The organism is Aureimonas sp. SK2, from assembly GCF_029813115.1.
Lineage (GTDB): Bacteria > Pseudomonadota > Alphaproteobacteria > Rhizobiales > Rhizobiaceae > Aureimonas.
This window is the reverse complement of record NZ_JAPZDS010000011.1, coordinates 112,116-154,669: the sequence shown is the minus strand read 5'-3', so window position 1 is coordinate 154,669 and position 42,554 is coordinate 112,116. Positions and strand designations below refer to the sequence as shown.

Genomic DNA, 42,554 nt, shown 5'->3' with positions numbered 1-42,554 from the left:
CATATTCCGACAGTTGCTTCACCAGACGGTCCCGCTTGTCGGACAGGTCGGTGATGTCGTCGCCCTTCGTCGTCCCCGCGACGACCTGGCGATTGACCGTCTCCAGGTCCTTCAGGATCCGGTTCATGTCGTCGGCGGCGATCGACAGGCGGTTGTCCGCGTCGCGCCGCACGGTCTGGACCGTTTCCGCATTGTCGCGGATCGTGGTGACGAGATCCTGGGCGGCCTGCGCCGCGGCCCGCGCCAGATCGTAGTTGCCGGGCGTGTTGGCCAGCGAGTTCAGCGCGTCGTTCAGCGCGGAGACCTTCGCCTGCGGCGAAAGCTTGGCGTTGGTGTCGCCGACCACCTCGTTGAAGCGGGCGTAGGCGTCCGACTGCGCGGTGGCCGAGGACAGCTTCGACGTCGCGTCCAGCATGTTGCGGAACAGGACCGAGTTCGACGATTGCGAGATCGAGGTGACCGAGACGCTGCCGTTCGGCCCCGTCACGACGTTGGCGATCTTGCGCGTCGCCCCGGCCGTGTTCACGTTGGCGATGTTGCTCGACGTGATCTGCGTCTGGAGCTGCGACGCGGCGAGCGACGACTTGGCAGTGTTCAACGCGGCGGAGAGCGACATGGGGGCGTTCCGGAGAGGCGAAGGGGGCGGCGGCTGTCTGGCGCACGCGCCGCGGAGGCGCGGCGCGTGCGTAATTCAGTGGTCCGGCGAGGCTCTAGTGGTCAGCGCTTGAGGTTGACCAGGACGTCCATGATTTCCGAGCCGGTCTGGAAGACCTTGGAATTGGCCGTATAGGACCGCTGGCTCTCGATCATGGTGGTGAGTTCGGAGGCGAGATCGACGGTGGAGCTTTCGAGCGCGCCCGACACGATCGTGCCGAACCCGTCCGATCCGCCGAAGCCCATCAGGACGCTGCCGGACTCCAGGCTCGGCGCGAAGGCGTTGCCCGACAGAACGGTCATGTTGTCCGGCGCGGCCACCTTGGCGAGCGGGATCTTGTAGAGGTCGCGGAAGGTGCCGGAGGTGAAGTTCGCCCGCACAGTGCCGTCCTCGCCGACGCTGACCTTGTCGATCACCTCGGCGGGATTGCCGTTCACCGTCGCTTCCAGCGGCTGGTTGTCGCCATAGAACTGGGTGGTGCTGCTGATGTCGAGGCGGAAAGCGGCCGAGCCGCCGATGTCCGAGAGGTCGATGCCGAGATACTTCTTGTCGATACCCTTCACTGCATCACCGGGAACAGTAGGGGAGGTGGTAGAGCCGACGATATCTTTCAAGCTGTAGTTGTTCGTCTCGTCGAACGTGATCGTCGCCTTGCCGATCATGGGCTTAGTGCCCTGGGCGGTCGCAGGCAGATTGGCCTTGGCGTAGGGGAACGGCCTCTCCGGGCCGGTTCCGCGGGCACGACCGTCGAAGATCGCGACCTCCCACGTGTCCTTGCCCGTCTTCGTGTAATAGATGTCGAGCGGAATGGGTTCGCCCGCGTTCGAGTACACGGTGATCGACTTCGATATCGTGGTGTCCTTGTTGGGGATCACCGGGTCGTTGTCGCTCGGGATACTGTCCGCCGGGTCGGCCGCCACAAAGTTCTTGTTGAGCGGAATGGTGAGCTTGCCCTCGGTGGTCGGGGATGCGCTCAGAAGGCCCTGGTTCAGATTGACCTTCTCCAGGCCGGCGAAGCCGTTCAGGACGGAGTTCGTGCCGGTCGTCGTCATGGGATAGCCCTTGAGGACATAACCCGCGGCATTGACGAGGGTTCCGTCCGGCTGCTGCGTGAACGAGCCCGCGCGCGTCAGGACGCTGCCGCCGTTACCGTCGTCGACGACCAGGAATCCCTGGCCGGAGATGGCCAGATCGACCTTCTTGGAGTTGACGGAGTTGGCGGTGTAGCTGAGGCCGCCCTGCTCGCTGATCAGCGTGCGGACATTGGCTTCGACGGCGCCCGAGTTGTACTGGCCCTTGCCGTTGGCCAGCATCTGCGAAGCGAACTCGGTGGTCGTCTGCTTGTAGCCGTTCGTGTTGGCGTTCGCGATGTTCTCGGCCACGGCGCTGAGGCGGGTCGCCTGCGCGTTCATGCCCGAGACGCTCGTGCGCATTGTTCCGCCGATGCTCATACTGCCAGCCTCATCCGTTACCTGGAATTGCACCCACACTAGCCAGGGTGGCTTGCGCGAAGCTGCTGTCACATAGAATTTATAAGATGGATCATTAACCAATTCTTCATAAATCAATGGGCCCAGCACTTTCGTGCCGGGCCCATCAATATTCATTCTTCTATACTTTGGATGTATTTCGGCAGATCAGACGCCGATGCCGTATCCGAGGTAGCGCTTGGAGGAGACCGGATCGTAGCCGAGACGCATCTTAAGCTTCTTGCGCAGCTTGGAGATGTGGCTTTCGATCACGTTCTCCTCGACGTTCTCGTCGAAGATGCCGTAGATGGCGCTGAAGAGCTGCTGCTTGGAAACGCGGCGCCCCTTGTTAGCAACCAGGTATTCCAGGATGCGGCGCTCACGGCGCGGCAGGACCATGGGCTGGCCGGCGACTTCGGCGTCGCGGCCGTCGGCGAAGACGCAAATCTCGTCGACGACCGTCTTGGCGCGGTCCACGGCGACCTCGCGGCGGCGGATGGCGCCGACGCGGGCGAGGATCTCCTTCACATGCACCGGCTTGGCGACGACGTCGTCGATGCCGGCGGCGAAGAGGTCGAGCGTGGAGTTCAGCGCCTTGGCCTCGGCCAGCGCGATCATCGGGGCGGTGGAGCGGCTGCGGACCAAGCGGGTGAAGGCGCCACGCTCGGGGAAGTCGCCGAGCAGGAATGCCTCGACGGCCGACAGGTCGTTGTCGGAAGCGGACTCCACCCAGTCGCGGAACTCCTCGACGCCGAAGCCTGCGGAGGAGACGCCTTCGGTCCCGAAGAGGGACTTGTAGCCGTTCGTGACCAGTTCGCGATTGTCCACAACTACGATCATCTGTCCCCGCCGCATCGCTTGCGTTTCGTTAGGAAACAAATAACCAATCCGCCGCGAATCGGGCCATCCCCAAAAATCACTATAGGGTTAACGCCGGGTTATCCCGTCGCCTTCGTTCCCCCGCATTTACAACCAGTTAACCACAAATCCTCACAACGATTATTTAGCGCGCGCCCTATGTTTTCAACTTATAGGTGCATTCTTTCGCGGAGCTTGCTCTCCTGGAGAGCATCCAGTCCCGCATCAGGTTGCGCCGTCTCGAAACGAAAAAAGGCGCCGCGGACGCAAGGTCCGCGGCGCCTTTTCCGCGATCGTCAGAGGTAGGTTGCGCCGGACCGGGCGGGGCTGGCGGACCTGTCCTCCCGGGCCTGCGGCGCGGGTCTGCGACGCGGCTGCTGGTCGTCCGAGCCGCCTGACTGCGCGCGCGCCTCCGATCGGCCCTCTCCACCCCCGCCATTGGAGGGGTCGCGCTGCTGGCCGCCGGTCGTGCCGCTCTCGGCCGCACGCAACTGGCCGCTGTCGCGCGTGATCACCGAAATCGCCGCATCGTCCAGCGAGAAGCCGGCGTGCTCCAGAAGCTTGCGCAGCGAGGCCTGATCGTCGAGCAGCATCGAGGCCGTGTCGCTGCGGCTCGCAGCCAGCTCCAGCGTCAGGCGGCCTTCGTTGAGGCGCAGCGACACGTCGACCGTGCCGAGATGCTCGGGATGGAGCTGGATCGTCAGCGTCTTCAGGGCGCCGCCGCCCGCGCGCATGCGCAGATGCGCATCGCTGGAGGCGGAGGACGGCTGGCTGGCCGCCTTTCCGGGTTCGCCCAGCGCGTCCATGATCGGCCCGGCGACCTGCGCGGCCAGGTTGTAGGGCGAAGGGCCCGGCTGCGGACCGGTGATGGTCGACACGGGTTCGGCACCCTTGGCCGCCGCACGGCGTGCGGCGATTTCGGCGAGCGGCGAGGCTCCGCGATCGCGACGGCTATCGTCGCCGGACCGATCGCCGCCGCCGCGCCCGAGCTGCGCCAGCGCCTCGTCGAACCGCATGGGCGGCAACGATGCGTCGTCGCTCGCAGGCGCCTTGTCAGGCATGGGCTTGGCGACGGCGTCCGCCGCCTTCGGCTTCGCGAGGTCAGCCAGCGCCGATGCGGGTCCTTCCGACCTGGATGCTGCCGCCCTGGTCTTCAGGTCGATGGCGCCCGGCTCGCTCGGCTTGCCGCCTGCGGCCGCTCCCTCGACCAGAACCATGCCGTCCTGGCGCGGCTCGAAATGCGTTTCCATGCGCAGGACGTCGAGCTGCACCGGGCGCTTGTCCTTGACGGTCAGCTCCTCCGCGACGAGGGAGCCGTCGAGCTTGGGATCGGGCACGGAAGGCGTTTGCGCTCCCTCGCCCTTCTCGGCCTGTGACTGGGCCTGCGCGGCGTCCTTGCCGGACACGGCCTTGACCGCCGGCCCGGCCGCGAGCGCACCGAGCAGCGACTGGAGCGGGTCTGCCTCCGTCGCGACCGGCTCGTCGGCGTCGGCGGCGGTGTCGGCGTCCGTCACCGACGCCGCCTTGTCGCCCTCGTCCGCCGCGACGGTCTCGGCGCCGGCACGCGGCTTGTCCTTTGTCGGGGCCGGGCGATTTCCCTCGGCGTCGCGCACGGCCTTGCCGAAGGCGTCGCCCATCGCACCGCGTTCGGCCCCCCCATTGCCCGCGCCCTTCTGCGGCGCGTCCTTCTCGTATGAAACGATGGCCAGATCGATCTTCATGGCTGGGACTTCTTCATTTCCTGGGACGCGGCTTCGAGAGCCTGGCGAGCCCGTGAGAGTACGGCGGATTGCTCGGGCGTTTCCGGCGGCTTGCTGCTGGCCTCGGTCAGCAGGGCAGGCCTGGCCATGGAATCCAGCACGGAATAGGCGGCTTCGAGAAGCTTCCCGTCCTCGGGATGCAGGAGCGTCCGGTCGATCCGATCGAGGACGGCGCGCGAGGCGTCCTGCCCTTCGACGCCGAGCGAGGCGGCGGTGCGATAGAGCGTCGCGCGCGCATCGTCGCCGGGCTCCAGCCCGCCGAGGCCGATGGCACGGTCCGCCGCCAGCGCCGAGAACTCGAGGTTCCCCGAAACGAGCGACCTCCGTGCGGCGGCGAGGTACAATCGTTGACGACGGCTCGCCGGCAGGCCGTCGAGGACCGCGTCCATCGACAGGAGCGCCCCTTCCGGATCCGGCATGACGCGTCCGACCACCATCGCGACGTAGCGGGTCTCGAAGTTCGAGACGTAGCTGGACTCGCGATAGGCGTCGAAATAGCGCCGGGCGAGCCGGTCGGCCTGCGCATGGTCGCCGGTCGCATCCACGAGCGGCGCGCCGAGACGCAGCGCAGCCTCTTCGATCAGGGTGCCGGGCGCCAGGAGCCGCGCCTTCGCAAGGTGTCCGATCGCCGTGTCGGGGTGTTCGGCTTGCTGGATCTGCCCGAGCGCCAGACTGACCTGGGCGGCGAGCACCGGCTCCAGCTTGTCGATCGCGACGGTCTGGAGCTTCTTGGCCGCGCCCTGCAGGTCGTTGCGGACATAGGCCAGCGCCCCTTCGAACAAGGGCCGCTGGCTTTCCGGCAGGCGTCCCTCGCGGATCAGGGCCTCGATCACGTCGGGCTCGCCGCCGCTGAAGGTGAAGAGAACGACCGCGCGCGCATTGCGCTCGTCGTTCCAGACCTCGGCGGGCGCCTCGATGAAGGTGCGGCCGAAGCGGCGCAGGAGTAGCGCCTGCACGCGAATGGCCCGCACGTTGCCGCGCGCCACCTGGTCCTGGAGGAACTGGACCGAGCGCATGACGTCGAAGGGCATGGGCCGGCGCTCGTCCGACCAATGCGTGTCCCGTCCCTCGACGGGTGCCTCCGCGGCGGCGGGCGCTTCGGCCGTCTCGTGCCCCTCCCCGTCCGGGGCGGCCTCGGCGTGTGCAGGCGCCTCGTCCATCGCGTGCGACCCATCGGCGGTCGGGGCCGGCGCGACGGCCTCCGGCGAATGCGCTTCTTGCTCCGCGGCTTCGGGCGCGGCAGGCGCCTCCATGCCGCGCGCCGGCAGCATGGTGGCACCGATCAGCAAGGAGCCGAGCAGGAGCCGCAGGGATTGCTTCACGTCTTGGGCTCTTTCAGGAGGATCTCGATGCGCCGGTTGCTGGCGGCGTCGGGATCGGATGCGTTGCTCGGCTGGCGGTCGGCCACGCCCTCGATCGCCTCGACCCGCTTGTCGTCGAGACCACCGCGACGGAGCATGTAGTAGGCCATGTGCGCGCGGTCGGTGGACAGGCGCCAGTTGTCGACCTGGCCGCCGCCCGAAAACGGTCGCGCGTCGGTGTGGCCGCGGATCACGATCTCGCCCGGTCGGTCCTTCAGGATCGCGGCGATCTTCTCCATGAGGCGGATCGCGTCGGCGGTCGGGCGGGCGGAGCCGATCTGGAACATCCCGGTGTCGAGCGTGTCGGCCAGCGAGATCGTCACCGTGCCCGAACCGGCTTCCCCGCTCTTGACCTCGACGTCGGCACCGTCCTGCGAGGGAACGCTGGCCTCGATCTGCCTCTCCAACTCGGCCGCGTCCTTCTGCTCGGCGGTCACGGGCGCTGCGGGCGTCGCCGCCGGCGGGGCTTGCGGCTCGGGCGGCTTGGGTTCGACGGCCACGGTCGCGAAGTCGTCGGGCGTAACCTCCACCTGCTTGCCCTGAAGGGCATTCGGCGTCAGCTGCCAGGACGTCGGGTCGAACGGATCGCGATAGGCGTCGCCGCCGTTGAGGCCCGGCAGGCCCGAACCGTCCGGCTTTCCGGCGCTCTTGTCGGATCCGGCCGCGTTCCCGCTCTCGGCCACGATCTCGGCGAGAACGGCATAGGGGTCGCGGAACAGGGCCTGGTCCTGCCCGCCCTGCGCTTCGCCGCCCACCGGCTTGCCGCCGGCGGTTCCCAGCGTCTGGGTCTCGCCGAGCGACTGCGATGCCGCCGTCGCTTCCGTGTTGTCCTGGCTGAGACCCGCGGTCGGCGGCAGGGCACTGTTGAGTTCGATCGGATTGAAGTACTGGGCGATCTGCTTCTTCGTCGCGTCGTCGGAAACGCTGGTCAGCCACATCACGAGGAAGAAGGCCATCATGGCCGTCATGAAGTCGGCGAACGCGATCTTCCAGGCGCCGCCGTGGTGCCCGTCCTCGCCCTCACCGCCCCGGCGGACGATGATGATCTCATGCCTTTCGGCGTCGGCTGCGCTCACGAGAGCGCCTCCTCGACGGCCTTGAGCCAGGCCGCCAGGCGGGTCTCGATGACCGTCTGGTTGGCGTCGATGCGCACGTCGGTATGCGTCTCGTCGGCGTCGAAGGACACGTGACGCGCGTGATCGCCGAGCTTGTCCTCCAGCGAATGGAGAAGGTCGCTGGGACCGGAGGCGGCGATCTTCACGGTCGAGCCGTCGAAGGCGATGGTCTTCACCGCGCCCGCCAGCTCGTCCACCGTCATGCGCTTGCGCGCGTCGAGCACGAGGGGCCGCAGGAGCGCGCTCAGCGTCGCCTTCAACGCGTCCTCGAACACGGCCATCTGCAGGATCACGAGGTCGGCCAGCCGGTCGCCCTCGGTCTCGACCCACTTGCGGCGCGCCTCGGCGAGGGCCCCGTCGTGATCGGCCGACAACGTCCGGCGCAGCTCCTCCAGACGCTCGGCCGACACGCGCTCCAAGTCCTGGCGCACGCTCGCCTCGGCTTCCGCCGCGCCGTCCTGATGCGCCTGCGCGAGCGCGATCTCGTGGCCGCGAAGCAGGCTCTCGCGCTCGCGCGCCCAAGCCTTGCGCTCGGCCTCCAGCTCGCGCAGCGGAACGCGCGGCTCGGTCTGCTGGCGCGGCTGCGTGGGGGCGACGCCAGCCGCCTGCAGGGCCTTCGCCGGCACCGCCGTCGGCCGAAGGGCGGGGGCCGCCGCCGGCTGGGCGCTGCGCGAGGCCGTGCGCGGGGTCTGCGGAGCCTGGGGCGCCGGCGAGGAGACACGCGGCAGGGCGGATTCGAAGGCGCGGGGCGCGGCAGGGGCGGCCCGGCGCGGTGCCTGCGCGGTGCGCAGCGGCACGAACTCGTCCTCGGTTTCGTCCGACAGGAATTGCGCGAGAGGGATCATGGCTTAGGCCGCCTCTTTCTGGTGAATCCACTGCTTGAGGATGGCCGCCGCTTGAGCCTCGTCGAAATCGACGAGCTTCTCGAGGCGGACCTTGGGCGAGTTGGCACGGTTGCGGGTGAGTTCGTCGAGGAGGTCGTCGCCGCCCGCCGGCTCGCCGTAGCCGAGCGAGGCCACCAGATCGGCGCCGAAGCCCGGCGGCGTGTTGAGCGGGCCGAGATCGTCCCCGCCCAGCATCGGGTTCTGCAGCTCGATCGGGCTGTCGCCTTCGAGCAGGCCCTCGGCGAGGTTGTCGTTGGCGACGGGAGCCGAGATGGCGCGGATGGCCGGCTTCAGGCCGAACCAGATGACCATGACGGCGACCACGAGGATGGTGAGCGCGTTGACCACGGTACCGGACTGCTTGAGCAGCATCTCGCCGTAGCCGAGCGAGGGGACGGGCTGGAGGTCCTGGCCATTGGTGACGAAGTCGACGGCGGTGACCTCGAGCTGGTCGCCTCGGCTCTGGGTGATGCCGGCGGCCGACGCCACGAGGGTCTTCACCTCGGCGAGCGCGGCGTCGATCTGCTCCTGAGTCGGGTTCTCGCCGAGCGTGGCGACCAGCCGGGCGCGGTTGACGACCACGGCGATCGACAGGCGACGAACGTCGTAGCCATCGGAAACGGTCTGGGTCGTCGTCTCGTTGATCTCGTAGTTGGTCAGTTCCTCACGCCGCTCATTGGCTTGCGAGGACGACGTGCCGGGCGTCGCGGTCTCGGGCGCCGCCTGCGGCACGTTCTGCGCGGCCGTCGCAGCGTTGTCGTTGGCGGCGGAGTCGCTGGACTGGCCCGTCTCGCGGACGGTGCGGGTCGAGCGCTCGACGCGGCCCTCGGGGTCGAACTTGCGCGAGGAGATCTGGCGGCGGTCGGTGTCGAGGCGGGCGATGACGCTGGACTGGAAATTGCCGACGCCGAGATAGGGCGCGAGCGTGCGGCGGATCGAGTCCTGGATGGACGAGGAGACGATACCCTCCATGCCGAGCTGCTTGGTGGAGGTGGCGTTCGAGGCGTCGTCGCCCGAGGCGAGCAGCGTGCCATCGGTGTTCAGCACCGTCACCTGGTCGACCTGCATGCCGGGGATGGCAGAGGACACGAGGTGGCGGATCGCCTGCGCGTTGGCGAAGTCCTCGGTGTTGTCGGTGCGGATCACGACGCTGGCGGACGGCTTCTGGCTCTCGCGGCGGAAGGAGCCGGGCTCGGGCAGCACGATATGGACGCGAGCGGCGCGCACGTCCTTGAGCGTCTGGATGGTGCGGGCGAGCTCGCCCTCCAGGGCGCGAACGCGCGTCACTTCCTGCATGAAGGTCGTGAGCCCCATCGAGCCCATGGAATCGAAGAGTTCGTAGCCGGCGTTCTCCGAGCGCGGCAGCCCCTTCTCGGCGAGCAGCATGCGGGCGTTGGCGGTCTGGGAGAAGTTGGTCGAGACCGTGTCGCCGGCCGCGTTGACGTCGAACGGAATGCCGGCCTCGGTCAGGGCGGCGCCGATGCGCGTCACGTCCTGCCGGTCGAGGCCGGAATACAGCGTCTCCATGGTCGGCTTGGAGAGGTAGAAGGCGGCGAGGCTCACCAGCGCGATGGCGACCACGCCGATCAGCGCCAGAGCGCCCAGCTTGCGGCCACCCAGCGCTTGGAGGTTGGACAGGAGTTTTTGGGCCTCGGCCCGAGCGACCATCGCCATGCGTTCGCCTGCGGAATGCGGGAAGTGATGTCCGCAATCTGGCCGCACAAGCTTGCGTGGGCGTGATGACCTTACCGAATGATGAAGAATGAAGGACCGGAAGTTGTGCCCGGAATCGAAAACCCTCCGGCACGGGGAGCACCGGAGGGTTCTTCGTAAGCCGCCAGCGAGTGGCGCGACGGGGAGACGCGGTTGGTCGCCTTGGGCTTAGCGGAAGAGCATGAGGATGTTCTGGGCCGACGAGTTGCTGATCGACAGAGCCTGGTAGGCAAGCTGCTGCTGCGTCTGCAAAGCGGCGATCTTGGCGGACTCCTTCGTCATGTCGGCATCAACGAGGGAACTCACAGCAGAGGCGCGGATATCGGAGAGAGCCGTCAGGAAGTCCTGCTGCGCACCCAGAGAGCTGGCGAAGGTCGAAAGCGTCGCCTGATAACTGCTGACCTGCGTCGTAGCATTCGTAATCGCCGTCCGAAGCTCAGAACTCGTCATGTCGGTCGCGCTGCCGCCGCTGCTGCTAACCGTGGTGACTGCAAGAAGTGCGGCCATCGCGGTGGCAGTCTGCTGGTTAGCGGGAGCCAGATCGACCTTATTGGCTGCATCCGCACCAATCTGAACCGATACCGCAGTCGCATCGATGACGTAGCTCGTCCCCTTGACATCTGCGCCGTTCAGCACCGACTGGATCTGAACCTTGAGAGCAGCAAACTTGTTGGTGATTGCCGTGTAATCAGGGCTCGCCCCTGCGGCGTCATCGGCAAGCTTGGTCATCTGCGTGAGCAGGTTGGACGTGGTGTTGAGCGCGGCGACTGCCGCATCGGCGCGCGCCTTAGCGAGGCTGATGCCGGAGGACAGGCTTTCCTGGCGGCTCTGATCGGTACGGATGCTCTGCACAACCGCCCAGACCGCGGCATCGTCCGCAGCGGAGTTGACCTTCTTCCCGGTGCCGATGCGCGTCTGCGTCGTCGCGATATCGGAATTGATCTGGCGCAGATTGGCGAGGATCGTCGAGTTGACCGAAGAATTGATGCCGAACATTGTAGTTTTCCCCGTTGTATTTTCGAAGCTTTGCTTTGAGCTCTTGCTCTCTGCTTCGAAGACAAAACTACCGGGAGACTCGGAATACCTGCTGTATTCGATCGCTAAAATTCGACGGAACGGCCCAAAACGACTTTCCGACCTATAGTATAGATGACAGACGACTGAAGTCCTCGACGGCATTCTATTCGAGTTTTAGCGATTTCACGCCAAGCCGTTGAATCGCCTCGCCCCGTGCTGGGAGCCAACGCAAAAGGCCCTCGGACCAGTCGGTCCGAGGGCCTTGAGAAAACGAGACTGCGCGGGAGCGTCGCTACATGAAGGAGCGGACAAGGCTCCCCGTCAGCATGTTCCAGCCGTCGATCAGCACGAAGAACAGGATCTTGAACGGCAGGGAGATGATGGTTGGCGGCAGCATCATCATGCCCATGGACATGGTCAGGGTCGCGACGATCAGGTCGATGACGAGGAAGGGCAGCACGATCAGGAAGCCGATCTCGAAGCCGCGCCGCAATTCGGAGATCATGAAGGCCGGAACGAGGATGCGGAAGTCGACCGTGTCGTCGTTCGAGCCCTGCTCCACGACGGGGAGGCGGTCGCGGATCGAGGCCTCGTTGATGTTGTTGAAGAGGGCGAGGTCCTCCTCGCGCACCTGATCCAGCATGAACTCGCGGAAGGGCTCGGCGATGCGCGGCAGCGCCTCTTCCTCCGTGATCTCGCCGCGCATCAGCGGCTGGAGACCGTCGCGCCAGGACTGGTCGAAGGTCGGCATCATCACGAAGAAGGTGATGAAGAGCGACAGCGAGATGAGGATGAGGTTGGCCGGCGTCGTCTGGAGGCCGAGGCCCGTGCGCAGGATCGACAAGGCGATCACGACGCGGGTGAAGGCGGTGACCATCACGAGCAGGCCCGGCGCAACCGACAGGACGGTGACGATACCGAAGAGTTGCACGATGCGGCCCGACACGGCCGTGTCCCCGGCCGGGATCAACGAGGCGAGGCCGCTGGCGGCGGTCGCGGCGGCGTCCTGCGCGAAGGCGGGCGCGGCGCTCGCGACGAGCAGCGCCAGAAGGACGAGAAGCCGCTTCACTTGACGATCAACGCGCGCACGATGACGTCCTCGACCGCGGTCGAGCGCATCCGGGCACGCTCCAGAAGGTCTTCCTTCAGGTGGAGAAGACCTCGCGAGCCCTCGATCTGCGCGAGCTCCAGCGTACGCAGGAACACGAGCATGTCTGCCTGGATCTGTGCGGCAAGCACTGTCTGGTCGACCGCTTCGTCCTCCGACAGGGACAGGACCAGCCCGGCTTCGAGGCGCACCTGCGTTCCCAGCGGCGCCGCGAGGTCGGTCAGGACCGGCTCCAGCGGCTGGACGATCTCCTTTGTGCCGGCCGGAGCCACGGCGAAGGTCGTCGGCTTGGCCGCCTCGGGCACGGCCTCGACGGCCGGCGGCTCGGCGGGCGGCGGATCCTTCTTGAGGAGGAAGCCGAGCGCGCTGCCGCCGGCAAGCGCGATCAGCGTCACGCCGACCAGCGCGCCGATCGTCTGGAGCTTGCCGCCCTTCTTGGACGGCGCGGCACCCTCGGGCAGCAAAGCCAGGGCTTCGGGGCTGAGCTCGGTCATTCGGCGCTCCGGCGGCATGGAATGGGGCTGCCGGGCGCGGAGGAGGCGGGAGTTTCCCGCCGGGCACCGCGGCCCGGCAAGGAAGTGTTAACGAATTGCCCTGTCGCGAGCCTTGCCGCGATGCGACGGGACCGCCGAGGTCAGTAAGGCAGGACCGTGTCGAGGACCTGCTGGCCCCAGCCCGGCTGTTGCACTTCGGTCAACCGTCCGCGCCCGCCGTAGGAGATGCGCGCTTCGGCGATCTTGTCGTAGTTGATCGTGTTGTTGGGCAGGATATCGCCCGGCCGGATGATGCCGGCGATGGACAGGACGCGCACCTCGAAGTTGACGCGCACCTCCTGCTGACCGGCGATGTAGAGGTTCCCGTTCGGCAGGACCTGCGTCACCACGGCCGCGACGGAGACATTGATCTCCTCCTTGCGGTCCACGGTGCCCTTGCCCGTCGCCTTGGTGCCGTTCTTGAGGCCGAGCGTCGTGCCGACCGTCGGCAGGCCGTAGGATCCGATCGAGCCCTTGAGGTCCGCGCCGACATTCACGCCGGAATCGCGCGAACGCTTGGTGTTGTTGTCGAGCGAGGCCTTGTCGTCGATCTTGATCTTGACCGTGACGATGTCGCCGACGTTGAGCGCGCGCGTGTCACGGAAGAGGTCGGCATTGCGGCCCGTCCAGAGCGAGTTCACGTGCCGTGGCAGGTCGGTCGGGCCAGGGCCGGGCGCCGGCTGCACGATCGGGGCGTTCTGGTAGAGCCCGGTTCCCACGGGCGACAGCACCGGCTCGCGGAACACGTCCTCGCGCGTCGTGGAGCAGCCGGCGAGGAGGCCGACGGCCAGGAGGGGGGCGATGGCTCTCACAGGCTCTTGTCCTTCGAACCGGCCTCGGCGGAGGCGCGGTCGGTCTTCTTGACGATCAGCGCCGCGAGCTCGGAGGCGACGGGCGCCGGCATTTCGGCGAGGATCGAGCTGGCCTGACGCGGCTTGAGGCGCGTCAGCAGCGAGGCCGCCACGGGCCGGTCGAGCGCGGCCATCTGCGCGGCGGCTGCGTCCGGCTTCATGCCCGCATAAATGCCGATCACGATGTCGGAGGTCGACTCGATGAAGTCGCGCCGCTCGCCGAGCCACTTCTCGACCTCGGCACGCTTGGCCTCCAGCTCGTCGATCTTCGCGGAGATCTGGTCCTCCGCCTGCTTGATCTCGGCGAGCTGCATGGCGTTGCGCGCGTCGAGCGCGGGATTGGCGATGTTGGAGCAGTAGCGGTCGGTGTCGGACATCGGCACGGCGACCGGCACGATCTCCTTTCCGTCCTCGCCGATGACGCGCACCTTGGCCGGGGTCGTGGGCATCTGTGGCGGCGGCGCGGCGGCGCCCCCCTCGGCGGCGAGGGCCGAGCCGGCGGTCCAGGCGGCCAGGAGGAGCGGCAGCGCGAGGCCGAGCCCGGTGCGGGCGCGCGGAGAAACGGCTGAGGTCATCACTGCACCACGATCTCGGCCTGCATGGCGCCGGCCGTCTTGATAGCCTGAAGAATGGCGATGATGCCCGTCGGCTTGAGGCCGAGGCGGTTGAGCCCGCGCACCACGCTTTCGAGATTGGCCCCTTGCACGATGGCGAGGTTGCCGCCGCCCTGCTCCGCGTTCACCGTCGTGTCCGCGGTCACCACCGTCTGCCCATCGCTGAAGGGCGCGGGCTGGGACACGTTGGGAATGTCGGTGATGCGCACCGTCAAGCTGCCGTGGGTCACGGCGACGGTCGAGATCTGGACGTCCTTGCCGATCACGACGGTGCCCGTGCGCTCGTCGATGACGACGCGCGCGGCCATGTCCGGCTCGATCATCAGGTCGCCGAGATCGGCGATGAAGCGAGTCGAGGACAGCTTGTCCGGCCGCGTCAGCGAGATCGTGCGGAAGTCCTGCTCGCGCGCCACCGGCTTGCCGTAGGTGCGGGCCGAGAAGGCGTTGATCGCGTCCACCACGCGGATCGCGGTCCGGTAGTCCGGATTGCGCAGCTCCATCGTGATGATCGGCGTGTCCACCGTCGCGCGCGGCACTTCGCGCTCGATCAGCGCGCCGCCGGCGATGCGCCCGGTGGTGGGGGTCCCCTGCGTCAGGCTCTCGCTCGTCCCTTCCGAGGTGAAGCCGCTGACGGCGAGCGCCCCCTGCCCCACCGCGTAGATTTCGCCGTCGGGACCGTAGAGCGGCGTCATCACCAGCGTGCCGCCCATCAGCGAGGCGGCGTCGCCGAGCGAGGAGACCGACACGTCGATGCGCGAGCCGATGCCGGCGAAGGCCGGGAGGTCAGCCGTGACGATGACGGCGGCGACGTTGCGGGTGCGCGGGTTCGCGCCGCGCACGTTGACGCCCATCCGGTCGAGCATCGACTGCAGCGACTGCTCGGTGAAGGGCGAGTTGCGCAAGCTGTCGCCCGTGCCCTGCAGGCCGATGACGAGGCCGTAACCCACGAGCTGGTTGTCACGCACGCCCTTGATGGTGGTGACGTCCTTGATGCGCACGCCGCCCGACTGGTGGGCGCGCGGCACGACGGTCCTGAAGCTCTCGTGCGCGCCGATACCGGCCTGCGCATAGCCGTAGCCGGCGGTGCCGTAGTCGGCCGCATCGGCCGGAAGCGCGAGACCGAGGAGGCAGGAGCCGACCAGGAGACGTCTGATCACAGCGGTCATCGCGAGGACACCTCGATGCTTCCGTCTTCGCTCGCCACGCCGCTGATGGTAACGCCGCTGTCGACGTTGCGCACGCGAACCGCCTGACCCGCCTGGGCGGACTGGAGCGGCACGCCCTTGCCGGTGATCAGCAGCCCTTCCTCGCGGTAGACGAGCGTCACCGGCACGCCGACGGTCACGGCGTCGGGCGACTTCAGGTCGCTGAGCAGGATCGGCTGGTTGGGCAGAAGGGTGCGGCGGGCGAGCCGGTCCTTCAGCATGCCCTCCTCCACCACATAGGCGGAGAGCTGATTGCCGGGAACGGTGAAGCGGGCCGAGATGACGCCCCGCTCCAGAACGCTCTGGCCGGGATAGACCACGACCGTCGGCACGGGAAGGTTGAGGTCCGCCGCGCCCGCAGAGCCTGCGGCCGGGACGAGACCGAGCGCGGCGGCGGCCAGGACGTTTCGGACGGTGCGGACGAGGACGGTCATGACGCTTAGCGGATACCCTTGGAGACGACGCCGGACATCTCGTCTGCGGCCTGGATGACCTTGGAGTTCATCTCGTAGGCGCGCTGCGCCGAGATCAGCTCGGAGATTTCCTTCACCGGATCGACGTTGGAGTTTTCCAGGTAGCCCTGCTTGATGACGCCGTAACCCGGATCGCCCGGCACGCCAGCGATCGGCGCGCCGGAGGCGGCCGTCTCGCGGAAGAGGTTTCCGCCCTCGGCGGCCAGACCGGGCTCGTTGGCGAAGTTGACGATCGTCAACTGGCCGATGAGCTGCGCCTCGCCGTCCACCGTGGCATAGACCTCGCCCGAATCGTTGACGGCGATGTCCGTCGTGTTCTGCGGCACGGTGATGCCGGGATCGACGGTGAAGCCGTCGATGGTGACGATCTGGCCGGCGTCGTTCTTGTTAAAGGCGCCGTCGCGCGTATAGAGCGTCTCGCCGCCCGGGCCCTGGATCTGGAACCAGCCCTGGCCGTTGATGGCGAGGTCGAGATTGTTGCCGGTCTGCTCGAGCGCGCCCTGGATATGGACGGCGCGCACGGCGGCCGTGCGCACGCCGAGGCCGATCCGCGCCCCCTCGGGCACGACGTTCTCGCCGCCGCGCGCCGGCACGCCCTGCATCCGCTCCACCTGGTAGAGAAGATCGGTGAACTCGGCGCGCGAGCGCTTGAAGCCGGTGGTGTTGATGTTCGCGATGTTGTTCGCGATCACTTCGACATTGGTCTGCTGGGCGTTCATGCCGGTCGCGGCGATCGCAAGGGCGCGCATGGGCTTGTACTTTCGTTAGATCGACATGCGGGAAAGTTCGAGATAGGCGGAGACGACCTTGTCGCGCAGCGCGACGGCCGTCTGGAGCGTCCGCTCGGCGCCCATCACGGCGTCGACGACGGCCTGCGCGGAGGCCTTGCCGTTGACGCCCTGGATGGAGACCGTCTCCGCGCTCTTCATGGTCTGGCTCGCCTCGCGGGCGATCTCGGTCATGGCGGCGGCGAAGCCCTGGCCGGCCTCCGCGACGTTGGACGCGCCGGCGGCGACGGAGGGGGCGGACAGGCCGTCGAGGCGCAGGGCGTCGACGCGCGGCATGGCGTTGCCGATGGCGGGGATCATGGGCGTCAGCCTCTCATGAGATCGATGGTGAGGTTGATGAGTTCGCGCGCCTGCTTGATCACCTGCAGGTTCGCTTCGTAGGACCGGTTGGCCTCGCGCATGTCGGCCATCTCGACCAGCATGTTGACGTTCGGCATCTTGACGTAGCCGTCCTTGTCGGCGGCCGGGTTGCCGGGGTCGAGCTCCATCTTGAAGTCGGAGCGATCGGTGCCGACCGACTTGATGCGCACGAGGTCGGCGCCGAGCAGCCGGTCCATCTCGCTGGTGAAGGCCACCGTCTTGCGGCGATAGGGATCGCTGCCCGGCGTTTCGCCCGTGGAACGCGCGTTGGCGACGTTCTCGGACACGACGCGCATGCGCTCGGACTGTGCTTCCAGGCCGCTCGCGGCGATCTTGAGGGCGGAAGAAATGGAGTCGGTCATGGGCTCAGCCCTTCAGCGTCGACATGAACATGCGGTGGAACGACTTGGCGACCGAGGTCGAGAGCGTGAAGTCGCGCGAGATCTCGCCCGCCTTCAGCATCTCCTGCTCCAAGCTCACCGAGTTGCCGGAATGGGTGACGTCCCAGGGCTTCTGCTTGGTCTCGTCGACGCCGAAGTCGCGCCCGGCCGAGGCCACGAGATGGTTCGCGCTGGTGCCCGACATCTGGAGGGCGGTGGTTTCCAACACCTCGGAGAAGGGCGTGACGTCCTTGGCGCGATAGGTCGGCGTATTGGCGTTGGCGACGTTCTCGGCCACCACCGCCTGACGGGCGGACAGCCATTCGGCGCGGCGGGAACTGAGCCCGAAGAGGTAGAACTCGCTCATGGATCGCGTCCTGGGACAGGTCTTGGGTTGCCCCATTCATAGGAAGAGGCACTTGTCCGAAACTGACGATCTTACAGATTTCTTAGTATTAACCGATCGTTAAAAAGTATTAACGAAATCAAAATCCGGACAAGAAAAAGGGCCCCGCCAGCTGGCGGGGCCCTGGATCCTCGGATCGGATCGGCGGTCGTCAGGCGGAGCCGGCGGTCGTCAGGCGCGCGGCGGCGATGGCCGCCTTGAGGCGCTCCGTGTTGGCCGCGGGATCGGCGTCCGGATCGGAAAAGGCGATGTAGTTAATGTGAACGCCCGCCTTCGTAGCCGTCAGCGACAGCTTGAAATGGACGGTCACGTCGATCCCGTGGAATTCCATGTCGAGATCGATGGTGGGTGTCGAGCCCCAGGTGAGGTGCACGTCACCGCCGCCCGCAAAGCGCAGCGCGCCGGGCGCAAGATAGAGCTGGGCGGAGGAGTCGAGGATGTCGGCGATGTTGCCGAACTGGTCCATGCGCAGGAACGCGACATAATCGACCACATCGACCAGCCGCAGCTCGGCCACCACTTCCTTGATCCCGTTCGCCAGCGCCTTCTCGCGATCGGCGGCGTACTTGTTGCGAACGTTGAGCATGACGTGGGAACCCATGGAGGACCTTTACGCGAAATGGACCGTTACGACCTCCCCGAAGGGAAGGCAGGCGTCGACAGGTCGCCGGTTCAGGCTGCCCCGATCTCCAGGCGCGATTGTGACCGCGCCTGCAGGAAGTAGATGAGTTCCGCGACCGCCTTGAAGAATTGCGGCGGAATCATCTGGTCGATTTCAACATGATCATACATCGACCTTGCCAAGAGCTTGTCTTCGATCACCGGAATCTCGTTGGCCTCTGCGATCTCGCGGATCTTGAGCGCGAGCACGTCGACGCCCTTGGCCACGACCACCGGCGCCCCGCCCTCCTCGCGCACGTAGCGCAGCGCGATGGCGTAGTGGGTCGGGTTGGCGATCACGACCGTGGCGCGCGGCACGGCAGCCATCATGCGCTTCTTGGTGCGCTCGCGGGCGATCTGGCGCTGGCGCGCCTTGACCATGGGATCGCCTTCCGACTGCTTCATCTCGTCCTTGATCTCCTGCTTGGACATGCGCAGGTCGCGCCGCCACAGGATGCGGGAGAAGAGAAGATCGGCGGCGACGAGCACGATCGTGGCCACCGACACCGCGGCCAGCAGCCGCATGGCCAGGCCCAGGATCGTTTCGGGAAGAAGGAGTGGGTCCGAGAACATCGTCTTCAGGAGGAGTGGCAGTTCGTCGGACAAGATCCAACCGACCAGGATCGTAACGGCGGAGAACTTGAATAAGGATTTACCGAATTCCGTGAATCCTCGACGTCCAAACATTCGGCCCCAACCGCTCGACGGCGAGATGTTGGAGTATTTCGGGCGGATGCGCTCAAGATTGATCTGAGGCGGATTTTGGAGCAGCGAAGCAAGGATGCCCGCCAGCAGGAAGAGACCGGTCGCTGGCAGCACGAAGCGCGCGCTCTGGGCGGTGATCGTGTGCAGGAACTGCAGGGCGTCGATGCCGTTCCCGATCGACCATTGCAGCGGATTCTCGAAGGTGACCTTGAGGTCGCCGGCCAGTTGCGCCGCATTGTTGCGCGCCTGGAAGACCACGACGGCGATGGCGGCCAGGAGAGAAGCCAGGATCGGCGCCTCGCGCGAGATGGGAAGATTGCCCTTCTCGACGGTATCGCGGATCTTCTTCTCGGTCGGTTCCTCGGTTTGGGACTCCTTGTCCGCACCCTCCGACATCGCGCGCTCGCCTTCCTGCGAAATTAGACCGGCCCCGGCCGCCTTTCAGCGCCGGGGCCGGGTCGATGGGTTCAGGCGTCGGCCGGCTCGGTGAGGTCGATGCGACCTTCGCCGGACATGCGCAGGGCGGTGGAGGCGATGGCGCGCCGGGCCGCCTGGATGGCGTCGGCCGCCGCGGGCTCGTTGCGACCGAGCTCGGCTTCCACCATGCGCCGGGCGCGCGCGCCGAGCGCCGAGAGCACGGCCTCGCGAAGGTCCTGCGCGGCGCCGGTCAGCGCCACGGTGACCTGCTCCACCGGGATCGCGTCGAACAGGACGAGACGCGCCTTCTTGCTCAAGGACCCGACGTCCTCGAAGGCGAAGAGCAGCTTGCGCAGCGCCGCCGCCTCTTCGGGCTCGGCACTCTCGAGCGAGGACAGGAGTTCCTCGGTCTGTGCCTTGTCCATCCGGTTCACGATCTCCGCCATGGTCGCGTAGCGCTCGCGGCGCTCCGCCCCGTTGGAGGAGGACACGAAGGCGTCGCGGCAGCGCTTCTCGATCAGCCGGGCCACCGACTCCGGCGGCGGCGCGGAGGACAGCATGCGGCGCATGACGTCGTTGCGCCGGGCCGGCGGCATGCTGGCGACGACCGTGGCGGCGAGATCCGACTTCAGGCGCTGCAGGATATAGGCCGCGACCTGCGGGTGCTCGCGGTCCAGAATCTTCAGGACCGCGTCACTCCCGAGCTGCTCGATCTCCTGCCAGACGGGCGGTCCGCCCTCCTCGGCCGACAAGGTCTCGCCCTCGAAGACCAGCGCCAGCTCTTCCTTGGGCAGGCTGCTGCGCAGGAGCTTGGTCAGCTCGTCCTCGAGACCCGTGATGGCCGGTCCGGCGCGAAAGGCGTCCTGGAAGTCGGCGACGATCTCGTCGAGCTCCATCGGCGTGACGGGGTTGGGCAGCGCCGCGCTCTGGCGCAGCGCCTTGATCTCCTCGGAGGAGAAGTGCTTCAGGAGCTTGGTGGCGCCCTCCCCGCCCAGCGTCAGGAGCAGGATGGCGGCGCGCGACGCACCGGACAGGGTCGGCGCTCCCAGCTCTCGGCTCTGATAGGCTTCCAGGAGCATCAGTCGTCAGGCGCCCTTGGCGCGCGGCTGGCGGGCGGTGGGCGAGACGATCTCGGTCAGCGTGATGCCGAAGCGGGACTCCTCGTTCTCCAGGACGACGACCTCGCCGCGGGCGACGATGCGCCCGTTGACGATGAGGTCAACCGGATCGGAGATGCTGGTGTCGAGCTTCACCACGGCGCCGCGCCCGAGCTTCATCAGGTTGGCGACCGGCATCACCGTGGAGCCGAGCACGACCTGCATGGTCACGGGGATGCTCATGATGACGTCGAGATTGGGCTGCGCCTCGACGACCGGCTCCTCCTCGACGTCGGCAAAGCCCATGCCGTGATCCATGCCATGGTCCAGGCCGTGATCGTCCTCGTCGGTGTCCTCGACCGTCTCGTCCATGTCGAAGCCCGCGTCCATGGCGCCGAACTGGCCACCGAACTGGCTTTCGGTCTCGAGTTCCATCGTCTCGTTCTGCATCGGGGTCGTCCTTGGAATGGGGTCGGATCGCGGGCGATCCTGGAATCAACGAATAGTGTTCGGAACTGACGCGAAACGGGAGATCGCGTCGTTGTCGTGCGGGATGGGGGCGGATGTGACTGGAGCGACGCGCTTCTGCTCATAGGCGTCGAGCAGGATGTCCAGGCGCTCGGCCAGCTCGTGCGCTTCGGCGGCCCGCTCTTCCAGAGCACGCAGCGTGCGCACGCCCTCGCTCTTCAGGAGCACCACGGCATTGGCCGCGCGGTTGATCGAGGCGTCGGCGTCCTCCAGAGCCTGCCAGAAGCCGGTCTCCTCCGAGCGCAGCCGCTTCAGCTCCTTGTACATGGAGCCCGTCCGCCAGCTCGTGACGATGAGGGCGCCGATCAGGACGGCGTCAATGAGCCAGGATGTCATCGATGAACTCCTCCGTCGGGTCCACGGGTTCCGAGACCTTGACGACATAGGTGTCGCGCGAGCGGCCCATCGTGCCGCGGAACAGGCGCTGGCCCTCGCATTCCAGAAGCACCAGGCTCTGCATCGTGGCGTCGAGCGCCAGCGTCTGGCCGACCTGGAGCATCGAGATCTCGCCGAGGGACGTCTGCTGCTCGCAAAGGATGGCGCGCACGTGCATGTCCGTCTTCTGGAAGCCGGCCTCCAGGTCGCGCGTCCAGGTCTCGTCAACGATGGACGGGCCTTCCTCGGGAACGGCGGCGAACTTGCGGCGGTGCGGCGCCAGCGCGGCCTCGGGAACCGCCACCCTCAGCGCCGCCTCGCAGCGTCCGATCGACACGCGGAAGCGGAACTCCACGAAGCTGCGCGCTTCCGGCGCGATCCATTCGTCGAGCTTCTCGCCGATGCCGTCGCTGACGAAGCGGTCGGGCGACATGCCGAGCGCGACGACATCGGCGAACACCGCGTTGCCGGCATCGACGAAGGCGCGCAGTGCGGCGTCGGCGAAGAAACGCCCGACGCTGGTGAGCGGACGCGCCGGCCCGGGCGCGTCGCGCCCGTCGCCGCCGAAGCCGGCTTCGGTCACCGTATCGGCGAAGCGGCCGTCGGCGGCGACGAGAGCCATCTCGCGCCACTTGGACGAGCGGACCGTCAGGGCGAGCTGCGTGTCCGTCTCGGCGAGGGCCGAGCGCGACAGCGCGAAGGGCGAGGACGCGACGAACTCGACGGCGAGCGGACTGGCGTGGCTGGCCGCCAGCTTGGCGGACACGGCCTCGGCCCACTGGGTTCCGATGATCTTGAGGCGCGGGAACTTTTCCGGCTCGATCCGGGCGGCGGAGCGCAGGCGCTCGCCGATGTTGCGTTCGGTGACCGTGTCCATGGTCCCTCCTTATGCGGCCGAGGGCGCGCCGCCGATCGTCTCGGCTTCCACCTGGTCGATGGTCGGACGGTCGTAGGCTGAGATCGCCTTGCGGCCGTATTCCAGTGCCACCTGCGGAAGAGCGCCGTTCATGTAGGCGATCAGCGTCTGCTTGATGATGACGTACATGCGCATCTTCTTCTCGCGCACGCTCTTCACCTTGGTGGCGAGCGGGCCGAAGACGCCATAGGCAAAGAAGATGCCCGCGAAGGTGCCGACGAGCGCCGCGCCCACGAGATGGCCGAGCACTTCCGGCGACTGGTCGAGGGCGCCCATGGCGTGCACGATACCCAGAACCGCGGCCACGATGCCCAGCGCCGGCAGACCGTCGGCGATGTCCTGGATGGCGTGCTTGGGCTTCAGCTGGTCGCGCGCGACCGTCTGGATCTCCTCCTCCATCAGCGCCTCGATCTCGTGCGGACGGGCGTTGCCGACGATGATCAGGCGGCAGTAGTCGCAGATGAAGTCGGTCATCGGCTTGTTCTTCAGGATGTTCGGGAAGGCGCTGAAGATCGAGGATTCTGCCGGGTTGTCGACGTGCGACTCGAACTCCGAGCGCGACTTCGACTTCATCTCGCGCATCAGCGAGTGAAGGAGGCTCAGGAGGTCGAGATAGTCGCGCTGCTTGGGAACGGCGTTCTTGAAGGCCTCGCCGATCGCCTTTCCGGTGTCCTTCACCACTTTCATGTTGTTGGCGATCAGGAACGTGCCGAGGGCGGCGCCCAGGATGATGACGAGCTCGTAGGGCTGCCAGAGCACATAGAGATGTCCGCCTGCCGCGACATAGCCGCCGAGAACGCAGCCGACCGTCACGATAAGGCCGAGAATGATACCCATCGGGCTGTCCTTGAACGATAAAGGAATTGGTAAGAAGGATTAACGGGGCGGACTTGCGCGAGACTGTGCGGGGAGACCGGTCGCAGCCGGCGGTCCCTTGGCCGGCTCGCGGCAGCGGTCAGCCTCGATCCATTCGCATCGGGCAGGATGGCGGCGCTTCGGTCCGTCCCCGCACAGGGCCGACCCCGTTCCAGCCGATCAGTCCCGGATACCCCATGCAAACCACGCTCCCCGTCGCCCTTTCCGCGCAGCTCGCCATGGAGAAGCGTCTAGAGTCGCTGGCCAACAAGCTGGCGAATGCGTCCACGCCCGGGTTTCGTGCGGAAGAGGTGAAGTTCGAGACGATCCTGTCGCGCGCGTCCAATCGGCCGGTGGCCTTCGTCTCCGAAGGGCAGCAGTTCCTGTCGACCCGCGCCGGCGCGCTGACCCAGACCGGCAACCCGCTCGACCTGGCGGTGGCCGGCGACGCCTTCTTCGCGATCCAGACCCCGCGCGGCCCCGTCTACACGCGCGACGGGCGGATGATGATGTCCGAGGAAGGCGAACTGCGCACCGTGAACGGCGAGCCCTTTCTCGACGTCGGCGGCGCACCGCTCCAGATCGACCCGAACGGCGGCCCGATCCAGGTCGCCCGTGACGGCATGATCACCCAGGGCGGCGGCCAGATCGGCGCCGTCGGCCTCTTCCGGATGCCGGCCGGGGCCAACCTGTCGCGCGCCGGCACGTCCGGCGTGGTGCCCGATGCGCCGGCGCAGCCCGTCGTGGACTTCAACGACGACCGCATCGCACAAGGCTTCGTGGAAGGCTCCAACGTCAATCCGATCCTTGAGATGACCCGCCTCATCGAAGTGCAGCGGGTGTTCGAGCAGGCCGCCAGCGTGATCCAGACCTCCGAGAACTCGCTGAACGGGGCTGTCACCCAGCTCGGAGCCAACAAGTGACGGAAGCCAGCCGGAGGAAGGATCTGTCCGGCCTGGATCAGCCCTTGGTGCGCGTCAGCGGCCATGTGGTCGACGTTACGCCCCAGTCGTTCCGCGTGGCCGGCCTCAGCCCTTATGTGCGGCTCGGCGACTGCGTGGTCTGCGAGGGTCCGCAGGGACCCGAGCTCGGCGAGGTCGTGCGCGTCGAGGAGGCCGCGGCCACCGTCAAGCCGTTTGCCGTGCGCTTCCACAGCGGCGTGCGCACGCTGGCCTGGCGCACCGGCCCGGTCACGGTCGCGCCGTCCCCTGCCTGGAAGGGACGGACGGTGGACGCCTTCGGACGCCCCTGCGACGATCTCGGGCCGCTGGAGAACGGCGACACCGAGTTCGTCACCGACCAGCTTCCCGACGCGGCGATGCGGCGCGCCCGCATCCGCCAGCCCGTACCGACGCGGGTGCGCGCGATCGACATCTTCACGCCGCTGATCCGCGGCCAGCGCATGGGGATCTTCGCCGGCTCGGGCGTCGGCAAGTCGACCCTGATGGGCATGCTGGCGCGGGCGCCCGGCTTCGACACGGTGGTCGTGGCCCTGGTCGGCGAGCGCGGCCGAGAGGTGCGCGAGTTCCTGGAGGAGACCATGCGCGGCGACCTCTCGCGCGTCGTCACGGTGGTGGCGACGGGCGACGAGAGCGCCATGATGCGCCGCCTTGCCCCCAAGACCGCGATGACCGTTGCGGAATACTTCCGCGACCAGGGCGACCATGTCCTCCTGATCGTCGATTCCGTGACGCGCCTCGCCCATGCGGCGCGCGACGTGGCGCTCGCGGCCGGCGAGCCGCCGGTGGCGCGCGGCTATCCGCCCAGCGTCTTCTCCGAACTGCCCCGCCTTCTGGAGCGGGCCGGTCCCGGCGCGGAAGGAAAGGGCACGATCACCGGCCTCTTCGCCGTGCTGGTCGATGGCGACGACCACAACGAGCCGGTGGCCGACGCGATCCGCGGCACGCTCGACGGGCATATCGTCCTCGACCGGGCGATCGCCGAGGAAGGCCGCTTTCCCGCGATCGATCTCCTGAAGTCGATCTCGCGCATGGCCGACCTCGCCTGGAAGCCGGAGGAGCGTGAGCTCGTCTCCCGGCTCAAGGCGATGATCGCGCGCTACGAGGACACGCGCGACCTGCGTCTGCTCGGCGGCTACCAGCGCGGTGCCGATCCGACGCTCGATCAGGCCGTGGACCTGGTGCCCCACGTCTACGGCTGCATGATGCAGCATCCGGTCGACGACCCGTCCACCGCCCCGTTCGACGAGCTGTCGCGGCGGCTGAAGACGTCGATCTCCCCTGGCTGACCTCAGCCGGCCTTCATGACCTCGGCCGGCGGCTTGCCGCTGAAGCGGCCGCTCCGGAACCCCTCGCGCACGTCCACCAGGATCTTGGGCAGGTCCGAAGCGGGGCGCGGCTTGGCGAAGAGGTATCCCTGGACCTCGCGGCAGCCCTCCTGCTCGAGGCGCAAAAGCTGGTCGACCGTCTCGACGCCTTCGGCGATGACGTTCATCTTCATCGCCGCGCCGAGCCCCATCACGGCGCGCACGATGGCGATGTTCTCGTCGCGGTTCATGTCGCGCACGAAGGACTGGTCGATCTTGATCTTGTCGAAGGGGAAACGGCTGAGATAGCCGAGCGACGAATAGCCGGTCCCGAAATCGTCCATGGAAACGACGAGCCCGAGCTTGCGAAGGTTCTGGAGCGTCTCGAGAACCCCTTCCGCGTCGTCGAGGAACAGTGATTCCGTGACCTCGAGCTGCAGGCGCTGGGGCGCGAGACCGCTGGTCTTCAAAGCGCTTTGGACGGCTGCGACGAGGCCCGGGCTCTTCACCTGGATCGGCGACAGGTTGACCGAGATGGTGAGGTTCGCCGGCCACCCGGCGGCCTGGCGGCAGGCCTCGGCCAGCACGAAGCGCCCGAGCGGGACGATCATCCCCATCTCCTCCATCAGGGGGATGAAGGTCGCAGGCCCGACCAGTCCGCGCGTCGGATGACGCCAGCGCACCAGCGCCTCGAAGCCCGACACGGCCCGTCGCTTGAGATCGACGAAGGGCTGGAAATGCAGCTCGAACTCGCCCCGCTCGAGCGCGGCGCGCAGGTCGGCGATCATCAGTTGCTTCGCCTGGAGCTCCTCGCGCAGCTCGGGACGATAGGCCTTGAACTTGCGCGTCGGCTGCGCCTTCGCCTGCTGGAGCGCGAGTTCGCAGTCCTGCATCGCGCGGGCCGCGTCGAGGCCCGACGTCCGGTCGTCGCGGCTGATCGAGACCATGCCGACCGCGACGGACACGGCGAGCGGACGCCCCGCCACGCGGATCGGACGCCCGTCCACGACGTCCATCACGGCCCGCACCAGCCGCTGCTTGGAGCCCGGTTCCTCCGGGGCCACGAGGAGGATGCCGAACTCGTCGCCGTCCAGCCGCGCGACGAGCGCGTCGGAGGGAACCAGGCTCCTGAACCGCTCGCCGAGCTGACGAAGCAGATCGTCGCCGGCCCGCTGGCCCAGCGTGGCGTTCACGGTGTTGAAGTCCTCGACGTCGATCGACAGGACCACGATGTCGCTGTCGCCGCCGTAGCCCTGCAGCATCTCGTCGAGAGCGGTATAGAAGCGGGTGCGGTTGGCGAGGCCCGTGAGGGGGTCCTGACCGGAAAGCCGTTCCATCTCCCGGTTCGCGGCCTGGATCCGGGTCACGTCCTCGAAGATCACGATCGTGCCGCCGACATGCGGGCTGGCATGGCGGCGAAGCTCGAAGTTTCGACCATCCGCCGTCTCGCGCGACTCGAACTCCTGGTGCGGTCCGGCCAGAAGCGCGGCCAGCAGCGGATCGGCCTCCTCGCCCATCGTCGCCATTCCGACGCGCATGGTCGGAAACAGTTCCGAGAAGGCCGCGTTGACGCTGAGAAGCTTGTTCTCATCGTCGATCACGCAGAAGGCCTGCGGTACGTTGTTCAGCGCGTCGTCGAAGCGGCGGCGCTGGCGCTGAAGCTCTTCCTCGAAGCGGCGCTTCGTCCGGTTGCCGCCCTCGGCGATCTCCTGGAAGCGTCCGTCGACCGTCGCCTCGATGAAGTGGATCGCCGCCTCGAGCTGCTCGATCGCATCGCCGTGCCGGGGAGGCTGCACGTCCTCCCCGCTCACCCTCAGAAGGTTCACGGTGGCCTGTCGGATGGACCGCGCGATGCTACGCATCAGGAACAGGAGCATCAGCAGGCCGGCCATGATTCCGGCCAGAACCCCGAGCGACAGGAAGCGCTTCAGGTTCTCCGAGCGGGAGGCGGTTTCCGCGCGCAAAGCCGCCACCTCGTCGCGCATGTCGCGGGTGATGAAGTTGAGGCTGGTCACGATCTGGCTCATCTCTCGGCGCAGAAGACGCCGGGTGATGTCCCCGTCCGCCATGCGCAACCGGTTGATTGCGTAGGCGAGATTGTCGAGGCGACGGCTGACGGGACGCCCTTCCAGCGACACCGTCCGCAACTCGGTCAGGATCTTGGACAGCCCTTCGGCCAGCCGCGAGGTCTCCTCGCGCGTGACGATGCGGTTCGGGTCGCCCATACGCTCGTTGGAGAACCGCTCGGCCAGTTCGTCCGCCCGCACGAAGGCGGCTTCGACGCGCGCCAGAGGATCGGCGCCCTCGCGGAAGACGCGGTCGACCGACTCGACCACCGCCTCGCTGCTGCGGTTGACGGCCATGGTGAAGCCGGCACCCAAAAGCGCCAGGGCCAGCCCGCACGCCAGGAGCTTCGCGTTGATCGAGATGTACGACCGTGTTTTCACGAAGCCTCTGTCCACCCTGAGATCGGGCCGCGAAGAACGAAATGTTCGGCAATATTCCTTAGATCGTGCACGTTATGGTTCCGTTACCTGACGGATCGTCGACGATGGCAGCAGCACAGGTGAACCAGGACGGGGACCTTCGGCGAATGGTTGGGCTCGGCGTCTTAATTTTCCGTAAGACGGATCGCACGACTTGTGGCCGCCCACGTTTTGGGTCACTCCCCCTTCCCGCCGATGCCCATGCGGGCATATGGCGAAAAGCCAGGACGTGCAGGTGGCGATGAGCGTGGAAGCGGAAGTCAGCGAACCGGCGCCACGATCGGGGCGCGGCTGGAAGACCTGGATACCCGTCGGCATCGGTCTGGCGATCACGGCGGTCGCGTTCACGACGCTTCACGCCATGATGGCGGATCTCTCGCTGGACGAGATCCGCGCCGCGTTCTCGAACGTCCCGGCGACGGCACTCGTCCTCGCCGTCTTCTTCACCGTCGTCAGCTTCGCGGCGGTTTCCCTCTACGATGTCGTCGCCGTCGAAACGATCGCGCCTGGCCGCGTGTCGCGCCCCGTCGCGGCCACCGTCGGGGCGGCGGGCTACGCCATCTCCAACGCGCTCGGCTTCCCGCTGCTGACCGGCGGCGCCCTGCGCTACCATGCCTACAAGTCCGGCGGGATCGAGCTGGCCGACATCGGCCGCATCGTCGGCACGTCCTGGTTCGCCCTCTGGTTCGCGCTCGCCATCATGCTCGGCGTCGCTCTGATGGTGGATCCGAGCGGCATCCCCTTCCTCCGGGACATCGACCACCGCGTCGATCTGGTTCTCGGCGTCGTGATCGTCGCGTTGGTCGCGCTCTTCGTGTTCTGGCTTTCGCGCGGGGCGCGCGAAGTGCGGATCGGCCGCTTCCACATGGCCCTGCCTTCGCATCGCGGGGCGCTGGTCCAACTCGTGGCCGGCATCGTCGATGTGGGGGCCGCCGCGGCCGTCCTCTACGTCCTGATGCCTCCGGGCACGGTGGGCAGCTTCCTTCTCTTCTCCCTGGTCTTCGCCGTGGCCACCGTGGTCGGCGTGGCGTCCTCTGCGCCGGGGGGGCTCGGCGCCTTCGAGGCGACGCTACTTGTCACGCTCGGCCTTTCGGACCGCGCAGATGTCGTCGCGGCCCTGGTGCTGTACCGCCTCATCTACACGGTGATGCCGCTGGTCGTGACCGTGATCGGCCTCGCGGTGGTGGAAGCAGTCCGCCGCCGCGGCGTGGTGACCGGGCCGGCGAAGGAACTCGTGCGGGCGGTCGAGCCCATCGTGCCGCCGGCCGTCGCCGCCCTGACGTTCGGCGGCGGACTGGTGCTGCTCGCCTCCGGCTCGCTGCCCACCGCCGAGCAGCGCATCGGCACGCTGGGCGACATCGTCCCGCTCCCCTTCATCGAGATGTCGCAGCTCGCGGCGAGCTTCGTCGGTGTGGCGCTGCTGATCGTCGCGCGGGGACTTGCCAAGCGGCTGTGGCGCGCCTGGGTCGTCTCGCTCGGCCTTCTCCTCGCCGGTGCGGTGTTCGCCGTCTTCCGCGGTCTCGACTGGGAGGAGGCCGTGCTCCTCGTGGTCCAGGCGACGCTTCTCCTCGGCTTCCGGCGTGCCTTCTACCGGCGCTCCGTGCTCAACCCGTTCGCCCTCACCTGGAGCTGGCTGGCGGCGGTCCTCGCCACGGTCATGGCGTCCATCTGGCTCGGCTTCTTCGCCTATCGCCACGTGGAATACGCCAACACGATGTGGTGGGACTTCGCGCTGGACGCCGACGCGCCGCGCTTCCTGCGGGCGAGCGTGGTGGCGGTGGCGATCGTGGCGGCGGTCGGTCTCGACGTCGCCATCCACCGGCGGACCGAGCGCCTGCAGCGCGCCAGCGCCGTACCGCCGGAAGTTCCCGAGATCGTCGCGACCTCTCCGTCCACGATGTCCTGTCTGGCCCTGCTCGGGGACAAACGCTTCCTGTTCTCGCCCGACCGGCGCGGCTTCGTGATGTATGCGCGCTCGGGCGGAAGCCTGATCGCGCTCGGCGAGCCCGTCGGCCCGCCCGATGTCGTCACCGAACTCGCCTGGAGCTTCCGCGACCTCGCGGACCGGCAGGCGGAGCGGCCGGTCTTCTACGAGGTGGGCGCCCCGAGCCTTCCGCTGTTCCTGGACATGGGCCTGACCGCACTCAAGCTCGGCGAGGTCGCGCGCGTGGATCTGCCGGCCTTCAAGCTCGAAGGCCCCAAGATGCAGAACCTGCGTACCGCCATCCGGCGTGCGGAGCGCGAGGGGCTGGAATTCGAGATCATCGGGCCGGAAGCGGTGATGGCCGAGATAGAGGAGCTGCGCGCGGTCTCCGACGCGTGGCTCCAGAACAAGGCCGGCTCCGAGAAGGGCTTCTCGCTCGGCTATTTCGACCCCGACTATCTCCGGCACTTCGACATGGCGGTCATGCGCAAGGACGGCGCGATCGTCGCCTTCGCCAATCTCTGGCGGGGGGCCGGCAAGGAGGAGCTTTCGATCGATCTCATGCGCTTCCTGCCCGACGTGTCGCGCGTGCTCATGGATGCGCTCTTCGCCAGGCTCCTGATGTACGGCAAGGACGAGGGCTATCGCTGGTTCAACCTTGGGGCGGCTCCCTTGTCGGGCCTCGTGGACCGGCGCGGCGCATCGCGCTGGAACCGCTTCGGCTCCTTCCTGTATCGCAAGGGCGGCAACTTCTATCATTTCGACGGGCTGAAGGCGTTCAAGCAGAAGTTCAATCCCGTCTGGACGCCGCACTACCTGATCTGTCCCGGCGGCTTCGACACGGCCAAATGCCTCGTCGATGTCACCGCCCTGATTTCCGGCCGACCCAAGCAGGATTCATGAAGCGCTCCCTGACCGTCCTGACCGCCTCGCTGACCCTCATGATCCTCGGCGGCGCGAGTTCCGCCTGGCTCGCCTCGCATGCGCTGGACGAAGCTGCCGGGAGCCTCGCCGTCACGCGCATCACCTCCGACAACCTGCGCGACGTGGAGGTGCTGACGCCCGGCGACGATCCGGCCGGCCTCGTGGTCCTCCTGTCGGATCGCGGCGGCCTCACGTCCGCCGACCGCGAACTCGCCTCGCAGCTCGTGGACGAAGGCCTGATCGTCCTTCCCGTGGACCTCGACCGCTGGATGGCGGCGTTGGACACGGATGCCGGGCCGGACGGCGAGTGCATCTATCTCGGCTCCGACCTCGAGGGGATCGCCAAGGAGGCCCTGCGCGCGCTCGAACTCGACACCTATTTCCACCCCGTCGTGGTCGGTCGCGGCGAGGGAGGGACCCTCGCCTATGCCGCCGTCGCCGATGCCCCGGCGGCGACGCTCGCGGGCGGGATCGGCCTGAACGCTCCGCCCGCCGCCCGCTCGCGCATTCCGGTCTGCGAAGGGGCGACGGCGACGCCCGAGGGACCGGGCGCCTTCGCCTACGACCGCGGCGCCGAACTTCCCGCGCCCTTCACCTTCGTGGCGCAGAGCGGCACCGAGATCGCGACCGCCATGTCGGCGCCGATGCGCGCCGGGCAGACCACCGTCGCGGGCGCCGAGGCGCAGGAGACAGCCACAGTCCAGGGTGCGCGAGCCATCGCCGATGCCGACAGGACCGAACTGCCGATCGTCGTGGGCAAGCCCAAGGGCCAGCCGCGCGGCCTCGTGGTCTTCTTTTCCGGCGACGGCGGCTGGCGCGACCTCGACAAGACGATCGGCGACTGGCTGACCGCCGAAGGGATCGAGGTGATCGGCGTCGATTCCCTGCGCTATTTCTGGTCGGAAAAGTCGGCCAAGCAGATGGCAGACGACATTTCCTCGATGCTCGCCGACGCCAAGCCCGCCGCGAACCTGCCGATCGGCCTCCTCGGCTACTCGTTCGGCGCCGACACGCTTCCCTTCGCCTTCGCCGACATGCCTGGCGAGTGGACGAAGCGCGTGTCGCTGGTCGGCCTGCTCGCGCCCTCCCACCAGACCGGGTTCCAGATTTCGGTCGGCGGTTGGCTCGGCATGTCCACCGGCGATAGCGACGTGGTAGCCGCCGCCGCGGGTCTGCCCGCCGATCGCGTCCTGTGCGTCTACGGCAAGGACGAGGACGACACTGCCTGTCTCGACCCGAAGCTCGCGGCCGTCACGAAGCTGCCGCTGGAGGGCGGCCACCATTTCGACGGCAACTACGACAGCCTCGCCGCCCGCCTTCTCGCCGCCCTCATGAGCGGACCGCAGGCCGGCCTTGCCGAACCGCCGCCGCCGGCAGGTCCGCCCGCGCCCCCGGCGCGCTGAGCGCCTTCGGTCAGGGCATGAGCTGGCCGCCGTTGACCTCGAGGATCTGGCCCGTCATGTAGCCGGACAGGGCGTTGGCGGCGAGGAACAGATAGGCCGGCGCGCAGTCGTCGGCCGTCCCCAGCCGCTTCAGCGGAATGGCGGCGGCGGTCGCGTCGAGCTTCTCCTTGGAAGAGTAGCGCCGGTGGAAATCGGTCATGATCGTGCCCGGCGACACGGCGTTGACGCGGATGCCGTCGGGCGCGAGTTCCTTCGCCAGGGTCTTGGTCCAGGCGGAAACGAAGGCCTTCGCGCCCGAATAGAGCGCCGAGCCGGCGCTGCCGCCCGAGCGCCCGGAGATCGACACGGTGTTGACGATCGAGGCCCCGTCGACCGCCTTCAACGCCGGCAGGAGCGCGCCGGTCAGCGCCACCACCGAGCGGATGTTGAGGTCGAGGATGTGGTCGTAGTCCTCGCGCGTTTCCGTGCCCGCCGCGATGCGACCGCCCATCGTCCCGGCATTGTTGACGAGGACGTCGACGCGATCCGTCCGGTCGAGGATCTGGCGCGCGAGGTCCGCGCCGCCTTCAGGCTGCGAAAGGTCTTCAGTGAGGAGCGTGAGGCGCGAGCGCGCCCCTTGCGGCACGCGGGACAGGAGATCGCCCTCCGTGTGCGACAGATCGCGGCCGGCATGGGCGACGACCTTCGCGCCGCAGCCGAGAAAGGCCACCACCACCGCCGCGCCGATCCCGCGGCCGGCGCCCGTCACCACCACCGTCCGGTTCTCGAACAGCGCCGAATCGTATCCGTTCATGCTTGGCCTCCCTGTCCGCCCATCGGACCGGTCGGGCGCGCCCGCGTCAAGCTCGGCGCGGCGGCAGGGCGGCGAGCACGACCAGGCTGATCCAGGCGAGGATCAGCACGGAGCCGCCGATCGGCGCGGCATTGGCGAAGAGGCGAAGGCCGCACCGGCCGTGCCGGCAGCGCCGAAGATGCCGGCAGCGGCGACGAAGATCCGGGCCGTCACAGGATCGGCCGCCGTGGGTCGAGTTCTTCTTCGCCGGCCGCAGCGTTCCTGCGCGACGTCATCTCGTTGAGCACCGACCCGGACCACATGGGATAGCCGGCCGAATAGGCAGCCTTGCCGAGAAGATGCGCTGCGATGGGAGCGGTCAGGAAGAAGAAGACGATCGCGGCGATGGCCCGCAGCACCTCGGCCGTCTGGACGGAGACGATGGCGAGAGCCACAAGCGCAAGCGCCGAGCCCACCGTGCCGACCTTGGAGGCGGCGTGCATGCGGGAGTAGAAGTCCGGCAGACGCAGGATGCCCACCGCGGCAACCAGCGCGAACGAGGCGCCGAGCACCACGAACAGGGCCGCGAGGAGGTTGCCGAATGCGGTCATCGTATCTGCTCCTGGGTCAGGACGGGCTGGTCGGGTTCGGCCGCCTCGCCGGTCGAGACCGGCGACCGCTCGGTGTCGCCGCGCGCCATGATGAAGCGCGCGAAGGAGATCGTCGCGAGGAAGCCGACGAGCCCGAGCGCGATGGCGATGTCGACATAGAGCGTGAAGCCCGTATCGATGCCGATCACGGCGATCAGACCGATCGAGGAACTGGTGAGCACGTCGAGCCCGAGCACGCGATCCGGCAGCGTCGGGCCCTTGAAGATGCGCACGATGGTCAGAAACATCGAGACGCACAGAATAAGCAGCGCGATCGAGAGTGCCCAGTCGAGAACCAGCTCGGAGAACTGAAGGAAGCTCATCGCGACAGCTCCAGGATGCGGCGCTCGAAGCCCTCGGCGATCTCGCGGCGGCGTGCGTCCGGGTCGGAACAGTCGAACGCATGGACGAAGAGCGTGCGCTCGTCGTCGGAAATGTCGAAGATCAGCGTTCCCGGCGTCAGGCCGACCAGATTGGACAGGAGCGCGATCTCGAACTCGCTGCCCACCTTGTGGCGATACAGGAACACGCCGGGCTTCAGCCCCATCTTCGGCCGCATCACGACGATGGCGATCCGCCAGGCGGAGACGGCAAGGTCGTAGATCAGGAAGAGGATCAGCGAACCGACCTTGCGGCCCCGACGGAAATAGCCTCCCGCCCCCACCTGCTCGCGGATCAGATAGAGCGACGCGGCGCCCAGGATGAAGCCGAAGATCAGGTTCGCGAGGCTGAAGCCACCGGTGATGACGAGCCAGACGAGGGCCAGGAGGAGGTTGGCGACGAAGGGGGTCATGGCACGGCTCCCAGAACCGCGTTGAGATACTGGGCGGGGTGCAGGACCTGGTGCGCCGCCTGCATCGAGAGGCCCGCGAGCGGCTGTGGCCAGACGCCGATCGCCACCACGAAGACGCACAGGGCCACCAGCGGAATGGTTGCGAGCGGGCGACCGGGCGGCGGCGCGCGGAACGCGTCCTCGGCGGCGTGCGGCTCGGCGTCGGCGAGCGCCGGAAGCGGACGCCAGAAGGCGAGCGCGAAGACGCGCGCGCAGGCGATCGTCAGCAGGAAACCCGAGAGAAGCACGGCAAAGGCCAGCCACGGCAGGTCCGCCGAGATCGACGCCCGCACCAAGAGCATCTTCGGCCAGAAGCCCGAGAATGGGGGCAGACCCGAGACGGCCAGAAGAAGTACCAGCATCAGCGCGGAGAACAGGGGATGGCGCCGCCACAGGCCGCCCATCTCGTGAAGCGACGAGGAGCCGTTGCGGAAGGCCGCGACGCCCGCGGCGAGATAGAGGGCCGTCATCACCACGATGGAATGCACGGCATAGAAGATCGCGCCGCCGAGACCCGTGGCGAGCGGCCCGTCGGGCGAAACGCCGTTCTGGATCAGATCGCCCACCTCGGCACCCCGCAGGACGCTGGACGCGCCCGTGGTGATGGCCGTGGAGGCGCTTTCCAGGACCGGGGGGATGGCAATGCCGACCATGATCGTGCCGATCCCCGTGATCACGGCATAGTTCAGCATGCGGCGAAGGTCGGACTGCGCGAGCGCGCCCAACGCGCCGATCAGCATGGTGAGGGCCGCCATCCAGGCGATCACCGTGCCGAGCCCGCCGCGCTCGGGCGGAAACAGCATGAGCACGACGCGGATCAGAGCATAGATGCCGACCTTGGTCAGCAGGCCGGCAAAGAGCGCCGACACGACGAAGCGCGGCGTATGGTAGGAGGCGGGAAGCCAGAAGTTCAGCGGAAAGGCCGCCGCCTTCATGGCGAAGGCCACGACATAGAGCGAAGCGATGGTGAGGAGGATGCCGTTCCCCTCCATCTGCGCGGACTTCACGGCGATCTCGGCCATGTTCAGCGTGCCGAAGAGGCCGAAGAGATAGCCGGTGGTCAGCAGGAAGAGCGTCGCGCCGATGAGGTTCAGAAAGCAGTACTTGGTCGCCCCGTCGAGCTGCTCGCGCTCCGAGCCCAGGATGAGCAGCCCGAAGGAGCCGATCAGCAGCACCTCGAACCAGACATAGAGGTTGAAGATGTCGCCGGTCAGGAAGGCACCCGACACCCCACCCATGACCATGAACAGGAACGGGTAGAAGCCGTATCGCCGCCCCTCCTCGTCGATCGAGGCGATCGCGTAGATGCCGCAGGCGAGCCCCGCGAAACCCGCCACGGACAGGAACAGGGCGCTCAGGATGTCGGCGGAGAAGGAGATGCCGAAGGGCGGCTTCCATCCGCCCATGGCCATCGACATCGGCCCGGCCTCGGCGATCCGCCAGAGAAGCGCGAGATCGCACGCCAAGAGCAGCGTCAGCCCGATCACCGCGATCACCGGGTGGAGGTCCATCCGGCGGCGCATCATGAGAAGGACGGCGCCGAAGACGAAGCAGATCGCCACGGGCAGGATCAGGAGCGCCTGATCCGGCCGGAAGCGTTCGAACACCATGGCGTCGGCGATGAGAGCGGCGGTCTCGTCCATGATCCCTCCTCCCTCAGAAGCCGAGGGGCGGCAGCCCCTCGTCCTCGGGCTCGGCCACGCGCATCTCCATCGTGTCGTCGGTTTCGAGGTCTTGGTAGGCGCGATAGGCGAGCACGAGCAGGAACACGAAGAAGGAGAAGGAGATGACGATCGCCGTCAGGATCAGCGCCTGCGGCACGGGATTGGCGATCGCCTGCGGCGGCACCTTGAGGGCGGCCGGGATCAGGGGGGGCGCGATCGGATCGATCCGCCCGGCGACGAACAGCGACAGGTTGACCGAATTGCCGAGCAGCACCACGCCCAGAAGCATGCGGATGATGTAGCGCGACAGAAGCAGGTAGATCGTGATCGAGAACATGACTGCGACGAGGCCGGCCAGGGCGATTTCCATGTCAGACGGCCTCCCTCATCCCGAGTAGCGTTCTTCGAGGGACAGCGCGATCGCGGAGATCGCGCCGACGATCACCAGAAACACACCGAGGTCGAAGATCAGCGTCGTCGACAGCGCGAGTTCCGCCCCCGCCACCGACACGAAGGCCCAGAGTCCGGTCATGTACTGCGCGCCGCCGAACAGCGGCATCATCCCGGCAAGGACCGCCATCAGCAGGCCGAAGGCGGCATAGGCGATGGGATGGAAGTGCAAGGCACGGCGCACGGCATCCACGCCGCAGGCCATGCCGTAGACGGCGATGGCGGACGAGGCGATCAGGCCGCCGATGAAGCCGCCACCCGGCTCGTTGTGACCGCGCAGAAGCACGAACAGCGAGAACAGAAGCATCAGCGCAGTGATGTAAGGGGCCATGACCCGGAAGATGACCGTTCTCATAGATGCAGCTCCGCGGACCGGCGGCGGCGCTTGCGCGAATGGCGGACATCCGGCTTGGCGGCCCGGATGCGCACCAGCGCCAGGATCGCGGCGCCGGTGGTCAGGACGACTGCGATCTCGCCCCATGTGTCGAGCCCGCGGAAGTCCACCAGGATCACGTTCACGATGTTGCGGCCGTGAGCGATCGTGTAGCTGAAGGCCTCGTAGAAGCGCGCGAGTTCGGCGTCGAACGGGCGCTGCGTCACCGACAGAAGGAACAGCCCGAACCCGGCGCCGCCGGCGACCGCCAGCGCCGCCTCCGGCAGGACCTTCTTCCAGGGCCGCCGGTCCGCCGGCATCAGCCGCAGGCGCGTCATGACGAGGGCGAGGATCGAGACGGACAGGATCTCGACCATGAACTGCGTGAACGAGAGGTCGGGCGCCCCGAGCAGCATGAAGAGCAGCGCGACCGCGAGGCCCTGGATGCCGAGCGAGACGATGGCCGTCAGTCGGCTGGTCGAGAAGGCCACGACCAGGCACCCGAGCACGACCATGCCGATCACCGCCCACTCGTAGAAGAACAGGCGCGGCCAGGCGGGCATAGCCGGCAGCGAGTCCGTCCAGAGCATGGTGATCCAGACGGTGGCGACGATGACGCCGAAGGTGACGCGCATGTAGACGTCGAGCCGGCCCGGCTGGAGGCGGTTGGTGATGATGGACGCCAGGATCACCAGCCCGCGCATGGTCTGGTCGAAGCCCTTGTCCGGTCCCCATCCGATGCGGGCGAGAAGCGCCGCGATGGACGAGCGCATGGCCTGCGCGCGCAGGAACAGGACGACGCCGAGCAGCACGGTGACGATCGAGAGGATCAGCGCCGAACCCCAATGGAGGCCGAGCGCGATGTCGATGGCCAGCGCTCCGTCCAGCGCCGGCGGCGACATGGGGTTGGAGATGAACCGGTGCGTGGTCTCGGAAAAGATCGCCGCGAGAAGACCGACGACGCCCAGAAGCAGCGGCCCGAACCAGATCATCGGGCTCGTTTCGTGCGCACGCCGCATGCCGCTCGGCAGCGGGCCGAGGAACGGCTTCAACGCGACGAGCAAGGCCACCGCGAACATCAGCGCATTGCCGGCCACGGCCGCGATGGTGGTGAGGACACCGCGAAGGTCGACGACGGCCGTGGCCGCATAGACTTCCTCCTTGGCGAGGAAGCCGAACAGCGGCGGCAGGCCGCCCATGGCCGCGGCCCCAAGGATCGCGGCGGCGAAGGTGACGGGCATCTTGCCGCGCAGGCCGCCGAGCGCGCGGATGTCGCGCGTGCCCGCGCCGTGGTCGATGGAGCCCGCCACCATGAAGAGGCAAGCCTTCGCCAGCGAATGGGCGAAGAGGTAGAGGACCGCCGCCTCCACAGCGATCTCCGAGCCGATGCCGAGAAGCATGACGAGAAGGCCCAGCGAGGCGACGGTCGTGTAGGCGAGCATCAGCTTGATGTCGCTCTGCCGCAGGGCCAGAACGGAGCCGACCACCAGCGTGATGCCCCCGAAGACGGGCAGGACGGTGGCCCAGAGCGCCGTGTCGCCGGCCATCGGGAACATGCGCATCAGGAGGTAGATGCCTGCCTTCACCATGGTCGCCGAATGGAGATAGGCGGAGACGGGCGTCGGCGCCTCCATGGCGTTGGGCAGCCAGACATGGAACGGCATCTGCGCCGACTTGGTGAAGGCGCCGAGCAGGATCAGAAGCAGCGCAGGCGCGAAGAGGCTGCTGTTGCGGAAGGCGTCCGGCGCGTCGAGGAGGAGGCTGAGCGAGGACAGGCCGGTCGCCTCGCGCATCATCAGGAGGCCGGCCAGCAATGCCAGACCACCGCCGCCGGTGACGACCAGCGCCTGCACCGCGCCGCGCCGCGCCGCCTCGCGCTCGTGGTCGAAGCCGATCAGCAGGAAGCTGGTGATCGAGGTCAGCTCCCAGAAGATGAACAGGGTGATGAGATCGTCGGCCAGCACCAGGCCGAGCATCGACCCCATGAACAGGAGGATATAGGCGTGGAACCGGCCGCGATTGGACCCGCGGGGCATGTAGCCGCCCGAATAGATGACGACCAGGGCGCCGATGAAGAGGATCAGGAAGGCAAAGCCGAAGGACAGGCCGTCGAGGCGGAACGCGAAGCGGACGCCGAAGGACGGCACCCAGTCGAATCCGAAAAGCACCGGTACCCGCGCCTGGACCTCGGCGGCGTGCCTGAACAGAATGGCGAGACCGGCCGCCGGAAAGAGTGCCAGGAGCACCGATCCGAGCCGATCCAGGAGAATGATGGAAACCGGGGCGGCGATGGCTCCAAGGAACGGAAGCGCAAGAAGAAGAAAAAGCAATCCGTTCGACAGGTCGTCCATTCAGTCCCCGTGAGCCCTCGCGATCCGCGCGGCACCCTCCTTGCCGCTATGCAGCGAAGGGTAAGGCGAAACGCCTCGTTTTCAAGGCTAAACACCCTCTGGAGACGCTGTTCGGGCGCTTTCCGAAGGCTCGCGTTCTTGTGAGCGCGGGGTCGGTCTCCTAGCTAGGCTGCAACCGATCGAACGAACAGGAGGACCCGATGGCCGACCATCTCAAGGTGCAGAAGAGCGACGCCGAATGGCGCGAGCAGCTGACGCCCGAACAGTACCAAGTTGCGCGCGGCCACGGTACGGAACGCCCCTTCACCGGACCCAACTGGGACCAGAAGGCGGATGGGCTCTACACCTGCGTCTGCTGCGACCGGCCGCTCTTCCGCTCGGAGACCAAGTTCGAATCGGGCACCGGCTGGCCGAGCTTCACGCAACCCGTCGAGCGCGAATCGGTCGCCGAGGTCACCGACCGCTCGCATGGCATGGTGCGCACAGAGGTGCGCTGCGCCGATTGCGACGCCCATCTCGGCCACGTCTTCGACGACGGTCCGCGGCCGACGGGCCTTCGCTATTGCATGAACGGATATGCGTTGAACTTCCAGCGCGATTGAGCCACGAGGCTCCGAAAGGCGAGGCGCCCGGCGCTTCGCTCCCGCGGCTCTGATCGGACACGCCATGCCCCCCGTCTTTCGCGACGACCTTCCCCCTCCCCCGCCCGCCGTCCGCCGTCCCGTTTCCGACGAGCGGCACGGCCAGCGGCGCACCGACGACTACGCCTGGCTGCGCGCGCCGAACTGGCAGGAGATGTTCAAGGACACCTCGCTCCTCGATCCGGCGATCCGCGCCCATCTCGACGCGGAGAACGCCTATGCCAAGGCGGTCATGGGCGAACTCGACGGGCTGAAGGCGGAGCTGATCGCGGAAATGCGCGGGCGCATCAAGGAGGACGATTCCTCCGTGCCGGCCCCGGATGGCCCCTATGCCTATGGCGTATCCTACCGCCACGGCGCCGAGTATCCGCGCTTCGTCCGGCGCCCGCGCGAGGGCGGCGAGGAGGCTGTGATCCTCGACGGAGAGGTCGAGGCGGAGGGCTCCGACTACTTCTCGCTCGGCGGCGTCGACCATTCGCCCGACCATCGCTGGCTCGCCTGGTCGCGCGATGACAAGGGATCCGAGTTCTACGACCTCTCGGTGCGCGATCTCGAAACCGGCAAGGACACGGCCGAACTCGTCGCGGACACCAGTGGCGGGGTCGCCTGGGACTCGCGCTCGCACGGCTTCTTCTACACGCGCCTCGACGCCAACCACCGCCCGAGCCGGGTCTTCTACCATGCACTCGGCACCGACGCCGCCGAGGACCGGCTGATCTACGAGGAGACAGACACCGGCTTCTTCATGGGTGTCGGCGGCACGCAGTCGAACAGCTTCGTCGTGATCGACATCCACGACCACGAGACGTCGGAAGCCTGGCTGATCCCCGCCGCCAACCCGGCCGCCGAGCCCCGCCTCGTGATGCGCCGGCAGACCGGCGTCGAGTACGACATCGACGAGGGCGACGGCACCCTCTACATCCTGACCAACGCCGACGGCGCCCGTGACTTCAAGATCGCCACCGCCCCGGCCGACCTGCCGGGCAAGGAGAACTGGCGGGACTACGTGCCCCACGAGGACGGACGGCTGATCCTCAACCACCTCGTGCTCAAGCGGCACCTGATTTGGCTGGAGCGCCGCGACGGGCTGCCCCGCATCGTCGTCAAGCGGCTGGCGGACGGTGCGGAGCATGTCGTCGCCTTCGACGAGGAGGCCTATTCGCTCGGCCTCGCCGGCACCTACGAGTTCGATACGGACACGATCCGCTTCTCCTATTCGTCGATGACGACGCCCAACCAGACCTTCGAATACGACGTGGAGACGCGCGAGCGCACGCTCCTCAAGACCCAGGAAGTGCCGTCCGGCCACGACCCGGCGCATTATGTCACGCGCCGCATCCATGCGCCCGCCTCCGACGGGGAGACCGTGCCGATCTCGCTGGTCTATCGCCGCGACACGCCGCTCGACGGCTCGGCGCCCTGCATGCTCTACGGCTACGGCTCCTACGGGATGACCATCCCGGCCTCGTTCAACACCAACTGCCTGTCGCTGGTGGACCGGGGCTTCGTCTACGCCATCGCGCATATCCGCGGCGGCAAGGACAAGGGGTTCCGCTGGTACGAGGCGGGCCGGCGCGAGCACAAGCGCAACACGTTCACCGACTTCATCGCGGCCGCCGATCATCTCGTCGCGGAAGGGCTCACGCGTTACGACCGGATCGTCGCCCACGGCGGCTCGGCGGGCGGCATGCTGATGGGCGCCGTCGCCAACCTCGCGCCGGAGAAGTTCGGCGGCATCGTTGCGGTCGTGCCCTTCGTGGACGTCCTCAACACGATGCTGGACGACACGCTGCCGCTCACGCCGCCCGAATGGCCGGAATGGGGAAACCCGATCGCTTCCGCGGCCGACTATGCGACGATCGCGGACTACAGCCCCTACGACAACGTCAAGCCTCAGGCCTACCCGCCGATCCTGGCGCTCGCCGGTCTCACCGATCCGCGCGTGACCTATTGGGAACCGGCGAAGTGGGTGGCGCGGCTGCGCGCCGTGAAGACCGACGCCAATCCCGTCGTGCTTCACACCAACATGGGAGCCGGCCATGGTGGTGCTTCGGGGCGCTTCGCCAAGCTCGACGAGGTGGCGATGATCTATGCCTTCGCCCTGAAGCTGATGGGCCTGCCGCAGCGCAAGCCGGCCGCTTGATGAAACGGGTGCGAGGGGAGCGTCAGTTCCTCTCGCCCGCCTTCGCCACGGCGGGAATCGCCTTGAGATAGGCGGCGATCGCCTCGCGGTCTTCGGCGGGGAGCTTGGCCAGGTTGTTCTGGACGGCCACCATGGAGCCGCCGACGCTGTCGAAGTCTGGCGTGAACCCGGTCTCGAAGTAATTCACGAGGTCGCTTTCCGACCAGTCGGCGATGTCGCCGCCCGGCGTGATGTCGGGAATGCTGCCCTCGCCCTCCGGCGCCGGCCCGCCCGCCAGCCAGCGGGAATGGTCGAGCCCCCCGAGGCCACCGAACGTGCGCGGGGTATGGCATTCGCCGCAATGGCCCGGTCCTTCCACGAGATACTGTCCGCGCTTGACCGGCTCCGGCGCATCCGCCGGCAACGTGACCACGGGCGACGGGTCGAGGAAGACGCGCTGCCAGAGCCCGACGCCGCGGCGGATGCTGTAGGGGAAGGCGAGTTCGTTCGGCAGCGAGGCCGCCTTCGAGGCCGGCAGGGTCATCAGGTAGGCGTGGAGGTCGGCGATGTCGCCCGGCGTCATCCGGGCGTAG

At 67.5% G+C, this 42,554-nt stretch carries 42 protein-coding genes (1 of these 42 only partly in view); 6 read left to right on the top strand and 36 right to left on the bottom strand.

Features of this window, described 5'->3' with window-relative positions; translation table 11 throughout:
• The 26 genes from O5O54_RS15190 to motA form a co-directional block, all read right to left on the bottom strand.
• Nucleotides 1-616, bottom strand: a 616-nt coding sequence (locus O5O54_RS15190; protein WP_279482663.1) for a FlgK family flagellar hook-associated protein, incomplete at its 3' end; no start/stop codon positions are given.
• Nucleotides 617-717: 101 nt separating this feature from the next.
• Nucleotides 718-2,106, bottom strand: coding sequence for a flagellar hook protein FlgE (locus O5O54_RS15185; RefSeq protein ID WP_279482662.1), 1,389 nt, complete (start codon nt 2,104-2,106; stop codon nt 718-720).
• Between the two features lie 186 nt (nt 2,107-2,292).
• A complete protein-coding gene (locus O5O54_RS15180) occupies nt 2,293-2,964 on the bottom strand; it encodes a response regulator transcription factor (protein ID WP_279482661.1) in 672 nt (223 codons plus the stop codon).
• A gap of 314 nt (nt 2,965-3,278) precedes the next feature.
• Nucleotides 3,279-4,703 (bottom strand): flagellar hook-length control protein FliK, encoded by a 1,425-nt coding sequence (locus O5O54_RS15175; protein ID WP_279482660.1) that lies wholly within the window; start codon nt 4,701-4,703, stop codon nt 3,279-3,281.
• Entirely contained in the window at nt 4,700-6,064 is a 1,365-nt protein-coding gene (locus tag O5O54_RS15170; RefSeq protein WP_279482659.1) for a hypothetical protein, read from the bottom strand. The genes O5O54_RS15175 and O5O54_RS15170 overlap by 4 nt, the downstream gene beginning before the upstream one ends.
• Nucleotides 6,061-7,179 (bottom strand): flagellar motor protein MotB, encoded by a 1,119-nt coding sequence (locus O5O54_RS15165; RefSeq protein WP_279482658.1) that lies wholly within the window; start codon nt 7,177-7,179, stop codon nt 6,061-6,063. The genes O5O54_RS15170 and O5O54_RS15165 overlap by 4 nt, the downstream gene beginning before the upstream one ends.
• Nucleotides 7,176-8,063 (bottom strand): hypothetical protein, encoded by an 888-nt coding sequence (locus O5O54_RS15160; protein WP_279482657.1) that lies wholly within the window; start codon nt 8,061-8,063, stop codon nt 7,176-7,178. Before O5O54_RS15160 ends, O5O54_RS15165 begins: the two co-directional genes overlap by 4 nt.
• Before the next feature lie 3 nt (nt 8,064-8,066).
• Complete coding sequence (gene fliF, locus O5O54_RS15155; protein ID WP_279482656.1) at nt 8,067-9,776, bottom strand: flagellar basal-body MS-ring/collar protein FliF; 1,710 nt, start codon at nt 9,774-9,776, stop codon at nt 8,067-8,069.
• 207 nt (nt 9,777-9,983) lie between these two features.
• Nucleotides 9,984-10,811: a flagellin gene (locus tag O5O54_RS15150; RefSeq protein ID WP_279482655.1), complete on the bottom strand. Its 828-nt coding sequence runs from the start codon at nt 10,809-10,811 to the stop codon at nt 9,984-9,986.
• Between the two features lie 313 nt (nt 10,812-11,124).
• Nucleotides 11,125-11,901, bottom strand: a complete 777-nt coding sequence (fliP, locus tag O5O54_RS15145; RefSeq protein WP_279482654.1) for a flagellar type III secretion system pore protein FliP — start codon at nt 11,899-11,901, stop codon at nt 11,125-11,127.
• A complete protein-coding gene (locus tag O5O54_RS15140; protein ID WP_279482653.1) occupies nt 11,898-12,434 on the bottom strand; it encodes a flagellar basal body-associated FliL family protein in 537 nt (178 codons plus the stop codon). The genes fliP and O5O54_RS15140 overlap by 4 nt, the downstream gene beginning before the upstream one ends.
• 140 nt (nt 12,435-12,574) lie before the next feature.
• Complete coding sequence (gene flgH / locus O5O54_RS15135; RefSeq protein WP_279482652.1) at nt 12,575-13,285, bottom strand: flagellar basal body L-ring protein FlgH; 711 nt, start codon at nt 13,283-13,285, stop codon at nt 12,575-12,577.
• Nucleotides 13,282-13,899: a MotE family protein gene (locus O5O54_RS15130; RefSeq protein ID WP_279482651.1), complete on the bottom strand. Its 618-nt coding sequence runs from the start codon at nt 13,897-13,899 to the stop codon at nt 13,282-13,284. The genes flgH and O5O54_RS15130 overlap by 4 nt, the downstream gene beginning before the upstream one ends.
• Nucleotides 13,899-15,104 carry a flagellar basal body P-ring protein FlgI gene (flgI, locus tag O5O54_RS15125; RefSeq protein ID WP_279482650.1) on the bottom strand — a complete coding sequence of 402 codons (1,206 nt, stop codon included), beginning with the start codon at nt 15,102-15,104 and terminating at the stop codon, nt 13,899-13,901. Before flgI ends, O5O54_RS15130 begins: the two co-directional genes overlap by 1 nt.
• A complete protein-coding gene (flgA, locus tag O5O54_RS15120; protein ID WP_279482649.1) occupies nt 15,101-15,577 on the bottom strand; it encodes a flagellar basal body P-ring formation chaperone FlgA in 477 nt (158 codons plus the stop codon). The genes flgI and flgA overlap by 4 nt, the downstream gene beginning before the upstream one ends.
• A gap of 5 nt (nt 15,578-15,582) precedes the next feature.
• The gene (gene flgG / locus O5O54_RS15115; RefSeq protein WP_279482648.1) at nt 15,583-16,365 is read right to left on the bottom strand and encodes a flagellar basal-body rod protein FlgG; all 783 of its coding nucleotides are present in this window, start codon (nt 16,363-16,365) and stop codon (nt 15,583-15,585) included.
• Nucleotides 16,366-16,380: 15 nt separating this feature from the next.
• On the bottom strand, nt 16,381-16,704 hold the full coding sequence (locus O5O54_RS15110; RefSeq protein WP_279482647.1) for a flagellar hook-basal body complex protein FliE: 324 nt from the start codon (nt 16,702-16,704) through the stop codon (nt 16,381-16,383).
• Between the two features lie 5 nt (nt 16,705-16,709).
• A complete protein-coding gene (gene flgC, locus O5O54_RS15105; RefSeq protein WP_279482646.1) occupies nt 16,710-17,126 on the bottom strand; it encodes a flagellar basal body rod protein FlgC in 417 nt (138 codons plus the stop codon).
• Nucleotides 17,127-17,130: 4 nt separating this feature from the next.
• Nucleotides 17,131-17,511, bottom strand: a complete 381-nt coding sequence (gene flgB / locus O5O54_RS15100) for a flagellar basal body rod protein FlgB (RefSeq protein ID WP_279482645.1) — start codon at nt 17,509-17,511, stop codon at nt 17,131-17,133.
• A 190-nt stretch (nt 17,512-17,701) separates the two neighbouring features.
• Nucleotides 17,702-18,151 (bottom strand): hypothetical protein, encoded by a 450-nt coding sequence (locus O5O54_RS15095; RefSeq protein ID WP_279482644.1) that lies wholly within the window; start codon nt 18,149-18,151, stop codon nt 17,702-17,704.
• 71 nt (nt 18,152-18,222) lie between these two features.
• Nucleotides 18,223-19,311, bottom strand: coding sequence for a flagellar biosynthesis protein FlhB (gene flhB / locus O5O54_RS15090; RefSeq protein WP_279482643.1), 1,089 nt, complete (start codon nt 19,309-19,311; stop codon nt 18,223-18,225).
• 71 nt (nt 19,312-19,382) lie between these two features.
• Nucleotides 19,383-20,411, bottom strand: coding sequence for a FliG C-terminal domain-containing protein (locus O5O54_RS15085; RefSeq protein ID WP_279482642.1), 1,029 nt, complete (start codon nt 20,409-20,411; stop codon nt 19,383-19,385).
• 6 nt (nt 20,412-20,417) lie between these two features.
• The gene (gene fliN, locus O5O54_RS15080; RefSeq protein WP_279482670.1) at nt 20,418-20,747 is read right to left on the bottom strand and encodes a flagellar motor switch protein FliN; all 330 of its coding nucleotides are present in this window, start codon (nt 20,745-20,747) and stop codon (nt 20,418-20,420) included.
• Between the two features lie 177 nt (nt 20,748-20,924).
• Complete coding sequence (locus O5O54_RS15075; RefSeq protein ID WP_279482641.1) at nt 20,925-21,293, bottom strand: hypothetical protein; 369 nt, start codon at nt 21,291-21,293, stop codon at nt 20,925-20,927.
• Complete coding sequence (locus tag O5O54_RS15070) at nt 21,274-22,209, bottom strand: FliM/FliN family flagellar motor switch protein (protein WP_279482640.1); 936 nt, start codon at nt 22,207-22,209, stop codon at nt 21,274-21,276. The genes O5O54_RS15075 and O5O54_RS15070 overlap by 20 nt, the downstream gene beginning before the upstream one ends.
• A gap of 9 nt (nt 22,210-22,218) precedes the next feature.
• A complete protein-coding gene (motA, locus tag O5O54_RS15065) occupies nt 22,219-23,085 on the bottom strand; it encodes a flagellar motor stator protein MotA (protein WP_279482639.1) in 867 nt (288 codons plus the stop codon).
• Nucleotides 23,086-23,300: 215 nt separating this feature from the next.
• On the opposite strand from motA, the gene flgF reads away from it, so the two are divergent.
• Both flgF and O5O54_RS15055 read left to right on the top strand, forming a co-directional pair.
• A complete protein-coding gene (flgF, locus tag O5O54_RS15060) occupies nt 23,301-24,026 on the top strand; it encodes a flagellar basal-body rod protein FlgF (RefSeq protein ID WP_279482638.1) in 726 nt (241 codons plus the stop codon).
• Nucleotides 24,023-25,351, top strand: coding sequence for a FliI/YscN family ATPase (locus O5O54_RS15055; protein WP_279482637.1), 1,329 nt, complete (start codon nt 24,023-24,025; stop codon nt 25,349-25,351). The genes flgF and O5O54_RS15055 overlap by 4 nt, the downstream gene beginning before the upstream one ends.
• A gap of 2 nt (nt 25,352-25,353) precedes the next feature.
• Here the strand turns inward: O5O54_RS15055 and O5O54_RS15050 are convergent, their stop codons facing one another.
• The gene (locus O5O54_RS15050) at nt 25,354-27,816 is read right to left on the bottom strand and encodes a bifunctional diguanylate cyclase/phosphodiesterase (RefSeq protein WP_279482636.1); all 2,463 of its coding nucleotides are present in this window, start codon (nt 27,814-27,816) and stop codon (nt 25,354-25,356) included.
• A 280-nt stretch (nt 27,817-28,096) separates the two neighbouring features.
• Between O5O54_RS15050 and mprF the strand changes: the two genes are divergently transcribed.
• Both mprF and O5O54_RS15040 read left to right on the top strand, forming a co-directional pair.
• On the top strand, nt 28,097-30,682 hold the full coding sequence (mprF, locus tag O5O54_RS15045; protein WP_279482669.1) for a bifunctional lysylphosphatidylglycerol flippase/synthetase MprF: 2,586 nt from the start codon (nt 28,097-28,099) through the stop codon (nt 30,680-30,682).
• The gene (locus O5O54_RS15040; protein ID WP_279482635.1) at nt 30,679-32,106 is read left to right on the top strand and encodes an AcvB/VirJ family lysyl-phosphatidylglycerol hydrolase; all 1,428 of its coding nucleotides are present in this window, start codon (nt 30,679-30,681) and stop codon (nt 32,104-32,106) included. The genes mprF and O5O54_RS15040 overlap by 4 nt, the downstream gene beginning before the upstream one ends.
• A gap of 10 nt (nt 32,107-32,116) precedes the next feature.
• On the opposite strand, the gene O5O54_RS15035 is transcribed toward O5O54_RS15040, so the two are convergent.
• From O5O54_RS15035 to O5O54_RS15000, 8 genes are all read right to left on the bottom strand, one after another.
• Complete coding sequence (locus tag O5O54_RS15035; protein ID WP_279482634.1) at nt 32,117-32,899, bottom strand: SDR family oxidoreductase; 783 nt, start codon at nt 32,897-32,899, stop codon at nt 32,117-32,119.
• A gap of 209 nt (nt 32,900-33,108) precedes the next feature.
• Entirely contained in the window at nt 33,109-33,489 is a 381-nt protein-coding gene (mnhG, locus tag O5O54_RS15030) for a monovalent cation/H(+) antiporter subunit G (RefSeq protein ID WP_279482633.1), read from the bottom strand.
• Nucleotides 33,486-33,851 carry a cation:proton antiporter gene (locus tag O5O54_RS15025; protein WP_279482632.1) on the bottom strand — a complete coding sequence of 122 codons (366 nt, stop codon included), beginning with the start codon at nt 33,849-33,851 and terminating at the stop codon, nt 33,486-33,488. The genes mnhG and O5O54_RS15025 overlap by 4 nt, the downstream gene beginning before the upstream one ends.
• Complete coding sequence (locus O5O54_RS15020; protein ID WP_279482631.1) at nt 33,848-34,321, bottom strand: Na+/H+ antiporter subunit E; 474 nt, start codon at nt 34,319-34,321, stop codon at nt 33,848-33,850. The genes O5O54_RS15025 and O5O54_RS15020 overlap by 4 nt, the downstream gene beginning before the upstream one ends.
• A complete protein-coding gene (locus O5O54_RS15015; protein ID WP_279482668.1) occupies nt 34,318-35,970 on the bottom strand; it encodes a proton-conducting transporter membrane subunit in 1,653 nt (550 codons plus the stop codon). The genes O5O54_RS15020 and O5O54_RS15015 overlap by 4 nt, the downstream gene beginning before the upstream one ends.
• Before the next feature lie 46 nt (nt 35,971-36,016).
• A complete protein-coding gene (locus O5O54_RS15010; RefSeq protein ID WP_279482630.1) occupies nt 36,017-36,394 on the bottom strand; it encodes a Na+/H+ antiporter subunit C in 378 nt (125 codons plus the stop codon).
• A gap of 15 nt (nt 36,395-36,409) precedes the next feature.
• Entirely contained in the window at nt 36,410-36,829 is a 420-nt protein-coding gene (locus O5O54_RS15005; protein WP_279482629.1) for an MnhB domain-containing protein, read from the bottom strand.
• Nucleotides 36,826-39,198 carry a putative monovalent cation/H+ antiporter subunit A gene (locus O5O54_RS15000; protein WP_279482628.1) on the bottom strand — a complete coding sequence of 791 codons (2,373 nt, stop codon included), beginning with the start codon at nt 39,196-39,198 and terminating at the stop codon, nt 36,826-36,828. Before O5O54_RS15000 ends, O5O54_RS15005 begins: the two co-directional genes overlap by 4 nt.
• A gap of 200 nt (nt 39,199-39,398) precedes the next feature.
• Between O5O54_RS15000 and msrB the strand changes: the two genes are divergently transcribed.
• Complete coding sequence (gene msrB, locus O5O54_RS14995) at nt 39,399-39,800, top strand: peptide-methionine (R)-S-oxide reductase MsrB (RefSeq protein WP_279482627.1); 402 nt, start codon at nt 39,399-39,401, stop codon at nt 39,798-39,800.
• Nucleotides 39,801-39,864: 64 nt separating this feature from the next.
• On the top strand, nt 39,865-41,982 hold the full coding sequence (locus O5O54_RS14990; protein ID WP_279482626.1) for a S9 family peptidase: 2,118 nt from the start codon (nt 39,865-39,867) through the stop codon (nt 41,980-41,982).
• Between the two features lie 22 nt (nt 41,983-42,004).
• Here O5O54_RS14990 and O5O54_RS14985 read toward each other — a convergent pair whose 3' ends face one another.
• A protein-coding gene (locus tag O5O54_RS14985; RefSeq protein WP_279482625.1) for a cytochrome c crosses the window boundary here: on the bottom strand, nt 42,005-42,554 show its 3' portion. The gene runs 383 nt beyond the window's last position; 550 of the gene's 933 nt are visible here — the last part of the coding sequence; its start codon lies off the right edge, out of view; its stop codon occupies nt 42,005-42,007.

Excerpts from the sequence above, each read along its gene's own strand:
- mnhG (WP_279482633.1), bottom strand. The coding sequence starts at position 33,489 with ATGACCGCATTCGGCAACCTCCTCGCGGCCCTGTTCGTGGTGCTCGGC.
- msrB (WP_279482627.1), top strand. The coding sequence starts at position 39,399 with ATGGCCGACCATCTCAAGGTGCAGAAGAGCGACGCCGAATGGCGCGAG.
- O5O54_RS15035 (WP_279482634.1), bottom strand. The coding sequence starts at position 32,899 with ATGAACGGATACGATTCGGCGCTGTTCGAGAACCGGACGGTGGTGGTG.
- O5O54_RS15130 (WP_279482651.1), bottom strand. The coding sequence starts at position 13,899 with ATGACCTCAGCCGTTTCTCCGCGCGCCCGCACCGGGCTCGGCCTCGCG.
- O5O54_RS15025 (WP_279482632.1), bottom strand. The coding sequence starts at position 33,851 with ATGAGCTTCCTTCAGTTCTCCGAGCTGGTTCTCGACTGGGCACTCTCG.
- O5O54_RS15150 (WP_279482655.1), bottom strand. The coding sequence starts at position 10,811 with ATGTTCGGCATCAATTCTTCGGTCAACTCGACGATCCTCGCCAATCTG.
- motA (WP_279482639.1), bottom strand. The coding sequence starts at position 23,085 with ATGGGTATCATTCTCGGCCTTATCGTGACGGTCGGCTGCGTTCTCGGC.
- O5O54_RS15175 (WP_279482660.1), bottom strand. The coding sequence starts at position 4,703 with ATGAAGATCGATCTGGCCATCGTTTCATACGAGAAGGACGCGCCGCAG.
- O5O54_RS15075 (WP_279482641.1), bottom strand. The coding sequence starts at position 21,293 with ATGACATCCTGGCTCATTGACGCCGTCCTGATCGGCGCCCTCATCGTC.
- fliF (WP_279482656.1), bottom strand. The coding sequence starts at position 9,776 with ATGGCGATGGTCGCTCGGGCCGAGGCCCAAAAACTCCTGTCCAACCTC.
- flgI (WP_279482650.1), bottom strand. The coding sequence starts at position 15,104 with ATGACCGCTGTGATCAGACGTCTCCTGGTCGGCTCCTGCCTCCTCGGT.
- fliN (WP_279482670.1), bottom strand. The coding sequence starts at position 20,747 with ATGGATCACGGCATGGGCTTTGCCGACGTCGAGGAGGAGCCGGTCGTC.
- O5O54_RS15095 (WP_279482644.1), bottom strand. The coding sequence starts at position 18,151 with ATGGGTTCCCACGTCATGCTCAACGTTCGCAACAAGTACGCCGCCGAT.
- O5O54_RS15000 (WP_279482628.1), bottom strand. The coding sequence starts at position 39,198 with ATGGACGACCTGTCGAACGGATTGCTTTTTCTTCTTCTTGCGCTTCCG.
- mprF (WP_279482669.1), top strand. The coding sequence starts at position 28,097 with ATGAGCGTGGAAGCGGAAGTCAGCGAACCGGCGCCACGATCGGGGCGC.
- O5O54_RS15070 (WP_279482640.1), bottom strand. The coding sequence starts at position 22,209 with ATGGACACGGTCACCGAACGCAACATCGGCGAGCGCCTGCGCTCCGCC.
- flgC (WP_279482646.1), bottom strand. The coding sequence starts at position 17,126 with ATGACCGACTCCATTTCTTCCGCCCTCAAGATCGCCGCGAGCGGCCTG.
- O5O54_RS15015 (WP_279482668.1), bottom strand. The coding sequence starts at position 35,970 with ATGGTGTTCGAACGCTTCCGGCCGGATCAGGCGCTCCTGATCCTGCCC.
- O5O54_RS15180 (WP_279482661.1), bottom strand. The coding sequence starts at position 2,964 with ATGATCGTAGTTGTGGACAATCGCGAACTGGTCACGAACGGCTACAAG.
- flgF (WP_279482638.1), top strand. The coding sequence starts at position 23,301 with ATGCAAACCACGCTCCCCGTCGCCCTTTCCGCGCAGCTCGCCATGGAG.
- O5O54_RS15160 (WP_279482657.1), bottom strand. The coding sequence starts at position 8,063 with ATGATCCCTCTCGCGCAATTCCTGTCGGACGAAACCGAGGACGAGTTC.
- O5O54_RS15010 (WP_279482630.1), bottom strand. The coding sequence starts at position 36,394 with ATGGAAATCGCCCTGGCCGGCCTCGTCGCAGTCATGTTCTCGATCACG.
- O5O54_RS15005 (WP_279482629.1), bottom strand. The coding sequence starts at position 36,829 with ATGAGAACGGTCATCTTCCGGGTCATGGCCCCTTACATCACTGCGCTG.
- flgB (WP_279482645.1), bottom strand. The coding sequence starts at position 17,511 with ATGAGCGAGTTCTACCTCTTCGGGCTCAGTTCCCGCCGCGCCGAATGG.
- O5O54_RS14990 (WP_279482626.1), top strand. The coding sequence starts at position 39,865 with ATGCCCCCCGTCTTTCGCGACGACCTTCCCCCTCCCCCGCCCGCCGTC.
- O5O54_RS15185 (WP_279482662.1), bottom strand. The coding sequence starts at position 2,106 with ATGAGCATCGGCGGAACAATGCGCACGAGCGTCTCGGGCATGAACGCG.
- O5O54_RS15110 (WP_279482647.1), bottom strand. The coding sequence starts at position 16,704 with ATGATCCCCGCCATCGGCAACGCCATGCCGCGCGTCGACGCCCTGCGC.
- flgA (WP_279482649.1), bottom strand. The coding sequence starts at position 15,577 with ATGACCGTCCTCGTCCGCACCGTCCGAAACGTCCTGGCCGCCGCCGCG.
- O5O54_RS15140 (WP_279482653.1), bottom strand. The coding sequence starts at position 12,434 with ATGACCGAGCTCAGCCCCGAAGCCCTGGCTTTGCTGCCCGAGGGTGCC.
- O5O54_RS15020 (WP_279482631.1), bottom strand. The coding sequence starts at position 34,321 with ATGACCCCCTTCGTCGCCAACCTCCTCCTGGCCCTCGTCTGGCTCGTC.
- O5O54_RS15040 (WP_279482635.1), top strand. The coding sequence starts at position 30,679 with ATGAAGCGCTCCCTGACCGTCCTGACCGCCTCGCTGACCCTCATGATC.
- flgG (WP_279482648.1), bottom strand. The coding sequence starts at position 16,365 with ATGCGCGCCCTTGCGATCGCCGCGACCGGCATGAACGCCCAGCAGACC.
- O5O54_RS15085 (WP_279482642.1), bottom strand. The coding sequence starts at position 20,411 with ATGCTCCTGGAAGCCTATCAGAGCCGAGAGCTGGGAGCGCCGACCCTG.
- flhB (WP_279482643.1), bottom strand. The coding sequence starts at position 19,311 with ATGTCGGAGGGTGCGGACAAGGAGTCCCAAACCGAGGAACCGACCGAG.